The sequence below is a fragment of the Promicromonospora sp. NPDC057488 genome (genome assembly GCF_042802395.1).
Classification (GTDB): domain Bacteria; phylum Actinomycetota; class Actinomycetes; order Actinomycetales; family Cellulomonadaceae; genus Promicromonospora.
Window position 1 is genome coordinate 1 of sequence record NZ_JBHVEG010000009.1, and the last position, 55916, is coordinate 55916.

Genomic DNA, 55916 nt, shown 5'->3' on the forward strand with positions numbered 1-55916 from the left:
CTGCAGCGCACCTCTTGCGGGTGCGCTGCAGTTCTACTTCGCCAGAGTTCTACTTCGCCCTGGTTCTATCTCGGCGAGGTCAGCTGTCGCCGCCCGCGTTGCCGGACGTGCCGGCCGTGACGTCGAGCAGGCTGTACTTCTCGACGGCCTTGCTGACGACGTCGGCCGGGACCTCACCGCGGCGGGCGAGGACCTGCAGCGTCTTGACCACCATCGACGGGCCGTCGATGAGGAAGTAACGCCGCGCGGCGGCCCGGGTGTCGGAGAAGCCGAAGCCGTCCGCACCGAGCACCGCGTAGTCGCCGGGGACCCACGCGCGGATCTGGTCGGGGACCAGGTGGTCGTAGTCGCTGGTGGCGACGAACGGACCCTGCGCGCCCGAGAGCTTCTCGGTCACGTACGGGGTACGCAGCGGGGCCGACGGGTCGACCAGGGCGTCGTGCTCGGCCGCCAGGGCGTCGCGACGCAGCTCGTTCCAGCTCGTCACCGACCAGACGTCGGCCGAGACACCCCAGTCCTCCTTGAGGAGCTGCTGCGCCTCCAGGGCCCACGGCACGCCCACGCCGGAGGCGAGGAGCTGGGCCTTGGGGCCCTCGGCGTCGGACACCGCGATGCGGTGGATACCGCGCTTGATGCCCTCGACGTCGACGTCCTCCGGCTCGGCCGGCTGCACCATCGGCTCGTTGTACACCGTGAGGTAGTACATGACGTCCTGCGCGCGACCGTCGGGCGTACGGCCGTTCTCGGCCGGCCCGTACATGCGCTCGATGCCGTCGCGCACGATGTGCCGGATCTCGTACCCGTAGGCCGGGTCGTACTGCACGATCGCGGTGTTGGTGCCGGCGATGAGCGGGCTGTGGCCGTCGGCGTGCTGCAGGCCCTCACCCGTGAGGGTGGTGCGGCCCGCGGTGGCGCCGATGATGAAGCCGCGCGTGAGCTGGTCGCCGGCCGCCCAGAACTGGTCGCCCGTGCGCTGGAACCCGAACATCGAGTAGAAGATGTAGACCGGGATCATCGGCTCGCCGTGCGTGGCGTACGCCGTGCCGACCGACTGGAACGCGGCCGCGGAACCGGCCTCGTTGATGCCGGTGTGCATGATCTGGCCGGACTCGGACTCCTTGTAGCTCAGCATGAGCTCGCGGTCCACGGCGAGGTAGTTCTGGCCGAGCGTGTTGAAGATCTTGGCGCTCGGGAAGATCGAGTCCAGACCGAAGGTCCGGGCCTCGTCCGGGATGATCGGCACGATGCGGTTGCCGAAGTCCTTGGCCTTGAAGAGGTCCTTGAGCAGCCGGACGAACGACATGGTCGTGGCGACCTGCTGCGTGCCGGAGCCCTTCTTCAGCAGCTCGTAGGACTTGTCCTCGGGCAGCGTCAGGGTGGTCTTCGCCGTCGTCCGGCGCTCCGGTACGAACCCACCGAGCTGACGGCGGCGCTCCAGCATGTACTGGATCTCCGGCGCGTCGGCACCCGGGTGGTAGTACGGCGGCAGGTACGGGTCGGCCTCGAGCTCGGCGTCCGAGATCGGGATGCGCAGCGAGTCGCGCAGCGTCTTGAGGTCGTCGCCCTTGAGCTTCTTCATCTGGTGCGTCGCGTTGCGGCCGGCGAAGCCGGCGCCCAGGCCGTAGCCCTTGACGGTGTGCGCCAGGATGACGGTCGGCTGGCCCGTGTGCGCGCGCGCCGCGGAGTAGGCGGCGTAGAGCTTGCGGTAGTCGTGGCCACCGCGCTTCATGTTCCAGATGTCCTCGTCCGTCATGTTCTCGACGAGGGCCTTGGTGCGCGGGTCGCGCCCGAAGAAGTGCTCGCGGATGAACGCGCCGGACTCCGCACGGTAGGTCTGGTAGTCACCGTCCGGGGTCACGTTCATCAGGTTGACCAGCGCGCGGTCCTTGTCGGCGTTGAGCAGGGCGTCCCACTCGCGGCCCCAGACGACCTTGATGACGTTCCAGCCGGCGCCCTTGAACTGGGCCTCCAGCTCCTGGACGATCTTGCCGTTGCCGCGGACCGGGCCGTCGAGGCGCTGCAGGTTGCAGTTCACGACGAAGGTCAGGTTGTCCAGCTGCTGCTGCGCGGCGTGCTGGATCATGCCGCGGCTCTCCGGCTCGTCCATCTCGCCGTCGCCGAGGAACGCCCAGACGTCCTGCTGGCTGGTGTCCTTGATCCCGCGGTTGTGCAGGTACTTGTTGGTCCAGGCCTGGTACACGGCCGACGCCGGGCCGAGGCCCATGCTCACGGTCGGGAACTCCCAGAAGTCCTGCATGAGGCGCGGGTGCGGGTAGGACGGCAGGCCGCCACCGGCGTGCGACTTCTCCTGGCGGAAACCGTCGAGCTGGTCCGCCGTGAGGCGGCCCTCGAGGAACCCGCGGGCGTAGACGCCGGGGGAGGCGTGGCCCTGGAAGTAGATCTGGTCGCCGCCGCCCGGGTGGTCCTTGCCGCGGAAGAAGTGGTTCAGGCCCACCTCGTACAGCGTCGCGACGGACGCGTAGGAGGAGATGTGCCCGCCGACGCCGAGGCCCTCACGCTGGGCGCGCGTGACCATGACGGCCGCGTTCCAGCGGATCCACGAGCGGTACCGGCGCTCCATCGCCTCGTCGCCCGGGAAGTACGGCTCCTCGTGCACACCGATGGTGTTCACGTAGGGCGTCGCCATCGACGCGGGGATGCTCACGTTCCGCTCCCGCGCGCGGCGCAGCAGGTTGAGCATGACGTACCGGGCGCGGGGTCCGCCCTTGTCGTCGATCAGCCCGTCGAAGGACTCGACCCATTCCTCGGTCTCGGCCGGGTCGATGTCAGGTACGGCGCTGAGCAGACCGTTGATCAGCGGTCCGGTCTCGTCAAACGAAGCCACCAGCTACCTCTCTCGGTGTCGCGCGGCGCGGTCGCGGTTCGCGCTCCTCGCCGCCTCGTCAGAACCCGTCGCGTCGGCAGCGTCGCCACAGCTGGGGTTGCGGCTGTGCACGCCCACGCACAGGTGGTCCTATCTATTCTGTCCCCTCACAGCCTCCGCCCACACCATAGGGCGGTCAAGACTGCGTGATCTGCGTTACGTCTGTGTCGGTTCGCACCAGTATTGATACGCAGTATCGCAATGTTGAGACTGAGTGCATGACTCGCCCGTTGCCCGTGACTCATCGATTCATCAAAAAGACACCACACGTCCTGGCTACGAGGCATGGCGGGGGTCCGTGCACTACCTTTGGCGACGGAGGGCCCGACGCAGGGCCGACAGAAGGAAGACGCAGACGACCCGGCAGGTACTGCCGGACAGAGAAGGGAACGATCAACCAAGTGAGCACGGACACCCAGGGCGCGGGGCGCCTCGGCTTCGAGGCCGGCCAGGTCGTGCAGGAGTTCGGCTGGGGAGACGACGTCGACGAAGCGCTCCGGTCTGACATCGAGCAGATCATCGGCAGCGAGCTGGAGGACGAGGACTTCGGTGACGTCACCGACGGCGTCATCCTCTGGTGGCGGGACGACGACGGCGACCTCACCGACGCGCTCGTCGACGTGCAGACCGTCCTGGACGACGGCGGCCTGATCTGGATCTTCACGCCCAAGCCCGGCCGCGACGGCGAGGTCGGCCACGGCGACATCCAGGAGGCGGCCACCACCGCCGGCCTCCAGACCACCAGCACGTTCGCGATCGCGGCGGACTGGTCGGCCACCAAGCTCGGCTACCGGGGCCGTGGCAAGTAGCGGCTCATGACCGAGTCTTCCGCGGCGCAGGCTGCTGCCGAGGTGACGCTGAAGCCGGGTGACCCCGCACCCGACTTCACGCTCCCCGACACGCACGGCACGCCGACCACGCTGTCCGACCTGCGCGGCACGCCGGTGCTCGTGGTCTTCGTGCCGTTCGCCTTCTCGGGCACCTGCACGGGCGAGCTGTGCGAGCTGCGCGACAACATCGAGGACTTCGAGACCGCCGGCGTGCGCCTCTTCGTGATCTCGACCGACGCGGTGTTCACGCTCAAGGCGTGGCAGGCGGCCGAGGGCTACCAGTTCGACCTCCTGTCGGACTTCTGGCCGCACGGCGAGGTGGCGCGCGACTACGGCGTGTTCGACGAGGGCTCGGGCATCGCGCTGCGTGGCTCGTTCCTCATCGACGCCGACGGGATCGTGCGGTGGTGCGTGGTCAACCCGCGCGGGCAGGCGCGTGACCTGGAGGACTACCGGCGGGCGGTCGCCGAGATCTGACCCTGCTCTGATCCATCCAGGTCGAAAATCTGGCCGGGTATCGGGTGCCGGGCAGGTATTGTTGGCCGCTGCTGGTGCGTGCTGCTGAGGCAGTACCGCCGGGGCTCGTAGCTCAGTTGGTTAGAGCGCCACGTTTACACCGTGGATGTCGGGGGTTCGAATCCCTCCGGGCCCACTCGCGTCGCCCGGGTTCGGCCCGAGGTGTCGTGCGTGGTAACTTTGCGTCGCACCTGAGGGTGCCATCGCGGGGTGGAGCAGCTCGGTAGCTCGCTGGGCTCATAACCCAGAGGTCGCAGGTTCAAATCCTGTCCCCGCTACGTGTGTGATGTCGCTGGACATCGCTATGGCCCGGACCCGCTGAATGCGGGTTCGGGCCATTGTCATGTGCGGACAGTCCTCCGCCACTGGGTGTGCCCGGATCGGCGACCGTCTTAGACGGCGAACAGCAGCCCCGCGCTGATCAGGACGACGACGGCCGTGGCGAAGTGGATCCCGAACGCGACGGACTTGCGCCCGCCGTGCCGCAGGACGATCACGGTGTCGCCGAGGGGCGCGACCGCGACGGCGAGCATGAACCAGGCAGCGGCGTCCGCTCCCGCGAATGCGAGCAGCGCCAGCCCCACGATCCCGAAGGTGGCGTCTCGCAGACCCTTGATCTCGAGGTAGGCGCGGTCCTGCGTGGCGGGGATGCCGTAGCCGGCCGCGGCGGGGAAGGGGCTGAGCAGGAACCGCGTCCCGATGAAGAGGATGAACAGGTTGAGGACCACGGCCAGGGCGTACGCGACGACAGTCATGTCAGGTCTCCTTGCTAGCACTGATAGTTGATATAGCGACGCTAGCAGAGCAGGGGCAGAATTCCTAGCAGTGCTAGGATCTGGCCATGGCAACAGGGACGCGCCGCGAGCGCGAGCGGGCGCAGCGTGAGGAGCTGATCGTCAGGGCCGCACGCGAGCTGGCGGAGGCCGAGGGCTGGGACGCGGTCACGACCAGACGGCTCGCCGCCGAGATCGAGTACAGCCAGCCGGTCCTGTACAGCCACTTCAAGGGCAAGAACGCCATCATGACGGCGGTGGCGGCCCAGGGCTTCGAGGAGCTGGCGAACGAGCTGCGTGCCGCACGCACCGGTGCCCGCGGCGCCGCCAAGGCCCTGGCCGCGGTCGCCGCGTCGTACACGGACTTCGCCCGGGAGCGCCCGGCGCTGTACGACGCCATGTTCACCCATGCCGTCGAGGTGCAGTTCGCGACCCCGGACGGCCCGGCCTATCTCCGTGAGGGGTTTGGTGAGCTGCTCCAGGCGGTCGAACCGCTGGCCGGGGACGACGATCCCGGCATCCTCACCGAGACCTTCTGGGCGAGCCTGCACGGCCTGGCCATGCTGGAGCGGAGCGGCCGCCTTCCCCTGTCGTTGCACGACCAGAGGCTGAGGCTGCTGCTCGGGCGGTTCACGGGGGCGAACGGCTGACCCGGTGTTCCTGTCGGTCGGTCGGAACCTGGTGGTGGAGGAGTGGGATGAGGAACGCTGGGCTGCGGCTCGCGGTGCTGGTGTGTCTTGGGTTCGCGATGTTCGGCGCCTTCATGGTGACCTCGGCACTGGACGAGGCCGGGCCACAGGGCGCGACAGAAGTCACGGTGTCGGGCCCCACGGTCACCACGGGATCCGTAGGGCTACCCGCGCTCGTTGACGCGGTAGCGCGGGACTCGGGTGCGAACGTCGTGCGGGAGGTCGCGGATCTGCGCGATCCGTCGCGGCGGCACCTCTACCTCGCCGTTGGGGACGTCCACGCGCCCGGAGCGCGGTGGGTCGACGACGGCTATCCCTGGTTCAGCCGCGCGGTGAGCACCGAGGTGCATCCGGTCGCCGAGCTCGAAGGGCACGACCCGCGTGGCCGGTACTACGTCTACGGCGACGCGGACGACGTGGAGAGCCTTGTCCGGGCGTTCACCGAGCTGCGCTACGACGTCGACACGACCAGCCGGCGTGCACCGGTCGCGGCCGTTGTCGACTGGTTCGTCGCCGGGCCCGTCGGGTCCGCCACGCTCGTTGTCGCCCTCCTGGTCGTGCTGCTGGTCTCCGGCGGCGTGATGTCGGGGACCAAGGCGTACGCCGTCCAGCGGCTGCACGGCGGCGAGCTGCGCACGGCGATCGGGCGCGACGTGCGCTCGCTCGCGTTGTTCACGGCGGCGGCCCTGCTGGTGGTGAGCGGTGCGGCCGTCGTCGCGCTGCAGGCCTACAACGGCCTCCACCAGGTGGGCCGGTTCGCCCAGGCGGCCGGCACGGTGTTCGTGGCAATGCTCCTGCTGGCGGCGGTGGTGTACGCGGCCACGCTGCGCCTCGTGTGGGGCACGCGCCTGCTGGACGCGATCAAGGGCAGGCTCGGGTTTCGGGTCGCGGCGCCTGTCGCGTACCTCGTCCGAGTTCCCGGCCTGGTGCTCGCGGTGGTCATCGTGGGGTCGCTGTTCAGTGCGATCGGCGCGGCCGATACCGCCGCTGACGCCCGAAGGGCGCTCGACGGCGCAGGCGACGCCGCCACCATCCACTTCGACGGGTTGGCGGCACCGGAGGAGCAGGACCGGCTCGCCGCCGCCACGGGAGCGTGGTTGAAGCGGGAGGACAGCGCGGGCCGAGCCCTGCTCGCCGTTCCGACCGCCTTGGCTGATCCGGACGCGACGCGGCCCGATTCGCTGTTCGTCAACAACGCCTATCTGGCCAGGAATCCGATGGTCGACGACGAGGGCCGCGAGGTCACCCGGGCGCCGGACGGCACCGTGCTCGTGCTGCTGCCCGACGACCAGGACGTGTCGCACCAGGAGGTCCGGACCTGGCTCGGCGCCTGGGCCGCGATGAACCCGGGCCACACCGACCGGATCGAGTTCCGTTCAGTCGCAGCGGGGCAGTCGCACTTCCTGTACCAGGCCGAGCCGGACGACCTCCGTAGTCCACTCCATCTCGACGACGTGATGGTGGTCGTGGCGAACCCGGACACCGGAATGATCAGCGACGACGACTACATGGCCTACGCGAGTCAAGGTCGCGTACTCATGACGGACATGGACGATGCGATCGCCCGCACTCCCGCCGAGCTCATGGGCGTGTTCGTCGCCGCCTATGTGCCCGTCGCGCAGGCCGCCGCGGACTTCTACGCCTCGCAGGTCGAGCTGGCGCGGATCCAGCTCGTCAGCCTGGTCGTCGCGCTCGTGGTGCTGCTGACCACAGCCGTCGGTCTCGCGCAGATCCACGTGCGTGCCAATGCCTCGGAGATCCTTGTCCGTTACCTGCACGGCTGGACGTTCGTCGGCACCCATCGCCGGCTGTTGGTCGCCGAGGCGGTCACGGCCGTCGGCGCCCTCGTGTGGGCCGTAGGCAACCTGGTCGCGCTCGCAGGTGCACTGAACAGCAGCGACATACATGAGCCGCTGGTTCGTGGCGCGGACCTGGTCGCCGCTCAGTGGCAGCCGTGGGCCGTCGCACTTGTCGCCCTGACCAACCTGGTGTTCCTCGTGCTCGCAGTCCGTGGCCGCGTCCGGAACCTGGTCAGAAATCTTTCCGAGGAGAGCGTGTGAGTTCCATCGTCGTCACCGGGGCCGCCAAGGCGTTCGACCGCCGGGTCCTGTTCGAGAATCTGTCGTTCAAGGTGGCCGGAGGCCAGATGACGGCGCTCACGGGAGCCTCGGGGTCGGGCAAGTCCACGCTCCTGAACTGCCTCGGTCTGCTGGAGACCCTGACCCGCGGATCGATCGAGGTCGATGGGGTGGACATCGCGCGGCTCAGGCCAGAGCTGCGTCGGCGTTTTCGGCGAGACACCCTGGGCTACCTCTTCCAGAACTATGCCCTGATCGAGAACGCCAGCATCCGCACCAATCTCGAGGTGGCGGTCGGCGCGCTGCCGCGCGTCAAGCGGTCGGTGGACTTCGACGCCGCGCTGGTCCAGGTCGGGCTCGGGGGAAGGGGCAAGGAGCCGGTCTACCGCCTCTCGGGCGGTGAGCAACAACGAGTCGCACTGGCGCGCCTGCTGGTGAAACGACCGTCGGTGATCCTCGCTGACGAGCCCACAGGTGCTCTCGACGACGCCAACGCCGCGATGGTCCTGGACTCCCTCCACACCCTCGCGGAGGCTGGAGCGGCGGTCGTGATCGCCACTCATTCCGCCACCGTCGTGGAGGCCTGCGCCGACGTGATCAGGCTGTAAGGCGCGACAGCGCCCGCGCGATCGCACGGGCGCCGTCGTCGGAACGGGACGGTCTAGAAGAAGTTGCGCGGGTCGAACTTCTCCGCGATGTCCGAGAGTCCCTGGCCGGCCTCCGAGACCTGGTCGCCGACCCCGGAGACCTGGTCCCCGACGCCGGACACCGCGCCCTCGGCCGTGCCGGCGAAGTCCTCGACGCCCGTGGTCGCCTGGCCCAGGGCGTCGGCCCCGTAGCCCTCGAGGCCTGCGGTGGCCTGGTCGATCGCACCGGCGCCGAGACCCTCGACACCGGCGGCGGCCTCGCCCAGAGCGCCGGCACCGTACTCCTCGACGCCCGCAGCCGCCTCGCCCAGGGCGCCCGCCCCGTACTCGCCGGCCGCCGCCGTCAGCCCTTCGACGTCGACGCCCGCGGCGAGCGACTCGAAGTCGACGCCGAGATTCGCGGCGTTCTCCAGGAGCGGTCCGGCCACGCTGCTGACCGCGGCACCGGCGGCGACGGCGCCCAGGATGCCGACCGCGCCCACGGCAACACCCGCGATGGCGCCGCCCGTGCCGACCTTGGCGAGCACCGACCGCATGGAGCCCGGCCGGCGGGCCTCGCTCCGGGCGGCCGCCCGTGCCAGCTCGGCGTGGTCGGCGGAGCGCGGCTGCTCGTGCGGCGGCAGCTCCGTCTGCATGCGCTGCAGCACGGCGTGGCGCTGTGCCGGCGTCAGGCGCGCGAAGGACTCGGCGTGGATCCGCTCGATCTGGTTCGGGTCGGCGGTCTGCATGAGGTAGTCGTAGCGGGCGATGGCCTGCCGGTCGGCGTCGGCGGTCCCGGGGCCGGCCGGGTAACCCTGCTGGGCAGCCGGATAGCCGGGCTGCTGGCCCGGGTACCCCTGCTGCTGGCCTGGGTAGCCCTGGCCCGGCGCGCCCTGCTGCTGGTCGCGGCCGGTCACCGCCCCGGCGATGTCCTGGAGAGCGGACTGCCAGGACCTCTGGCCCGTCGAACCGCCCTGCGGCGCGCCCTGCTGTTGCTGCTGCCCGGACTGGGAGTCAAGCACCTTCTTGGCGAGGCCGATCATGTTCGAGAGCTTGGACATGCGGTCCGTTCCTTCCGTCGGGGCGGAAGGACCACGCTTCCAGCCCATCATGAGAAGTACGTGAGACCAGGATGAGAGATTCACCCGGTGGCCTGGCGATATGCCCCGGGATCAGCCATCGTGTGAAGCGCGCGGGACGTCCGAGCCCCCACCGAGCGACGGAGGCACAGTGCATTCCCATCTCCCTGGACCCGGCCGCCGCACCCCGATCAGCACGTATCGCCTTCAGCTCGGCCCCGACCTGACGTTCGCGGACGCCGAGAAGGCGCTCCCGTACCTCGACACCCTCGGCGTCACGGACCTCTACCTCTCGCCCGTGCTGCAGGCCGCGCCCGGTTCCACGCACGGGTACGACGTCGTGGACCACACCCGCATCAGCGACGTGATGGGCGGCAGGGACGGCCTCGAGCGGCTGGCGGCGGCGGCGCACGCGCGGGGGATGGGCGTCGTCGTCGACGTGGTGCCGAACCACATGGCCGTGCCGACGCCGGCCTGGCACAACCGGGCGCTGTGGTCCGCGCTCAAGCACGGCCACGAGTCCCCGTACGCGAACTGGTTCGACCTCGAGATCGCTGCGGGCGAGGGGCTCCTCATGCCGGTGCTGGGGGCGCGGATCGGCACCGTGCTCGCGGCGGGGGAGCTCGTGCTGGACCGCGTCGTCGTGCCCGGGGAGGGCGACGAGGAGCAGCCCGTGCTGCGCTACTACGACCACCTGTTCCCCGTGCGGCCCGAGACGGAGGACCTGCCGCTCGCCGAGCTGGTGGGCCGCCAGCACTACCGGCTCGCCTACTGGCGGGTGGCCGACGAGGAGCTCAACTACCGGCGCTTCTTCGACGTCGGCACGCTGGCGGGGATCCGCGTGGAGGACGACGACGTCTTCGACGCCACGCACGCCCTGCTGCTGGAGCTCTTCCACGCGGGCGTGATCGACGGCCTCCGGATCGACCACCCGGACGGGCTGGCCGATCCCCGCGGGTACCTGCGCCGGCTCGACGCGGCGACGGGCGGGGCGTGGGTCGTGGGCGAGAAGATCCTGGAGGAGGACGAGGCCCTGCCTGACGACTGGCCGGTCGCCGGCACCACGGGCTACGACACGGCCTGGCGGCTGCACGCCCTGCAGGTCGACGCTGACGGCGCGGCCCCGCTGGCCGCCCTGATGCACGAGATCACCGGTGAGCAGACCACGCTGGACGACGTGATCGAGCAGGCCAAGCGGCAGATCGTCGAGACCTCGCTGTACGCGGAGACCCACCTGCTGACCACGATGCTCGCGGACATCTGCCGCGAGGACGTGCGGCTGCGCGACCACACGTTCCGGTCGCTGCAGGACTGCGTGGTCGAGCTGGTCGTCGCGTTCGGCCGGTACCGCGCGTACGTCGTTCCCGGGGAGGAGGTCCCGCCGGAGGCGGAGCGTGTGGTGCGGGAGGCGGCCGACGTCGCCCGGACGCGCCTCGACCCGGACCGGCACGACACGCTGGACCTCGTGGTCGACCTGGTGCTCGGACGCGAGGCCGGTTCCGCGGGGCGGCGGGACGAGGAGCGGCGGGCCGAGCTCGTGGTCCGCTTCCCGCAGGTGTGCGGCGCCGTCATGGCCAAGGGCGTGGAGGACACCGCGTACTACCGGTGGACCCACCTGGTGAGCCTGTGCGAGGTGGGCGGGGCGCCGGCGCGGTTCGGCGTCGGGCCGGACGAGCTGCACGCCCACGCGCGGCACACCGCCGAGTCGTGGCCCGCGACGATGACCGCCGGGTCGACGCACGACACGAAGCGCGGCGAGGACGTGCGGTCGCGGATCGGGGCTGTCTCCTCGCACGCGGAGGCCTGGGTCGGGCTGGTGCGGCGGCTGCGGGAGGCGACGTCGGACGTGCGGCCTGCCGATCTCGACGGGCGCACCGAGAACCTGCTCTGGCAGACGCTCGCCGGGACCTGGACGCCGGACGGGCCGATCGAGGCCGATCGGCTTGCCGCGTACCTGGTCAAGGCGTCGCGCGAGCAGAAGGCGTGGACCACGTGGACGGCGCCCGACGTCGTCCGGGAGGACACGTTGGTGGAGTACGCGACCGGGCTGCTGACGCACCCCGACGTCGTCGCCGGGTTCGACGCGTGGGTTGCCGAGGTGACGCCGACCGTGCGGCGGTCGGTGCTCTCGACCAAGCTGCTGCAGCTCACCGTGCCCGGCGTCGCCGACGTCTACCAGGGGACCGAGGTGACCGGGACATCGCTCGTCGATCCGGACAACCGGCGGTCGGTCGACCTGGAGGAGCTGGCGGCGGTTCTCGGGTCCCTCGACGCCGGGCGGACGCCGTCGGGGCTCGCGGAGGAGAAGCTCGTGGTGACAGCCGCCGCGTTGCGGCTGCGGCAGGCGCATCCCGGGGCGTTCGTCGGGGACGACGCCGGGTACGAGCCGCTGCCGGTGACCACCGGGCGGGCTGTCGGGTTCGTGCGGCTTGATACTGCCGGGCCTCGGGTGGTCGTGGTCGCGACGCGGCTCGGGGATGTGGCTGGGCTCCTGGAGGCGTCGGTGGTGCTGCCGGAGCCTGCGCCGGGGGAGGCGTGGCGGTCCGTGCTGACAGGGGCGGTCGTTGGTGCCGGGGCGGTGCGGCTTGGCGATCTGCTGGGGGCGTGGCCGGTCGCGCTGCTGGTGGCGGAGGCCGGTGATTCCGCCGATGTTGCCGGGTCCGCGGGGTCGGCTCAGGCGGCGGGCGCATGATCGGGGACCTGCGGGTCTGGGCGCCGCGCGCGTCCCGGGTCGACCTGGTCCTGTCGGCGAGCGGCTCCACGGAGCCGATGGACGCCGACGCCGGGGGCTGGTGGCGCTCCCGCCGGCCGCTGCTGGCCGGGACCGACTACGCCTTCTCGCTCGACGGCGGCCCGCCGCGCCCCGATCCGCGCAGCCCCTGGCAGCCCGCGGGCGTGCACGGGCCGTCGCGCACCTTCGACGCCCAGGCTCATCCCTGGGCCGACGGCGGCTGGCCCGGCCGCGACGTCCGCGGCGCCGTCATCTACGAGCTGCACATCGGCACGTTCACGCCCGAGGGCACGCTCGACGCCGCCGTCGGGCGCCTCGACCACCTCGCCGACCTGGGCGTCGACGTCGTCGAGCTGATGCCGGTCGCCGCGTTCGGCGGGCACCACGGCTGGGGGTACGACGGCGTCGCGCTGTGGGCCGTGCACGAGCCGTACGGCGGCCCGGCCGCCCTCCAACGCTTCGTGGACGCCGCGCACGCGCGCGGGCTCGCCGTGTGCCTCGACGTCGTCGACAACCATCTCGGGCCGTCCGGCAACTACCTCGCCGAGTTCGGTCCCTACTTCACCGACCAGCACCAGACGCCGTGGGGCGCGGCCGTGAACCTCGATCGCGACGGCTCCGGCGAGGTGCGGGCGTTCGTCGTCGAGAAGGCGCTGCGATGGTTCCGGGACTTCCACGTCGACGCGCTGCGCCTGGACGCGGTGCACGCGCTCGTGGACGACTCGCCGAGGCACCTGCTGGCGGAGCTGTCCGACGCGGTTTCTCTGCTGGCTCAGGAGGTTGGGAGGCCGTTGTCCCTGGTGGCCGAGTCCGATGCCAACGATCCGCGGACCGTGACGCCCACCGGTGACACGTTCCAGGGGCGGCCCGGGTACGGGATGACGGCCCAGTGGGCCGACGACGTCCACCACGCCCTGCACACCCTGCTGACCGGCGAACGCCAGGGGTACTACGTCGACTTCGGCACCCCGGACACGCTCGCGAAGGCTCTCACCGACGTCTTCGTGCACGACGGCGGCTGGTCCACCTTCCGCGGCAAGAACTGGGGCGCACCCGTGCCGGCCGACCTGGACCGGCGCCGCTTCGTCGTCTGCTCCCAGAACCACGACCAAGTGGGCAACCGGGCCCTCGGCGACCGGCCGTCGCGCGTGCTGACGCCGGGGGCGCTCGCGGTCAGCGCGGCCGTGGTGCTGCTCGGGCCGTTCACGCCGATGCTGTTCATGGGCGAGGAGTGGGGTGCGACCGCGCCGTTCCAGTACTTCTCGGACCACGAGGAGCCGGAGCTCGCGGCGGCGATCTCGCGCGGGCGGGCGGCGGAGTTCGGCGGGCACGGGTGGGTCGAGCTGTACGGGGCGGGTGTTGTGGTGCCGGATCCGCAGGCTTTTTCGACTTTTGAAGCGTCACGCTTGGACTGGGGGGAGGCTTCGTCGCGCGGTGGGCGGCGGATGCTGGAGCTCTATCGGAGGCTGGTGGGGCTGCGGCGGGCGGAGCCGGCTGTGGCTTCGGGGGATCCGGCGGGGACTTCGGTGCGGGTTGGGGACGGGGTTTTGGTGATGACGCGTGCGGCCGTTGCGGGTGCCGGGCGCGTGGATGTGGTGCTGGCGCTGGGGGAGCGGCCGGTGTCGGTGGTGGTGGAGCGGGACGGCGAGGCGGAGGTGGTGCTCGACTCCGGGGTGGTGCTCGGGGGTGAGGCTGCGGTTGTGGAAGCTCGCGACGGGGCGGTGGTCGTGTCGGTCCGAGGGCCGGGCGTCCTCGTGCTGCGGTAATAGTGGCGCCCGTATCCGCGCGAGGTCCGTAGCCTCGCGGCATGCATGTTGATCGGAGCTTCCAGAACCCTCCCGCGCCGCCGCACCACGAGGTGGCCGAGACACTGGAACGGGCGCTCGGCGACCGCGCCTATGAAGGTGAGGCGGCGAATGCTCTGGTCGGAAGCGCTTTGAACGATGACGATCGGGAGTTCGTCGAGCACTGGTGCGTGCAGGTCGGGACGCGGGCTGTGCCCGGCAGCCCGTTGCTCGGGCTGGCCGGCTTGTGCCTGGGACACACCGCTCGACGGTTCGGACATCTCAGCGCTGAGGCGGTTGCGTTGGTGCACTCCCTGGCGGCGCGTGCCGAGGTGGATCCGGCGGACGTGGATGGCCGGGCGCTCGACGGTCTCGACGACGTCCAGGACCACCTGCATCTCGGGTGAGCTGACGGGCGAAGAGGCGTCGAGATGCTTCGGTAGTCTCGCGCCGTGACTGGCTACGAGTCTGTCGAAGTGCGCGGCGGGGAGTACGACGGCGGACAGCACTACAACCGTCTCCGAGACGAGATCCGTGAACTCCCGGCCCGCGAACTCGAGCAATATCTGCTTGCGTTGTCTCGCCTCATCGATCAGCGAAGCGTGCGTTCCATGGACGAGGAGTTGTTCTTCGACCTTCTCCGCGGCGCGTTCACGGCCGAGGCATCTACGTTCGATGAGCGTTGGCTTACATCGGAGAAGTCTCCAGGCTGGCCAACGGATGATGGTTTCGCCGACGGCGGGCTCGAGTACACGCGTGCAGTCATACGCTTCCAGGCCGCGGAGCTGCACCGCATGCGCGGCAAACAGCTCGCGGACGAGATGCGGTTCTTGGGCGTCTGGTCCGAGACACGCCACCGCTGGTATAACTTCGACCCCCACTCGTTGCTGGAATGCGGTGCCGCCGCCCTGTGGGATGGGGAGCGGCCGGTCGTTTGGAGCTGGGGCCTGATCGGTGAACTTCTCGAAACCGGCCGCGTCTACGAATGACGTTCGCCTTGGCCGCGATCACCTGGGGAGCCCTCTCGGCGTAGGTTCTCGTCGCCCAGGCGCGTCGGGTAGGTCTGGTCGAGCAGGGTCAGCGCGAACCTCGCGCCGTCGCGCAGCTCGTCGCGGCTCGCGCCCAGCTCCGCGCGAGCCGACAGGCCGTGCCACAGGGTCTGCACGTGCTCGGCGACCACGGCGGCGTCCGCCGTCGTCAGGTCTCCTTCCTGGACCGCCTGCTCGATCCGGGCGCGAAGCCGCGCTTCGTCGCCCCGCTGCAGGTCTGCGACGTAGGCGCGGACATCGAGCGTCACGCAGGTGTCGGCCATGACCGCGCTGCTCGTGAGGCATCCGGGGTGGCCCTGGTCGGCCCTGGTCGGTGCGGCTGAACTCGTCCACGGAGTCCATCAGCACCCGCTCGAGGACGCGCTTGATCGACGGCTCGGCCACCGCCTGGTCGTGGATCACGCTGTACCGCAGGGCGTAGGTGCGGACGGCCTCGTCGAAGAGCTCGGCCTTGGTGCCGAACGCGCTGTACGGGCCGACCTGATCGTCGGCGAGCGGAATCGGGCGCGGGCGCCGTACGGGACGTCGTTCGACGACGTGGCCCGTCGCGTCGCCGGGGCGACCGTGCACGAGCTCTCCGGTCAGGGCCACCTGGCGCACCTGGAGGATCCGGAGCGGCTGGCCGTACTGCTCGACGAGCTGGGCGGCTCGGCGGCCTGATCGGCGGAACCAGGGCCTAGCTCGCGGGGTAGAGGTCGATCCACACCTCGTCCGGCTGGTTCCACTCGTCGTCGTGGTGGCTGACGACTACTCGGGTGCGGACGCCGGGGGCGGGCAGGAGGATCTCGCCCTCGGCGTCATCGAGGCGCAACGACCGGCTCGGGGTCTCCAGCATCGTGTCGACGACCACGGCCCGCCGCGGTCGGGCGAATGTCGAAGGACGGTCTACGTGGATGGTGACGAGCGCGGGTCCTTGCTCGTCGGGTCCGTCTTCCTGCCACTCGATGTCCGAGGCGTTCCGGACCCGGATGCAGAGTCCGAGTGGCGACGTGATGACAGGGGCCTCGCCGTCGACCTCGGGGATCTCGCCGTCGAGGAAGGCGACGCCCCATCCCCAGGCCCGGGTGTGGGTGAGTGGCCACGGGACGAGAGCCAGGGCGCGGTCCAGCGCCGTGCGCGAGGCGTCGACGGAAGAAGCCTCTGCCTCGGTGGCGAGCCGAAGGTCGAGCGAGCGCCGGAACCGGGCGGCCGCGTGCGGGTAGTCCCCGACGGCGAACAGTGCCTCGCCGAGATTCCGGACCGCCATCTCCTCGCCTGACTTGTACTCGTGGCGACCGACGAGCATCTCGAGGATCTTGATCGCGGTCGAGGTGTCGCCGCGGGCGCGGATCACGTCCGCCGCGAGCACCTGGAGGCGGAGCGACGTCGGATCGCCGTCGATCACTGGCTTGAGCAGCGACGCCGCGCGGTCCGGCTCGCCCGACCACAGGGCGACGACCACCTCCAGCGCTGGGTCGGTGGCGTTCGCGGCGCGGAACGCGGCCTCGTCGTCGAGCACAGGCTGCAGGGTGGCGGGGTCGGTGTGCCAGCCGGGTCCGCCGGTGATCGCGCTGGTCATGGCGGCCATTGTCCGCGACGTCGCCCTTCTGCCGCTCGGGCCGGAGCGAAATGTGGCAACCTGACCTGCCGGACGGCACTGACCACGGGGGAGACCTGATGCGATCACCAATTCTCGATTACCTCGACACCATCATCGAGCAGACGGCGCACATCGACTCAGGCGCTCTGGCGGACTACATCCCGGAGCTGGCGGCGGCCGACCCGGACCGCGTGGCAGTCGCGCTGTGCACGGTCAACGGGACCGTCTACGCCAGCGGCGACACCGACCACGAGTTCAGCATCCAGTCGATGTCCAAGCCGTTCGCGTACGCCCAGGCGATCGAGGACCGCGGGCTGAAGACCGTGCTCAAGCACATCGGCGTCGAGCCGAGCGGCGAGGCCTTCAACGAGCTCTCGCTGGACCCGCAGACCGGCAAGCCGCGCAACCCGATGATCAATGCGGGCGCCATCACCACCCACGCCCTCCTCAACGATCGTGAGGAGTCGGCGGTGGACCGCATGCTCGGGCTGTTCTCACGGCTCGCCGAGCGGCCGATCGCGGTGGACGAGGCGGTCGCCGCCTCGGAGCTGGCCACCGGAGACCGCAACCTCGGCCTCGCCTACCTGCTGCACTCCTCGGGCGCGCTGCGGCAGGAGCCCCGAACGGCGGTCACCGGCTACATCCGGCAGTGCGCGGCGTCGGTCACCGTGCGCGACCTCGCCCTGATGGCCGCGACGCTGGCCAACGGCGGCGTCCAGCCCAACACCGGCGAGCGGCTGTTCAGCCGGACCGGCACCCGGCACCTGCTCAGCGTGATGGCCTCGTGCGGCATGTACGACGCCGCCGGCGACTGGCTCACCACGGTCGGCATCCCCGCCAAGAGCGGCGTGGCCGGCGGCATCATCGGCGTGCTGCCCGGGCAGATCGGCGTCGCTGTCTTCTCCCCGCGCCTGGACCCGCACGGCAACAGCGCCCGCGGCGTCGAGATGATGCAGCTGCTGTCCGACGACCTGGGGCTGCACCTCATGGAGGCCAGCCGGCCCGCCCGGTCGTCGCTGCGCGAGACGCGCGAGGTGACGATCGAGGGGCAGCCGGCCACGGTCTACGTGCTGCAGGGCGACCTGGTGCTGAGCAGCATCGAGTCGCTGGTGCGGGTGCTCATCGAGGACCCGCCCGCCACCGAGCTCGTGGTGTTCGACATGAGCCGCGTGGACGAGGTGCTGCCCGTGGCGCGTCGTACGGCGTCCGAGACGGCGACGAAGCTCATCGACGACGGACACCGGATCGCGCTGGTCGATCCCGAGGAGACGGTCGTCGGGTTCTCGGACAGCCAGGGGCGCGCGGTGGAGTGGTGGAGCGTGGAGCGGCTGGAGAAGGGAACGGCGGCCTCCGCGTGAGGTGCCATCGCCGGTAGGTTGCGGGTGTGACGCAGCCACCGATCGCACGGCTGGCAAGGTACGTGACGCGTGTCGAAGAGGCGTGCCTCAACATCGACGGCGCCACATGGTTCTCGCCGCGCGACCCGGGACTCATCCAAGGGCTCGTCCTGGATGTCGGCGCGCCCCCGCCGACCTCGTCGGCATCGGTGCACCTTGCGCTCATGGGGCCCGTCCGCCGAAAGCTGCTGGCGGAGGGGCAAGTGCCCGTGGCCGGGTTTCCGACGCTGGACCGCGTGCCGTTGATCCGGGCGGGCATCTCCATGGGGCCGGTCTCCGTCGAGGTGTCGGAGCACCCGTCCGAGCCCGTGCTCGATCTGTCCGGCTGGGAGGACGCCGCGGAGCTCAGCGTGCTCGTGCGGGAACGACCCGTGTATGTGGGTGGGTTCGGCCAGGATCCCGGCGTGATCCCGCACATCGGGTCGGCGAATCCTGGTTGGTACCGGCTCCGGGTCCACGCACGGGGCCGGTCCGTGGCACGGGACCTGGTCGTGAGCGAACCGACCGAGGAGTACCTGATTCAGGCGTGGCGGGCGGGGCCTGCGGAGCCGGTGGCGTTGACGGGTCCGGGCCGCAAGCCGTCAGGCGAGGAACCGTGACGCCTGCGTGGTCAGGTACTCGTCCTGAGCGATCACGTCCCACCCTGCGCCGTTGCCAAGGCGTTCGCGACGATCGATCAGCTCGTGAGCGAGGGGACCGAGTGCCTGCCGGACGGCAGGGTCGCCCTGCGACTCACGCAGGACGACAGCGATGATGCTCCAGGCCCAAACTCCGTGGCTCTCGAGCTTCGCGAGGACATCCCCGCCTTCCGCCCCTCCCGTCAGGAGGCACAACGCCGCCGCGGCGGTCATCCGCGTGGCGTCGCTGGCGTCGAGGAGCTCCCTCAGCCGGGCGATGTCGGAATTTGTTGCGGGCGGCCGGGCTGCGACATATGGCAGGACGCGGTCTGAGAGCGACACGACGTCGTGCCTCGTCGCGATGGCCGTATCCAGGACCCGGCTGAGCGTCTGGTCGCCGAAGACGTCGTCCCCGGTCAGTCGCCGGTAGGCCCAGGCCGCAAGGCCGCCGTCGTTCTCGGCACGCCGTGCAAGAAGTCGTGCCGCACGACGATGCTGACCGAACGTGACGTCGCCAAGGGTCCCGATCGTGAGGGCGGCATGCCACCAGATCGTGTCGTTCTCGAGCAGCGTCACCACAGCTGCGGGTGCACTTCCCCGGACGTCCCAGTCTCGGAGCACTTCGGTGAGGCGCAGCGTCAGGAATGGCCTGTCGTTGCGGGCGATGGCTCGGAAGACGTCTGTGAGCAGTGCGTCGGCGTGCTTGTCCAGCGGGCGCAGGACGTCGTCGATGCTGATGTCCCACAGCATGAAATGCGACCCGCCCGAACCCGACTTCGTCGTCGTGAACCAGTTCGAGCGCCCAGCCAGCTCGTCGCGAACCCGGGGGAGACACCTCGGATCGCCTGCCTGGGCCAGGGCCCACGTGGCGGCCGCTGCGACTGCTCGGCGGAAATGCCGATTCTCGTCGACGCCCGCGTCCTGAAGTAGCGGTGCGATCTGGTCGACGTAGGTCTGCGCGGCATCCCCCGCGCAGGCGAGCAGATAGCAGGCCGTGTACCGCGCTCCTGGGTCGGGAGAGGAAAGAAAAGGAACGATCAGTGGCACGACTCGATCCGCACTGTCCCGCCGTCGTGACAGCAGCCGTCCACAACCTTCCAACGCTCGCCGCGTCAGTTCGTTCGGAACGTCCAGCTGCGCGTCGGGCGCGAGGAAGGCCTTGAGCAGCTCGATGTATTCGTCCTGGTCCGGCAGGACGGCGGTCAGGATCGTGGACAGCACTCCGTCCGCACCTATGCCGTAGGCCGCCGCGTCTCTCCAAGGCCCGGCGTCGGTCTGAACGAGTGACCGAGCGGCGACAACGAGGCGTGCGGCGCGATCCGCGATGCCCGGGAGCTCTAACAGTGCTGCGATGGACAACTGCGTGTCGTCTCCAGCAGCAGTTCGTTCGAGCACGGACCTTGCCAGAGCCCGGTCAGGGTCGCGCTTCGACACGACCGACAAGGCATCGATCAGATCGATCCGCGTTGCCTGATCCGTCTCGGCCGCCAGAAGTTCGATCAGCAGGGCCTCTGCCGCCTTTGGTTCGAGCAGCCCGCCTGCTACATGGATGGCGTGCCGGTGTATCAGTGGATCGGGGTCGGCGACCACAGCGCGGATCTGCGCCTCTACAGACCGGACCGCCGCCGGCCACGCGGGATCGATCCACTTCTCATCCACCGACTGCCACGTGCGGGCGTGGTCCCAGACCAGGCGCACGAGTGCAGCCCGATGGTGGGTGTCGGGAGCCACGGCAAGGTCCAGGAGGAAGGGCAGAGCGGCCGACGATGCCGAGCAGATCCATCCGCCCTGGTGATGCAGCGCGTTCTCCAGGTCGGTGATCGCCTCGGCGGCGTCCTCGGCGTTGCCAGATGCGCAACGCTCCAGAAGATCTGGGATGTCGGCGGCAGAGCCGTAGTTGTGTTCCAGCGATGCCCAGTCGATCGTGTCCCACGCGTGCATGACCAGACCGTACGGCAGTTCCAGCAGGTGAGAGGGGGTTTAGGCCCGCTCAGTCGTGCGGGCTCAGCAGCACTGCATGACGAACCGGGTGTTCGACAGATCGCCTCGCGCGAGGTCCTCGGTGCGAGCCAGCCAGTAGAGCGTGCCGACGTCGCCCCACTGGGCGCCGTCGTAGGAGTCGACCTGGAAGAGCAGGACCCACTGGTCCGTCTCGCTCGGGAGGTCCTGGCTCACGGCACCAGTCCGGTCGTCCGCGACCAGTTGAAGCGACCGACGCCGCACATCCGCGTGCGCTGCTTGGATCTCGACCGGACCCTGTACCGCGATCGCCCATCCGCCAACCTGGTGCTGGGGGAGTGAGCCACGCAGGTGTTCGAGTGCGTCCAAGAAGGCGGGCGCCTGCACGGAATGGTCCAGCCAGGCGGGGTAGTCGGCGTCCACGTCGACGCCGAAAGCCAACGGCAGCGCGGGGTCGAAGCTGTCGGGGGACGTGACGACCTGTCGGGCAGTCAGCGCCTGCTCGGCGTAGGTGAATGCGCCCGCTGGGGTCGCGATGGGTGAGCCCTCTTCGGTGAGATGCAGGACGCGGTAGCTGTCCAGGTCAGAGCCATCGGCGAAGCCATAGCCATCGCTGTTGTCGAGCACAAAGAACGCGAGGCGGCCAACGACCGGCAGCGGGATATCGGGCTTGTGTCCGGTTACGGCCAGGGCCGCGAGATCCAGCTCTCCGACGTACGACAGCGGGATAGACGTACCCAGCTGCGGCCACGGCGTCCCGACGGGCAGGCGCGGCAGGCCGCCCAGCCGGGCGACGACGGCGTCGTCCGGTGTGGGCTCGACCAGGGCGACAGCCGGACGGACGAGTTGTAACCATGCCTCAGCGGTCGGGGCGTCGAGGTGCTGGTGGGCGAGCGTCGTCGCGTCGTCGAAGATTCCGGACACGACCGGAAGGGTACCGAGCGGACCGACCCACGAAAGCCTGCCTGCTCCGGATCTGCTCGCGCCCGCGAACCCGCTACCGTGCCCACGTGCGTTGGTACCCATGGACTGACGGCGACCGCATCGCCGTCGTAGATCTCGCCCAGAGCCCTGCCGACGGCAGCCCCCTCGTCGAACACGTGACCTTCCCGCTGCCCGCCGACCACCGCGGCCGGGACACCGTGGACGACGTCGTGACCACCGCCGACGGCGAGGTCCTCTACGCGGCGCGGGACGTCGTCGTCCGGCTGGACGCCAGGGGCGAGGTCGTCTGGACCCACGACCTCGGCGCCAGCGGACCGCAACGCGGCTTCGCCTGCTCGGGTCTGGCGCTCAGCCGCGATGGCGCCGTCGTCTGGGTCTACGCCGCCGATGCCATGGCCGACCGCGGCGACGACGACCGGCTCCTCGTCCTGGACTCGCGCACCGGGCTGCTGCTCGGATCGACGGCCCTCGAGTCGGTCGGGCACGGCGCCGAGCTGCTGGCCCACAAGGACGGGAGCCTGCTCGTCGGCGTCGCGCAGGGGCAGGACGGCGGGATCCTCTACCTCGCGCGGTTCGACGGCGGCGCGCTCACCGTCCGCGAGCTGACCGGGATGCTCGACGGCGACCGGGTGCCCTGCGGATTCTCGCCCGACAGCACGCGGCTGCTGACCTGCGAGTACGCCGGGCCGGACGACGTCGCGGTGCACTCCTGGCCCGACGGCGCCGTGGTCGCCTCGTTCGCGGTCGAGGACCTCGCGCCCGACCAGCTCCCGGGCGAGGAGCCGCTGCTGGAGTACGGGGCAGGGTTCCTCGACGACGACCAGGTGTTCGTGACGGTCAAGTGCGAGGACGAGTCGGAGGACGACTTCACCGAGTGGGCGGTGCCCATGGTGATCGACCTCGTGTCCGGGACGGCGCGGGCCGTCGGGGAGCCTGCTCCGTCGCCCGACCACTGGCCGGTCGCCCTGGGAGACGGCACCTGGATCGCCGTCGACCCCGGGACTGCGCGGGGCGAAGCGCCGCCGGTCCGGCGCCGGTTCCGGCTCACCCCGGCCTAGCGGCGCGACGGCGGGACGGCGGGACGGCGCCAAGATCGCGCGCCGCCCCGCCGTCGTCGGACACTCCCAATCGAGCCGGACCCTAGGTCACTTGCCCGCCGGAGCCGGCACCTGCGTGGTCCCCGCCGGGACCGCCTCGCAGACCGTGCCCTCGTCCGGCAGCATGCCGTCGATCAGCGTGGCGTCCACCGCGTCGTCGATGCACGGCCCGCTCGTCCGGTAGGACGTGTGGCCGACGCCCGTCCGGGTGAGCAGCACGGCGTCCTCCAGGCGCTCCGTCATGGCCTCCGCCCAGTGGTACGGCGACACGTTGTCCACCTCGCCGCCGACCACCAGGATCGGCGGGGCGCCGGCGCCCGTGAGCTCGTCGGTGAACCGGTCCTCGTTCGTGGCCGGCCAGAACGCGCAGTTCAGCGCGCTGTACGAGGCCCGGCTGCCCAGGCGCTCGCCGCGGGCGTCGATCTCGCGGGCGGCCGCCCGGTGCTCGCCGAGGTTGCGCACGGCGGGCCAGTCGGCGCAGCGGACGGCGGTGTGCGGCTCCTGCAAAGTGGCGAACGGGCCGCCGAACGGCGAGACCGTGTTGTTCGCGACCAGGACGTGCAGGAACGTGCCGTTGCCCTGCTGCGCGGCGAGCAGGCCCGCGGTGAGCTGCGGCCAGAGCGTGCGGACCCCCGCCGCGACCCGGACCCCCTCCAGCGCCATGGCGCCGTCGAGCGTCCCGCCGGGGGTCAGACCCTCGACCGGCGCGACCTTCAGCGGCTCCTTCTCCAGGTCGGCGATCAGGGCGTCGAACGCGGCCTCGGGGTCGCCGTCGCCGAACGGGCACGCCTCCACGCCCTCGGCGCGGCACGTCTCGAACCAGAGGTCGAGCGTCTCCTCGTTGGACCGGGAGACGTCGTCGAGCAGACGGAGCGGGTCGTTCTGCCACAGGTCCGTGTCGACGGGGCCGTCGATCACCATCTGGCGCACCCGCTCGGGGAACAGCGTGGCGTACATCGGGCCGACCACGGTGCCGTACGAGGCGCCGTAGAAGGTGATCTGCTCCTCGCCGGTCGCGGCGCGCACCTGGTCCAGGTCACGGGCGACGTTGTCGGTGGACATGCTCGCCAGGAACGCGCGGTCCTGGTGCGTGGCGCAGCCCTTCGTGAAGGTCCGGGCGTCCTTGACCAGGGGTCCCAGCGGCTTGCCGCCCGGGATGGTCGGGTTCCGGTCCTCCGCCGCCTGCTCGGCGCGCTGCTCGTCGGTGAGGCAGCGGACGGCGTCCGACTCCCCGACACCGCGCGGGTCCATGCCGACGACGTCGAAGTGCGCTACGACGTCGGGCGAGAACGGGCCCTTCTCGCCGGTGGGATCGATCGAGCGGACCATGTCGGACGCCGGCACACCCGGTCCGCCCGGGTTGATGAACAGGCTGCCGATCCGGCGGTCCGGGTCGGTCGCGCGGTGCCGGACCACGGCCAGCGGGATCTGCTCGCCGTCCGGGTCCGAGTACTCCAGCGGGACCTCGACGGTGGCGCAGTCCAGGCCCGGGCCGCACTCGGTCCAGTCGATCGGGTCGGGGGTGGGCGCAGGTGGGGTCGGGCCGGACGCCGTCGGCATCGTGCTGGCGGCCGACGCCGTGATGACCGCGCCGGCGCCGTTCGCGCACCCGGTCGCGGCCAGCGAGACGACGGCGAGCACCGCGGCGATCCGTAGCGCCACCTGCGATGAGCGGGTTGATCGTGTGGGTGAAGGCATGCGATCGACCCTAGAAATATCACCCGGCCCCCGCATCGGCCGATGGGTCCGGACCAGCCGACCGAAGTCGGAGCGGGCCCGTTACTCGGGGTCGGCTACTCGGGGTCTGCGGGCGAGCCGAGCCCGGCCTCCTGCACCAGCAGCGCCACCTGCACCCGGTTGTTCAGGCCCAGCTTCGTGAGGATCGACGACACATGGGTCTTCACCGTCGTCAGGCCCAGGAAGAAGCGCGCCGCGATCTCCGCGTTCGACCGCCCGGCACCGATCTCGACCGCGACCTCCCGCTCCCGCTCCCCGAGGACGCCGAGGCGCTCGCGGGCCGTGGCGCGGCGGGAGTCGCCGTCCGACTCGGCGACCTTGGCGATGAGCCGCCGGGTCACCTCGGGAGAGAGCACGGGGCGGCCCTGGGCCGCGTGCCTTATTGCGACGACCAGTTCGTCGGGCGGGGTGTCCTTGAGCAGGAACCCGGCGGCCCCGGCGCGGAGCGCGCGCAGCACGTGGGCGTCGGCGTCGAACGTGGTGAGCACCATGACCTGCGGCGCGGGGGAGTCCTTGCGCAGGATCTCGGTCGCGGTGAGCCCGTCCGTGCCCGGCATCCGGATGTCCATGAGGACGACGTCGGGGTGGTGGCGTCGTGCGAGCTCGACCGCCTCGGCGCCGTCGCCGGCCTCCGCGACCACGGTGAGGTCTTGGGCGCCGTCGAGCATCATCTTGAGGCCGAAGCGGACCATGGCGTCGTCGTCGGCGATGAGGACGTTGATGGCCGGCGCGGCGCCGGGCGTGGGATCACTCACGACGGCCAGGGTAGGCGCAGGCGGACGCGCCAGCCGCCCTGGTCGGTGGGGCCGTGGTCGAGGGTGCCGTTGACGAGGCGGGTGCGCTCCTGGAGTCCTTGGAGCCCTGCGCCTGATCCCTGTGGGTGCTTCGGCTTGGTCGGTGCGGGTGCGTTGACCACCTCGGCGACGACGACGTCGTCGGGCCGCCCGGTGATCTGGACGGCGACGGGTGCGCCCGGGGCGTGCTTGCGGGCGTTGGTCAGGGACTCCTGGAGCATGCGGTAGAGGGTGCGGCCCTGGACGTCCGGGATGGTGCGTTCGCCGGTGGTGAGTCCGGCGTCGTCCTGGAGGGTTACCTCGGTGCCGGCGGTGCGGGCCTCTTCGATGAGTTCCAGCACGTCCGTTGCGCCTGGCATCGGCAGTTCGCCTACCGGGGCGCGGAGCACACCGATGACGTCGCGGAGGTCCTGCAGGGCGCGGTGCGCGTTCTCGCGGACCACCTCGGCGGCGCGACCGACGTCGTCGGGCGGGGCGGTGCGGGCGTAGGCGAGGGCGCCGGCGTGGACGCTGAGCAGGGAGAGGCGGTGTCCGAGGACGTCGTGCATCTCGCGGGCGATGGTCTGGCGGGCCTCGCGTTCGGAGCGTTCGGCGCGGAGGTGGGCCTCTCTCTCCGCTGCGGCCGCGCGTTCGCGGAGGGAGGTGACGAGGGCCCGTCGGTTGCGGATGGTCAGGCCCCAGGCGACGGTCGCGGCGTGGCCGAGGGCGATGATGACGAAGACGGTGAGGGGTGGGGTGGTCTGGTCGGGCCAGATGAGTTGGTAGGTGGTGAGGGCGGTGATGCTGATGGCGCAGACGGTTGTCGTGGCGCGGATCGAGCTGTGGAGGGTGACGGTGAAGAGGGCGACGATCGCGGCGCCGGTGACTGTTTCGGAGTAGACGCTTGTCGCGGCCAGGGCTAGGCCGATCTGGACCGGGTACTTGCGGCGCCACCAGAGGGCGATGCAGCCGAGGAGGCCGGTTGCGCGGTCGGCGGTGAGGAGGGGGGTGGGGAGCTGGGGGGTTTCGTTGGTCTGGATCTGGAGGGAGATCAGGGCGAGGGCCAGGGCTATGGCGATGAGGGTGGTGTCGGTTAGGCGGGTACGGAGGGTGGGGGTTGGGGGTGGGTCTGTCGTTGGGGGCATTGGGGCGAGCCTAGGGCGGGGTTGTTGGGACGGTCCCGGGGGCGATGCGCGGTTGCGAACTGAAACCAGGCGGATGCTCTGACGATCGACTCCGGAGGGAAGTCTGAGTGAGGACTCAGTTGTTCGAGGACAGAGTGTCAGTGGTGGGTGCGATTATTCAGCGCAGAACCCTTCCCCGTCGTTTGTCGGGCGACATGTCGCCCGACCGACAGGGGCCCAGGCATTAGGAATTGAGGGGACTTGGATGGCGCAGGAGCGGGATCACGCGGTGGAGTGGAATTGGGTGGTCCTCGAGCACAGGCGACGAGGGGCCCGTCGTTTGGCTCGCTACACGGGGTTCCCCGGGTTAGCAGCTGTCATAGCAGGCGTGTTAAGCCTGGTGCTGGCTCCAAGCACGCACGTCATCATGCTAGGTGTGCTCGTGGTCGGACTGGTCTTGGTAATTCTGGGGTTGCTGAGTGCACTGGCCGGTGACCAGGCGTTCCTGTTGGAACCGCGTCGGTATATGGCGTGGTTGCGGGTGCTTGGCCCCTATGAACCTGAGACGTTCTGGGAGCAAACCGGCCACCACATTGCTTCGCGGGTAGCGGGCACCGGCGTCCTGGTGCTTAGTGCGGTTATCGGAGCGCTGTTCGGGTCACAGGTGGACACGTCCCGCACGATCGTGGACGCATGGACACTGATCGGGTGGTTGCTGCTGATCGGGATCCCGTTATGGTGGACAGCTTTTCTGGTGCGCCTCGCTTCGCAACATCGTCGTGCAATCAAACGTGGAGCGCTTCCCGTTCGACACCCGGATAAGAGGTTTCAGTTGCTCCCGCTGTTCATCGCCTATTGGGTAGTCGGCTTTGCAACCGCGTCCGTAGTGTGGTGGATCGTCTCTCGCTACCTACAAGCTATGTATGGGATCGACATCGCATGAGTAGCCACCCAAGCACGAACGGGGGTAGGACTGACGTGACGCTGGAGCAAATGCTCAAAGAGCTAGAGCCACGACTGCATGGTCTCCAGACGAGCCAGGTGACTGCAAGGCTCACAGGTGCCGTGCGTGACTGGGCCGATGCCAACGGCTGGTTGAGCCGCGCCGAGGTGCCCCTACTCGTTCCGGATGATGTGACCAACGTGTCGCGCCGGAGAGGGCTGTACGACCTCGTCATAGAGCGTCCGGGCACCATTGATCTCGTGGTCGAGATCGATCGCGCCAACAAGCGATGGAGCGCAGAGAAGCTCGGACTTGCAGCGGCGCAAGGAATGGAAGCTGTCTGGATTCGATGGTCCGGCGAGCCGCCGTCGGCGGATCTGATCCCCGACGGGGTCATTGTGATCAAGCTCGCCGTCCGGGCAGTTCGACAGACAAGCGCGTACCCCAGAGGCTGGCTGAGTCGACGACGCTAGAGCATTCAGTAGGTTTCCTAGGCTCGGCTCATGGAGACCACCACCGCGATCCTGCATACCGTGATCCACCACTCCTGGACGGCCCCGCCGTATCACAATGCAAGACAATGTGTTTCACAAGCATGGTCTCGACTATCGCAATAACCGGCCAGTACGGTCCACGCCATGGTGACGATGGTGCGGGACCTGGTGAGGTTGACGTGGCGCTATTGGGGGTTGGCAGCACTGGTTGTGGCTGCGGTGGGGTGGTTGACGCGAGACCTCGGCTTCGGTGCCATCGCGGGGTTCTCGCTGCTCGGCCTTCTGTGGCTCCTACTCCAGGCGCCAAATCCCTGTGGCGCGCCGGTTCGCGCCGCGGGAAAGACTTGCCGCAACAATGCCAGAGGGGTTCTGCGCGGCTGCCACCTGCAGCAGCACAAGTGGCAGCGCATGCGTACGTTCTTCGTACATCCGCGTCTGCGCGAGTGCTTCAGGCAGCTGTTCAGCAATCCAAAGACAGGTCTCGCCAGCCTCGTCGCGATTGTGACGCTGGTGTCCACGATCATCAGCATGATCTTGTCCTTTGTGCCAGCTAGCGCATGAACTCTGCACCAGAACCGGCGCGGGTTCAGGACCGAGGACGCGTTGTTCAGCGACCATCTCGGGATCGTGGAGATCCGGATAGCCCGGTGAGGCCGGCGTCGATGTCAGGGCGCCGGCCGCAGCCGCAGTGCGCTCGGGGAGATCTCCTGCACCGTGGCGAGCTTCTCCAGCACGAAATCCGCGACTTTCTCCATCGGCTGGTCCTGCAGGCTGAGGAAGCCGAAGGTCGCGGGCAGTCCGACGATGGGTGGCCGATTCCCGACGAGGAGGGGCAGCAGATATTCCTCGGTGCGCTTGCTCGCCGCGTTCCGTCCGATCTCGTACTCGAACGTCGTCCAGTCGCGCTCGGGGTAGTCGTCGGACAGGCAGATGATCATGAACTGACGAGCCAAGGGCCGAGATGGCTAGTTCTGCCGCGACTGCGCTTATCCGACTCTGCACTTGACGGCCTGGTAGTCGGCGATGTTGACGAGGACCCCGTGGACGTTGACCTCGTTCTGGTGGAGGTGTGTCCTGCGATCGGCCTGCCGCCGTCGTGCTGGACGTCGGTCAGGTAAGCCGCGATCCGGTCCAGAGGTTGCCGCACGAGAAGCCAGGTTCACCCGGGTGAACCACCGGAAGAACCGCCAGAAGCGTGCTGATGAAGACTAGGTTTCACACGTGATCGGTCTATTTTTCGAGCTCGCCTCAATGCTTATCAGCGCCCTGATATCTCTGATGCTGATGTTCACGAGGCTTGCAATCTGGTTGATCATCGAGATGTTCCGCCTCTGCGTCGGGTTGATCTATGCGATCGGGCGTTCGATCCGCTAGATGTGGTTCTCGAGTTCTAGCTCAAGCTGCGAGATCCGGTTCTCAAGCTCTTCGTACAGCCTGTTCAGCGCCACCTCGATCTCATCGGTCATGCCCTGGTCCTCGCGAGAGTCGATAGGCGATTCCTCGGAGTAACGACGGATAGAGCTCACGATCGCGATGGCCACGGCCTCAGTCTTGCGGTCGTGCACGGAATCCCTTCCTAGTCAGGCGTCTGGTGCCACCAAGGCACCGTTGTCCGGTGGCCGGGGTGCGGTTGCCGAGTCGTCGTCGGCCAGGCCGCGAGGCCGCCAAGGGGTGCGTGGTTTGCGAGGCCGTCGAGCGCGCCTCGGCTTCTGCTTGATGACGACGCCCTGCGCGTGGTGCTGCTGAGCGCGTTCGGGGTCGAGGCGCATCTCGTGCTTACGGACGACGACGTCTTCTACCCCGCTGCCCCCGACTAACGAGGTTGCGGCGCCGTTGCGCACGGGTGGCATACCGCGTTCTGGCAGGCAGAGCCGGGAATGTCGGTGGGTGCCGCTACGGTGCGTGTCGTTGCGAGAGAACGACAAGGAGCCGCACGATGAGCTGGGACATCAGCCTGTTCAACGCACCACCCCGGATCACGATCGAGGAGATCCCGCACGACTACGAGCCCGCACCACTCGGCTCGGTCGCGGAGGTACTCGACCGGCTGCAGGCCGCGTTCGTGGACCTGGACCTGAGCGACCCGACGTGGGGCTTTCTCGTGCAGCCGGGCTGGGTGATCGAGTTCAACATCGGTCGTGAGGATCCGGTCGAGTCGATCATGTTGCACGTGCGCGGCGGCGGGGACGACGTCGTCCAGGTGGTCCGCGAGACCGCGCGCGTTCTCGGGTGCCGTGCGTTTGATTGCTCGTCCGGTGACTTCATCGAGGACGGCGGCAGCGATGGGTGGGCCGACTTCCAGGCGTTCCGCGACCGTGCTATCGGTCAAGGTGCCGCTACGCAGAACGCGGCGCAATAGGAGCACGTCGATTCCTGCAGTGAGTTCGACGGGTCGGCGAGACGCTCGCTTACGGCTGACCCACACACGGGCAAGTTCGGTTCCCCGAGCTCGCGGATCGTGGAGATCCGGATAGCCCGGTGAGGCCGGCGCCGATGTCAGGGCGCCGGCCGCAGCCGCAGTGCGCTCGGGGAGATCTCCTGCACCGCGGCGAGCTTCTCCAGCACGAAATCCGCGACCTTCTCCATCGGCTGGTCCTGCAGGCTGAGGAAGCCGAAGGTCGCGGGCAGTCCGACGATGGGTGGCCGATTCCCGACGAGGAGGGGCAACAGATATTCCTCGGTGCGCTTGCTCGCCGCGTTCCGTCCGACCTCGTACTCGAACGTCGTCCAGTCGCGCTCGGGGTAGTCGTCGGACAGGCAGATGATCATGAACTGTGCCTGCTCCCCGTAGATGCGGGCGAGCCCGCGGCGCAGGTCCTTCCCCCAGAGTTCCGCCTGCTGGTTGTAGTCATAGAAGACCTTGATGTGCCGTTCCTCGAGCACCTCGACGAACTTGTCGACGACCGGCCGGTCGTTCCCCGCGAACGACACCGCCACGTCGTACTCGTACCTGCGTCGACGTGGGACCTCCCCGGAGCTGACCCGAGTGAGGTCGAGGTGGTCGAGGTAAAAGCGGAACGCCGGGTCGTCGATCCGCAGGGTCCGGTGCTCGTAGGTCAAGGTCTCGTCCAGGCCACTCTCCTCGATCAAGGTCGGCAGGACGTCGATGGCGCGGTTGAACGCACTCCTGACCCGGCCTTTGTCGGCCGGGTCGGCGATTCCGACGACTGCGGCGTCCAGCTCTTTGTAGGCGGTGCGGAATCCCGGGCTGGCCGCGGCGCGCTGGACGAGCTTGAAGTAGACGTCATGCACAGAACGCCGCCCCTGTGTCAGGTGGACGAGACTGCGGATGTAGCGACCGTCGAACTGCTTGGCGATCTGAGGGGTGACGACTGCGAGGTCGATGGCGACCTGCCGCGGCTCCGGGACCGTCCGCATCACGTCGGCCTCGACGCAGGCAGCCCGGCAGATCGCCTGGAAGATCGACGGCGATCCCCTGGCGGCCCTGATCGCCGCACCACGGGTCGCCTCGTCGAACTTGATGTTGAGGGCACGTTCCCCCTGGGTCATTAGCGTGTCCATGAACGTGTCGCTCTGCGTGCCCAGGTACCAGGTGTCGTTCCGGATCGCGAGCTCTGGGTCGTGGCCGAGGATGGCGTCGCTCGTCTTGGCGATCCCGATCATGAAGACGCGGATGCCGCTCTCGTGCCAGAGCTTGAGTCGTGAGGCGAGCTGGGTGCGCGCCTTGAGCGAGAGACGGTGGACATCCTCGATCTTGATCAGGTCGAGTTCCCTCAGCCTCGGCTCCACCGCCTTCGCCGTCCGCCCGACGCCGAGCTCGGCCCCGAGGACGGTGAAGATGCTCTGCGCTCCGGTGTGGGCCCGCGCGTTGAAGGAGAGGATCCGGTCCGCGTCGAACCCGGCTGCTGCGAGTGCCCGCTCGGCCACGGTCGACTTGCCGCTCCCGGACGGTCCGACGAGCGTGACGTGCTTTCCCGGCGTCAGGAGCGAACCCTTGAGTCGTTGCGCTTCGGCCGGCGCTACGTAGGTGATGCCCGACGCCTGCGACTCGTTGAAGACCTGGGCGAGCTGGTACACGTCCCGCGTCATCGCACTCCTCTGACCTGGGTGGAGATGCCTGGTGCCCGTCATCCTTCCCGACCGACGTCGTCCGGCGCCACCACCAGTTGGCAGGTGTTTCCGTCCTGCGAACCGTCTGGAAGGATCGTCACGAAGGTGACATCCGGGACACGGATAGTGGTGACGCCCGTGCCCTGCCCTGCGCGGAGAGGTGCCGACCTTGACGACGTCCGACAGATGCTCGTTCTGCAGGATCGTTCGCGGGGACGATCCCGCCGCCCGCGTGATCTACGAGGACGAACGCGTGGTGGCCTTCTTCCCGACCAAGCCGGCGGTCGTCGGGCACGTCCTCGTCGTTCCGCGCCGTCACGTACCGGACATCTGGGCGCTGGACGAGAGCGAGGCCGCCTACCTCGGGCGAGTCTGCGTGCGGCTCGCCGGCGTCGTCAGAACTGCGCTCCGTCCCGAAGGCCTAAACGTCATCCAGTCGAACGGTGCGGCCGCCACGCAGACGGTGTTCCACCTGCACGTACACCTCGTGCCGAGACGGGCCGGGGACGCGATGGGACGCATCTGGCCCGCCAGGACGAGGTACTCGGAGGCCGAGAAGGACGAGGCATGGTCGCTGCTGCGCGCGGCATGCCAGACCGGGGTGGCCGTGGGTGACGGACCGAGCGGTGAGGACCGGCGCAAGCATCTCGAGCTCGTCCAGGCCGTCGTGACCCGCATGGCCGGCGCCTCGGCGAACGTGAAGACCTGGCTGCTCCCGGTGGTCACCGCCCTGTACGGGTTCGGCGTGACCGAACGGTCCGCCGGCCTGGCGCTGCTCGGGCTGGCGACGGTTCTCCTGCTCATGTACATCGACGCCAACTACCTGCGTGTCGAGCGTGAGTACCGGCAGCTCTACGACGTTGTCGCGCGGAACGCTGCGCCTGTCAGGGCTTTCTCGCTGGATCCGTCCGGGGTCGGTGTGCCGGCGCCGCGGCCCGGTTCGCGGCCGGGCCGGCTGTCGGCTGCGCGCAGGGCGTGGCTGCCCGGCTGGAGGGTCTGGAAGTCGTGGTCGATCCTGCCGTTCTACGGGGTGCTTGCGTTGATCGGCGTGGTGATTGCGATCAGTGGGGTGTGGCGGGGTTGAGGCTGGGGGGAGTCGTGCGGCGAGTGGACATCCGCAAACTCCTGATCGAAATCGTGTGATGACTGCCTGCTGTCTACCAACTGCGGTTCCTCGACGTCGACGGACCCTGTTGCCGTTCGGCGGGCCCGGGTTGCTGCCTCAGATGACCCCGACGCGCCTCGCCCGGAACTCGTGCCGTGGGCCGGGCTACCAGAGTTGTCGGTCGTGGACCTGCCGCCCTACGGAGAAGGCGATCCGAACGGTCTTGGGTGCAAGACGCGCGCCCTGGTCCGAGTCGCGGTGGGCGCGTCCGATGGGGGCCCTGCGCGGCTGATCGCCGGCCTCGTCCTCCAGCGCTCGGGCCTACGCCCGACGACGTCCGCGAGGCCCTGGCCGAACGCGCTCATCTCATCTAAGAACGGGCCACGACCCTCGCGGGACCATTGTCCGAGACCGTGCTGCATGGGTCCAGCGCTTGGGGTTTGCCGCGGGGCTGTCGGGACACGGGCCGGTGCTACCGGCGCTTGTCGCGGTGGCCGCCTAACGCGACAAGTGCAGCATCATGGGAAACGAGCCTCTCGGGCGTTCGCTCACCGAGCCTCGCCAAGCGCGCGACCGCGACGCCCTAGGCGCCAACGTGCAGGCTGCCCTTCCCCCCGCGCTTCTTGCACCGAGTTGGTACACCCCAAAGTCGCGAACCACGCATGCTGCCACTGCCGCGTCACCTGTCCGTGCAGCGGCACTCTCTGGTCCTTTAAGAGGGGCGGCGCTTTCTGCGGCGTCGGACGGTACGGCCTTGTGTGGGGCTCGCGGACTCGCCCGAGCCGGCCTTCCCGGTGTTGCCAGCACCTTGGCTGACGCCTCTGGCGGGGCCGCTGACGGTGTAGAGGTTGCGGACGCGATCGCGATCGTCGCCGTTGCCCCCGCGCGGGGTGTCGATCTTCTTCTTGGAGATTCGTACGAGTCCAAGGTCGCGCAACTCGCTGGTGCCTTTGGCTCGCATCGAGGCACTTATGCCGTACCAGGCAGGGAAATTCTCGACGGACCACCAGAGCCCGTCCTTGCGGCTTGCGGGCTCGGCCAGAAAGACGAGCAGCATTGTGAGCGCTGGTGCGCTCATGCTTTGAATGTGGCCGTTCCACAGGCTGTCGGGGACCTGGAAGTACCAGTTTTCGGGTGTGGAGCGCTGGCCAGTACGGGCGCTTGCGCTTGGAGGCAGGTACTCCATGCCAGAGCCGTCCTCACGTAGCAGCGTGACTTCTGACGCTTCACCTCGGTGCGTCTCGACAGTGATCAAGCCCAGCTCTTTGAGTCGGTTCAGTGCATCGGTGATCCGTCGGGCCCCGAGTTGGGCCGGATCGTCGAGGTCGAGCAAAGATGCCCACCTCCGGGCTGACAGCCGGGTGCTGTAGGGCGCGGCCGAACTACGTCGGACGAGGGCGAGAAGCAACTTCAACGCGACTCCGCCGCCACGTCCCCGTGTCGAGACGATCTGGGCGAGAGGGGGGTCAACTTCTGGGTCGTCGTTGCGAACGAACGCCTTTCTCAGCGGCGTGGTGGTTCGCCGCAGGGTCGAAGCGAGGAGCCAGTTGACCTCCTCCTGAGCGGTTGGGCGCAAAGTTGGGACTGCTGGAAGCCCGAGTGCTACACGCGCCTTGTTGGCGTCTTGGACCCCAGTCCCCACGACGATTCCTCGCTTCGTTGTCACGATGATGTATTGATGCCCTCACTACTTCGCTCGTCTGGGACGCGGCGAGTGTGCTGTCAGAGTCGTACCGTCATTGTAACTAGCCCTGCGTCTGTTTTGTTCTACCGCGGCCATCTTCGGTAGCATCCGAGTGTTTGCGCAGGTGACAGTGCTGCTGCGTATCCCCGGGTGTACGCTTGGGGCAGGTCCTTCGGGAGAGCGACTTCTCGACTGGGGTACGTGTCCCGGTGCGGTTGCGCCGAACGATGGACTAGCCGGTAGTCGGCGTACGTGTACCCGATGCGCGTGGTCGGAGTGACGAGGCAGATCCCGCTCGGTTGTGGCCCGAGAGATGGGTTGTCGTTGTAGTTGCTCGTGCTGGCCGGTGGGTCCTGGCTTGGGTAGCCAGGGCCCACTGCTCTCACCAGATTAGGCCGCTGTTCGTCATGCCGCGTTAGCTACCAGCAGGTGTCTGGGCATTACGGTCTCTCGACTCAGGTCGACCCGTCGGCGCAGTAGCGCGTCGAACGACCTGGACGCGTTTATCCTGTCGTCTCTTTGACGGCTGACCTTGTTGCATAGTTGCGCGACCTTGTGTCGCGCCAGCAGTGCTCCTGGCGGCCGCCAGTGAGCGCGAGCGTTGTGTCGCGCCAGTCCGCCGTCACGGGTGCCTGCTTTGAAACGGGCGGCGGTAGGTCAGGGAGCAGCCCTACTGCAGTGTTCCTGAGTTCCCCAGTCCTTGCAGCCCATTGCCCCATGGGTGAGCGATGAGGACGACTGCTTGATCCTGCTGAGAGATCCGCAGGTGAGTTCGGTAACCCGCGCCGTAGGTGCTCAACGAGGACGGGAGCAACGACGTCACCGCGGGAGAGTTCACTGTTCCGGTGGCTGAGCTCATCGATGCCGCCGGCCTGCTAGGCACCGTGCTGCCTGGGGGCTCTGCCCACGGCGCGACATCGGCTGCACAGGAGTCCGACAAGCGGGGCAATTCGGCCCCAAGCTGATAGAGTGCTGCCGCCGATCGTACAAACCTCCGGTCGCGGCCTGGCGCCGTGCGAGTTGATCAGGCCCTGGTGCTCTCGATTCTTCACCTGCAGGTGGCGGATCCTGGGCGAGGGGTGGGGAAAGTCGAAGAGCGCGCTCGAAGCCGTAGACGCGTCTCACCCAGATGGTGCGACTCAGGAGCTTTCCGTCACCAGACGGGTCCACTACGGCCCTTCCCAATGGGCGGGCCTCTGTCATGCAGAGCCCTCTACCCCTGAAGGGCTCACTGCCATGACGCCAAACCCCGCCTTCACGATCCCCGGCGCCGACGACGAGGACATCAGCGAAACGGAACGTCCAGCCCTCGCTGCGGGCGAGCTCATCGCCGAACTCGGAGACGTGCAGATCACGGCACGGCTGCGGCCACACCCAACAGTCCACAAAGTCCGCGCCCGGCCCGGGCAGCTCATCAGCCGATCGCTCGACAAGGCCACCTCCGACGTCGTGTTCACCGCACCCCCCGAGGCCGGGCGAGTCATCTCACGAACCACAGACGACCCGGCTGCCGCGGATGCGCAGATCGCCGGAGCGTTCCGGGTCGCGACCCCGGAGGGCGACCTCCTTGCGGCCCACTACGAGGCCTCCACACCGATGCTGCTGCCCGGTCCGCAGCCGCGAGGCATGTCGGCCACCCGGGCCATCGACCCGCTGTGGCCTACGCCGACGATCCGCGAGGGGATTCCCTGCTACCGCTTCGCCGACGTGGCTGGCTACCGGGCCACTACGGCGGGTGACATCGCGCGCACTGTGCATGACCTGCGTGCGCGCAAGCGCCCCGCGGAGATCCTCGCGACCGGTGTGCGACAGGAACTGGCGACGCACCTCGCGATCCTGACGTTCGAGGACGGCACGCCCGATCAGTTCGTCGTCCTGATCCGGGACGGCATCACCCGGTGGACCGCCTGCATGATGCTGGGCCTCGGTATCGCCGACGGCGAGCGGCTGACAGCGAAGCAGGTGGCCAATCGGATCATCGACCACCTGCTGCCGACAGTGCGGGTCTCGCCGACGACCCACGCGGACGCGTTCCAGACCGCGCAGCACACGGTCCGCACCGCGTGGCTACGTGAGTACGAGGCGGACCGGCTCCCCGCGCGAGGCAAGGAACCGTCCAGCCTCGGGCAGCGCGCGATCCACCTGAACCAGATCCTCGTCGTGCCGACTCGCCTGTATCTCCCGACGGAAGTCAACGGCGAGATGATCGGTGCGATTGACCGCATGGTCGCCGACATCCACACCGGCCAGGAAAAGTGGGACGACGACGACCAGTTCTTCAAGCAGACGCTCGACATCCTCCATGCGATGCATCGCCAAGGCGTACTGTCCAACGACGAACTCGCACTCGTCGTCGATGTCGATGACGACCAGCACCCGCTCGACCGCGCTGCCCAGATCTGCAAGCTCCTGCTCCACGACAAGTACGCCCAGTTCAAGGCTCAGATCCGACGACAGGGCACCTATGGCGCGGTCCACCTGCATCACGCCGTCGAGATCCTGGCCGCTGCGCTTTCGCGGCCGTGGGCCGGGGTCAAGCCTCTCGGCTCGGCGTGGACCTACAAGGGTGTGCTGGACCCGGGGCTGCCGCACGCTGGCCTCATTCTGCGCTCTCCGAATTCGTACATGGAGCTCGTCCCACTCGCCTTCGGGGGCGACGCTGATGCCAAGGCCGAACTGCGCCTGGTGGGCGCGATCGCCTTGATCGCCAACGGCCGTGTCAGCACCACTCTCCTCGGTGGTTCTGGCGGTGCGAAGAAGCGTGTCCGACGCATCACGTTCGTCGAGCTGTTCAAGGGCCTGCTTGCCACGCGGAAGGGTTTGACTCAGCTGGCGCTGGCGGCGGACTGGTTCCACGCTGACTACGAGCCGGCCGGCGACCCTCTGCCTGCCGTCGACATGGATTCCAAGGGCTTCGCGTCTCTGGACGCCAACGGGCACGTCCGCCGCGCCGCTGTCGGTGGAGTCCAGGCGGCGGACCTGGTGGATCTCGCGCTCGAAGGTCTCAAGACTCCCCTCGACGACAAGCCGGACGACGACGTCGACCCTGTCGCGCAGGCGCGTGACGAGATGGAGCTGCTGCTCAAGGACCTCGCTGGCGACGCGGAAGCGCTCAACACGCTCGTTACGTCCATCAGCGAACTGCGTGGCCGCGCACAGATGGTCGGCCAGGACATCACCGGTATGGGGCCGTGGCAGGAGACCTTTGACCACCTTGTCCAGGCGCAGGCCGGCATGTACGCGTTCCGCCCGACCGGAGCTCAAGCGTGAGCGGTGCAGCACCGTCACCGTCGCTCGCCGCCGCGGCAAGGGATTGGCAGGCGTGGGTCACCTCGCGTGGTTTGCCGGACCCGGATGCCATGACCGCTTACCCCCTCGCTGCCCTAGCAGCGGGTGATGGTCCCAGTTTCAGCGGCCCCCGGATCTACTGCGCAATCACCGCGTCCGGCGTGCCCTGCTACGTAGGACAGACCCGTCGGGTGCTCGCCAAGCGCATAGTGGAGCACGTGCGCTCAGGGAACGCTCGTGACTGGGCTTACGTCGTCAGCGTTGCGGCCACCACCTCCACATTGCCCGAGTTAGACGCTCTGGAGCGCTCGGCATATGTATGGATGGTGCCCGCGAGCAACCGTCGCTCCCGCAGGATGCCCGCCGTGCGCTGACATACCGAGAGATGCAGGGTCTTACCGCCGTGCAGGACCCTGCACCAGGCTCACCACAGCAGGAGCGCGCAAGGACACTTCCCTCGTGTTCGGATGCGTGCGCCGGGCAGGGCGGTCATCGGAACCGCCGGGCGAGGACCGGTCTGGCCCCTAACGCGCCAAGTGTGACGGTCCCGTCGGGGCATCGGGTGCGCGTCGCGACAACTTGACATAGCCGCCAGAGCGATGTCGGTGGGAAGGCTGACTGGCCCGCGGCAGTGACCAGCCCCGTTCGAAGTGCGCGTCCAGCGGGGACCGGGGCACGAGCGGCCTCATATTCGCGAAGACTGAGGTTCGGAGTGTCGTTCGAGCGGCACCAGAGCGTGCGCGTTCCAAAGACCCACTGAGTTCCCGTTGGTTCGCGAACGCGACCATCGCTTGGGTGCTCCCTCGTCGGGCACCTTTGCCTTAACTCGCGACCCTCGTTGCTCGAGCCCAGTCGGTCGAATCCGATGTGTTCTCGATCCAAGCCAGATCTGGCCCCCGCGGCTGCGAACATCGTGACGTTAGATGATTGCCGTGCGGCACTGGGAGAGAGCCTTCACCGAGGCGCTGAGCGCCACGGCCGACGACCCTCGGATATCGAGCGAGGCGTTTCCGGGGAGGAGGAGAGAAGTGGCGCTGTCAACGGAGTGGTAGACCCTCAGAAAAGTTCCATGAGTGTGACGCGACTTGCCATGGTCCGGCCAGGTGCGGCTTTCCCTGAAACTTGTCGTTTCGCTTACGTTTCCACTCAGCGGCGCCCCAGTCGGGCTGGTCCTTCTGAATGAGCCAGCCCGCAGTAATCCCTGCGTCGAGCTCGAAGGTGTTCTCGATCCAGATGGCTTGCAGGCTCACTGGGGTCCAAGTGGCCTTGCGAGGACGTGAGGTGCCCGTGCTCGCGACGTATCCGCTTAGCGGTCGCCCGTCGGACTCTGCGTACGCCTTGTGCCAGGCGCGGAACTCCCCGAGCGCGTCGAGCCCTGCGAGACCGTCGACGATCAGGAACCCGAGTCCTTGTTCTGCCACGCACTCGCGAATTGCGCGTGCGTCGTTGAGCCACATCGTGCTGTTGGCGCGCTTGGCTGGCTGCCCGTCGGGCGGAATGCTCGTTGTCTTCGAGGTGTGTGCCTTCGCGTCCCAGACTCGAGTGGGAGAGGCGTAGTCGAATACCGTGCTGCCGAACCGAGTGCGGGGTCCTTCGACCGGCGGGGTGGGGTAGGTCCCGTTGATTAGTTCGCGAACCTTCTCCTCGAAGTAGAAGCCGGCCCACTCCATCTGTCGCCACTGGGTGGAGCCGCTCTCGCGCATCCATTCGATGCACTTTCGGCCGTCCCAGTGGTCAGGCAGGCCCGTGCGAAGGACGTCGACCAGCGCGGTGGCCTCATCTCTGGCAGTTGTCCATGCGGATGATGTGACGTGGGCTCGGCGCTCGGCACCGGCGAGGATCAGGTTGAGGCCCTCGAGGGTGATGCTGGCGCCAGTCGATCCTGCGCTGTCGATCCATGGCACGCCAAACTCGGCACACAGGGCGGCGGCGAGTTGGTGCTTGGTCCGTTTCCGCTCGAGCAGATGTGGCGCGAGACGCTTGGCGAGGTCCTGAAGCGTCCAGGTGTGCTCCTTGCCGCCCGGACCGAGCTCGTCATGGGGGACGCCAGCGAGGTCGCACATGCGATTGACTGCTTCCTGCTTTCGCCGGGCAGCCTTGAAGCCAGGAAACGCGTGGAGCACGCGGGCCGCGGTTGCGTCCGAGGACACGGTGGTGGCACGTGAGATGGTCACAAGGTTCTCGGAGGCCGCGTGAAGCAGCATGTTCATGCCGGACAGGGTGACTTGGAGATTTCGGTAGTCGACGTCGGTCTGCCAGTCGGTGCCGAGAGCGCCAGCGATCTGCCCGCCGAGCTCTGCGTTGACCGCTGCGAAGTCCACGTCCAGCCCCAGGCTCTGTGCCAGCGCCACGAGAGATCGTTTCGGTCCGCGAGTCCCAGCGTCCTGGGACGCGGTCAGAGCGAACATGCGCGCACTGGCCTCAGGGATCGAGGTCGCGGGGTTGAACGTGGCTTCGGTCACCTGCACACCCTGGCACAGGCGCGTCGGGGTCGGACCGTGGGAGACTTGGCGCTGCCCTCATAACACCCCGCCGTGGTACTTGCGTTCTCGCGTTGGATGAGGTTAGCTAAACACGTGTTCGAACAAGAGCCCATCGACGGAGTGCCTGTGAGCGACAACCAGCCTGATACGCCGGCCTTCAAGTACATCGACCTGTTCGCCGGCATCGGCGGGTTCCACGCTGTGCTCGACGCTATGGGCGGCGAGTGCGTGTATGCCGTCGAGATCGACCCCGCAGCCCAGCGCGTCTACGAGGCCAACTGGGGTAGGAAGCCGCTAGGTAGCAACGCCAAGGGTGACATAACGATCGACACGCAGAGCGCGAGTGAGGTAGTCGTTCCTGAGCACGACGTCCTGGTCGCAGGCTTCCCTTGCCAGCCGTTCTCCAAGTCCGGCGCGCAGCGCGGCATGGACGAGACGCGGGGCACTCTGTTCTTCGACATCCTCCGGATAATCGAAGACCGCAAGCCCGCGGTTGTGCTGCTTGAGAACGTCAGGAACCTTGCTGGCCCCCGCCACACCCACGAGTGGAAGATCATCATCGACAAGCTCCGGGAGCGGGGATATCGAGTGAGCAGGACCGCCGCGATCCTCTCTCCGGTGAACGTCGCACCCGAGCGCGGCGGGCACCCGCAGACGCGTGATCGAGTGTTCATCGCTGCCACGCGTGTCCAGCCGGAGCGGCCGACGTCGGTCGCAATCGATGCGATCGCGAACCGCGAGGTCGTCCTGCCCGACCCGGAGGACGAGGTTGAGCCGATCTCATTGGCGGAGTTCAAGATGACCCGTGAGTGGGATCTCATGAAGGACCTTCCCCTCAACGGGGACCTCGAAGGTGGACCGAGCGTGTCACCGGAGGAATGGAAGTGGATCGAGCATTGGGACTCCTTCGTCAAGAAGGCCCGCGAGATGCTCGTCCACGAGGCTGATGCCGAGGGGCGCCCGGCGAAGGAACTGCCAGGCTTCCCGATCTGGGCCAACGTGTGGACCGCCGATGTGACCCAGCGTGCTGAGGAGCTCCGAAGCGCTGCCGGGATGGCCTGGAAGGTCAGCCACCTTACGAACAACTACAGGCTCTACGACCGGCTGCGGGCCTATGACAAGGAGTGGACCGCGACGTGGCTCGGCACCACGAGAAGTTTCCCGGAGTCACGGCAGAAGCTCGAGTGGCAAGCTCAGTGGGAGACCTCTATCAAGAACTGCGTGATCTCGATGCGTCCGTCCGGACTGCGGGTCAAGCGACTGACGCACCTTCCGGCCCTCGTGGCGATCTCGCAGACACCAATCATCGGACCTCTCGAGCGGCGGCTCACCATCGAGGAAGGGGCGCTGTTGCAGGGGTTGCCGAGCGAGTTCTCGTGGGCCGGCCAGAAGGAGTCGGCGACATGGAAGCAGCTGGGCAACGGGGTGAACAGCGGGATCGTCGCCCAGGCGTTGGCTGCACAGATCGAGCGGGACGCTTGGCTGCTTGAACTCGACGAGCGTGGACAGCTCGTGGTCGACGCAGTGCGCAAGACAATGGCCGATACAGGCGGTGATCTTCGGGAGAAGGTCCGTGAGGTCGTGCTCCGAGGCCAGGAGAAGGCGCGGTCGAAAGTTGAGTCGTACACCTGATGTCTGACGGCCAGCCGCGGGCTCATCGTGTGGCCTCCGACCGGCAGGTAACTACTACGCGGATGGTTCCCCAGCGTGTTTCGACTCACCCGGGCTCATCGTCCATGGGTGTCTCTACACGGATGTCACGGGCACGGCGGCGCGACACCGCACCAGAGGTCGCCCTGCGGCGAGAACTCCACGCTCGAGGACTGCGTTATCGTGTGGCCTACCCGGTCCCTGGGCAGAGGCGGAGAACAATCGACATCGCCTTCACCAGGGTGAAGGTCGCCGTCTTCGTCGACGGATGCTTCTGGCACGGATGCCCCGAGCACGGCACAAAGCCGCGCTCGAACTCCGCATGGTGGCAGGAGAAGTTCGCCGCCAACGCTGCTCGCGACGCCGACACAGATCGCGCGCTCGCAGAACTCGGATGGCAGGTCCTTCGAGTTTGGGAGCACGACTCGGACCGGAGAGCGGCTGACCTAGTCGAGAAATGTGTCCGCAGGCGGTCCGTGCCCGTGGCGTCTCTCGAGTAAATTCCCACCGATTAGCCGTGCTCGCGAAGGTCGCGCACACAGTCGTCCTTCTGGGACCGCCGGGAGCCACACGTTGTCGGCGTCGACCTCGACTGGCACGAGCCGGTCGGCCAGCACAGCTGCAGGTACCACTCTGGCCATCTCGGTCACTGTACCCATGGCGGTCAGGTAAGCGAGGATGGCAAAGAGCCAGGTATAGGGCGCTTCTGAAATCTGCCTGGCACCAGCCCAGGCGCTACAGTGCGGGCATGGCGAGAGCAGCTGTGGGTACCGGGACGCGTGAACCCGAGCGTCCTTTGATGTCTGCCATCTCTGATGCCTTAGCGATCGACCATTTCACCTGTGCGAAAGGGTCGAGTGTCGAGCGACCGTTCCTCGAGGCGGTCGCTTACGGTTTGGGCTTTGATGGGAGTCGACGAGAGTTTCGCAGCAAGGGCTTGCTGCTGGCCGCGATCATCGAGACAACGACAGGTAGATGGCCTGAGGAAACGGACCTCGATGGCGGGACGGTTACCAACGAGGCACTGCGGGCCATTCTCGACGGGATCGTGGCCAACGACCTGGCGCGAGTCTCGTTAACGGACGGCCCGGCGGCCGTGCGCGTCACTGCAGCCCTCTTTGAAGAAGATGGCGACCCTGCCGTGTTCGACCCACTGGAACTGTCCGACGAGCGCAAGCGATCGCTGCGCATGGTTGTGGTTCGTGGGGAGCAGGCTTCCTTTAGGAACCACGTCCTTGCCGCCTACGAAGGAAGGTGCGCTGTCACCGGTTGCGACGTGCCCGAGGCGCTCGAGGCAGCACACATCCGTCCCTACAGCGGACTGAGGTCCAGTGCCGTGGCAAATGGTCTCCTGCTGCGAGCTGACGTGCACAGGCTTTGGGACAAGGGTCTTATGGCCGTGCATGACTCGATCCGGGTAGTTCTTCTTTCACCGAGTCTCCAGGGCACCGAGTATGAGCGAGAGATCAGTGGCAGGAAGATCCGGCTCCCCTCTGACCCGGCACTTTGGCCTGCGAAGGCCGCGCTTGCCCAGCAGCGAGCGTGGGCCGGACTCTGAGGCCTGTGAGTGCAAGTGGTCTGGTCCTGGGGCGACCCGGATCATGAGACGCTCGATCTGCCAGCAGCGCTGCCCAACAGATTCTGGCCGCTACGATCCGGCGGAGAGCGAAACGAAGCGGAGTCAGGTGGTCCGATTCACCCGTCACGCCCAGGGTGGACCTAACAGTGCAGAGGCTCTGGCCTATTCGCGGTCCGTGTGCTAGGTATCGGCTAAGTATGGTGTTACGACATCTCATGGTGACGAGGGGACGGACTCGGTGACCGCACAGCCGCGCACTGACATTCCCACGGTGATCGTGGAGTGCGGCTGCGAGCACTGCGTTCAATACGCGGACCGTAACGACCTCGGGCTCCCGTTACGAGCCGAGGTGAACGTCAAGATGGCCGCAGCGATTTGCGGCACTGCCAAAGGTCGGCACTCGATGGTGCAGAAGGCCTATCAGCCGCCGTTCCGCCGGATGGACCCCATGCAGGCAAAGTTCGGCCCCTGGGTCGCCTGACTCCACATGCTGGGAACTCTGGAGGTCGAGCTGGATCCGCGCGGTAACGTCGCGTCTCGGCGCAATGCCAGCATCTGATCTCGGAGTGGCACGCAGCAGGCACGCCCTGCCCCGCTAAACTGGAAACCGCAGATTTCCAACGATCCAACGCCTCCGAACCATATGATCAACATTTGGTTTTTCACGCGACGGTCATCCCCGTTGAGCCTGGTCTGGCATGGGCTGACGGGGTGCCCCGGGCGATTCGTGGCGTACTCGAGTGAAGTGCTCGGAATTACCGAACTGCTGGCACCCGCGTCGTGAACAGTGTGGCAGTGCCCGTCCTGCTGCCGGCGGGGCGTACGCACCTCACCCGCACCTTCACCCCGCGCACCAGCCAAACGACCAGAACGCCAGGGTTACGCTGCGCCGCGTGACACCAGACGACTACCGACCGAACACGGCAAGCACCACATTCGTGGCCGTGTACGAATTCGCGCCCACGCCATCGGATTACACCGATCTCCTCCGCAACATGCCCCAGCTGCGAATGCTCAAGACGCTCGCCTGGGTGATGCTCACCCTGCTCGCAGTTGCGGTCCTGATGGGCTTCTTCCTCGTGCGGGACGACGGCCAACCCGCCATCGACGCGACGACCCTCCTGCCCCTCACCTTGGTCGCCGCACTGGCCGCCCTTGTCGCCTTCGGCTACGTGCCCTTCGGTGGCCGGGCCGCCTGGCGCAAGCCGCTGAACCGCGAACCCGTACGTGCGATTCTGGACACCGAGGGCTTCCGTCACGAGGGGCCTAGTGGCAGCCAAGCATTCACGTGGAATGTGGCCACGCGTGCCCTGGAGGCGAACGAGGCGTACTACGTCTATGTGCCGAACGGACTGGCCTCACTCATCTACTGGCTGCCCAAGCGGGCAGTGCCTCTCGCTGACCAGGCAGCTGTCCGGGCTCACATCCAGGCTCACGTCCCGCGGTACCTGATTCGCTGAGCTAGAGCAGAACACTACGAGCCGTGGCCACGGGGCAACCGTCGCGGCACCCACCCCCGCCCAACCACCCCCACCAGCTGCGGCGGCACCGACTTCCGCGCCCACGCCCGGAACACCACATACATCACCACCACCAGCACCCACCGCAGCACCACCGCGACCGTGCTTGCGGCAGGGTTGTCGCAGAACGCCGTCGCCGAGCTGTCGTTGAGCGAGTGCACCACCATCACCAGCGCGATCCCGCCCAGCGCGCCCCACATGCCGCGGCGTCCGTACAGGTGCCACAGCCGCCACGCGATCGTCGCGGCGAGACCGGTCCACAGCCAGTGCAGGGGCGACACCGTGAACACCCGGAAGATCTGCTCCTGCACCACCGCGGCCGGCGTCGAATCCAGCGTTCCTGTGCCGCAGAAGTTCGGGCCGGACGCCGCCGCCGTCTCGTAGGCGTACTGCGTGGTCTCCGTGATCGCGAAGCCGAAGCCCGAGGCCAGGCCCAGCGCGATTCCCGCCCGCGGGTCGCGGTAGCGGCCCAGGACGAACAGCAGCAGCGGGACCAGCAGCTTGGTCCCCTCCTCGACGACGCCGACCCACGCCGTCGCCGTCGCGATCCCCGCGCCGTCGATGATCCAGGAGTTGATGTTCGCGGCGATCAGGACGACGGCGCCGCTGGTCCCGACCACGACCGACACGATGGTGAGCGGGCCGACGACGTCGTGCAGGGCGAGCTGGCGGCTCACGAAACCGTAGAAGGCCCAGCAGACGCCGGCCATGCCGAGCAGGCTCGCCAGACCCATCACGTGGACGTTTCCTGACGACTGGTACAGGAGCGATCCGGCCAGCAGGACGACGACGGCCGCCAGCAGCTGCCAGACCCACGAGCCCCAGAAGCGTCCGCGGAACCGACGGCCGCGCTCGGCGGGCGGACCGCCGTCGGCCGTCTGGCCGGTCCATGCCCGGCCGTCCCAGTAGCGCTGGCGCGCGACGTGGGAGGCGGGGTCCGGGAACCAGCCCGGGGCGGGGACGCCGTCCCGGGGCCGGCCCGCGATGAAGGCAACCGCCGTGCCGGCCAGGAAGAGGATCGCCCCGATCACGACGAGTGTCATGACTGGAGAGAATCAGCAGGAGTGCTGACGCGCCATCGGGAGCAGCACCTGCGGCGACCAAATGACGGTCCTACGAGACCCGGAACGGCGACGCCGTCTCCTCGTCGCCGCTGAGCGGCGCGGTGCGTATCGGACGCTCGTTCGTCGACGCGGCACGCTCCGAAAGCCGCGCTCGCAGCCCCACACGAAACCGTCGCGAGCCTCCGGGCCTCGTGAGCATCCCGGATGCCTCGTCGACCGTGAGCTCAGCCCGGCTCGCCAGCGCGAGGCCGGCGGCATACGGTCGCTCACCCATGGCAAGCAGCCGTTGAACATGCTCAAGGACGCTCAGCAGCACCGGGCGGTTCGCCTGCTCATGTCGAGCGATCAGCGCCAACAGCCGGTTGTTGTTCCAGTCGGTGTCGGACCGGTGCATGAGTGCCTCGAGGACGTCCGCAGGCACATCCGGCCTTGTCGCAAGCGCCTGCCACACGAACGGGTACGGGCAGCCGGCGAGCTCGCGCATCTCGTCGGGCGTCGTCGTCGGCGCGAGCGCACGGTCGCGGTACTGCCCGGGCTCACGCACCGGTAGCCACCTGTCGACAATCCGGGCAGGCCAGCGGCGAGCTCGGCCGAAAGTGCGTCCGGTACACGTCGTAGCGCTGCTCGTCGATGCCGCAGAGCGTGGTACTGCCGTCGGCGGCGTGCTCGACTTCGACTGTGGTGGTGATCGACGGCCACTGCAGACTGACGCCTGCGGGGACGGGGCCGTTCGCGGCGATCCAGGCCTCCAGCTGGGTGCGCCACCGGCGCGCGCCCTCGAGCTCCTGACTCGTGAGGGTTCTAATCTCGCCGGGTACGAGTGCCATCGCGTGCTCCACGGGCCTCATTGTGTCGGGCATTCGCCCGTGTCGGTGGCCGTCGCATCCGTGGTCGGCAGACCGCCGAATTCCCGTGCACTCCCCACCGCCCCCGACCTAGAGTCCCACCATGGCGAGATGCACCCGCGGGTACCGACCCCGCCCACTCAGGCGGGAGTTGTCCTGAGACGAGGTACCCATGGCGTTCCGACGCTTCTACCGCCGCACCTTCCTGAACCGCCGCGGCCACCACGCCGGCGCGTACGCGCTGGCCGACATCACCACCGAACCCGGATTCACCGACGACGCACAGGCCAAGCGTGTCAGCGCACGTCTGACCATCGCTGACTGCGGCCGCGTCGTCACGCTCGACCTCGACGCCGACACCCCGGCCGAGGCGCGCAACGCCCTGCACAAGGCCCGCCTGCTGCGCGACATCATCGACCAGTCCGTCGAGGCCCTCGAGCGTGCGGTGGAGGACGCCAGCTTCTCCAACACCCGCAAGGGGTGAACAACGCGCCCCGCCAGGAGCCCGCGCCGTCCCGCTCTTACGATCGAACCATCAGGAATCCGCGGCAACAGACCGCGGACGACGCTCGACGAGGAGCGATCATGTCTGATGACACCCACACCGAGACGGACCCCCTCACCCAGCTCAGGGAGATCACGGCGACCGGTCCCGACGACGCCGTCCTCGAGCGACTCCACGCAGCCGGGCTGGTCGAACTGGGGGAGGACCTGCCCGTCCGCGACGTCCTCTACGAGGCCGAACAGGACGGGACGAACCTCGCCGCCACCTTCGGCGAGGAGGGGGACGACGTCGCCGCGCTCGACGCCACGCCGATCGGGCGCCTCACCCCCCGGCAGTCCCGGCGGACCCTGCCGGGCGGGCGGGCGCTCGGCATGTACGTGCAGGACTGCCTCATCGCCACGGAGGCGGAACCGGCCTACCACCGGCTCCCGAGCTTCGCCTCGCACACGCCGTACCACATCGTCTACATGTTCAAGTTTCCGCCGAACGCGACCCACACCATCGAGGTGACCCTCCAGGTGTTCTCGGCGGGCACGGTGCGCATCACGGGCCTGAATAGCCCGGCCGCGCTCACCGTGGGGCAGAGCTCCATCGCCCTCAAGGTGCCTGTTGGCGTCAAGACGACGGATCAGGGGTTCGCGAGCGTGCTGATCCAGCGCAACGGTGAGGTCGGGTTCGACTGGTTCTCTGCGGCGGTCTTCTGACGGGCAGGGTGTATTGCGCGACGTCGTCGGACTGTTGCGCTGGAATTGGCGTGCGCCGAAGGAACGACGATCGACCTGTCCGGCGGCCCTCTGGCGGGGAGATCTTGTCCGCCGCTCGCTGACCCAGAACACCAACCGAAGGGACCTGTTGTGCCGATCAAGCACGAGGGCAAGATCCTCGACATCGACCCTGCCGCCGTCGAGCAGACGATCCTCGACAAGGGCGGGCAGAAGCTGGCCGACCCATCGGCCAGGGTCGTCCGGCTGATGAACGACTACGCCGCGAAGTGGCCCCTCTGGACCATCCCCTTCAGCCAACGCTCGGACTGGAGCCTCAGCGACGAGCTCACGTCCCGCCTGGAGGCGTGGGCGGCCGTCTTCAACGCCCACTACGACTTCATGACCGGCTGGCCGACGGCGGAGATGCGCGAGGCGCAACGGGCCGAGGGCGTCGAGCTGGCAGCGCTGCTCCAGGCCGAGCTCGGCGACGAGTGGCGGGTAGACCTCCACTTCTGGGAGGACGAGAGCGCGGCGTAGGCCGAATTCAGGTGGTGTCGCACACCGCACTCCGGCACCCTCGTCTGGCATGACCCGCGTACGCCCCACCTGGCCCGACCTGCCCGACCCGATCCGGACCGCGATCGAGGACCGCCTGGGCGCGAAGGTCACCTCCTGGGTCTCGCACGACGGCGGCTACTCGCCCGGCCTGGCCAGTGTGCTCACCACCGAGCGCGGCCCCGTCTTCGTCAAGACCGCTTCTCCCGACCAGACGGAGGCCCTGCGGCTGCACCGGAACGAGGCGGTCAAGGCCGCGGCGCTTCCCGCGACGCTCCCGTCGCCCCGCTTCCTGTGGTCGTTGGAGGTGCCCGACGACGGCGGCGTCGGCGGTGTGGAGGTCGACAGCTGGGCCGTCCTCGCCTTTGAACCCGTGCACGGGCGCGCGGTGCGCACCGACCCGTGGGACCTGGACGACGTCGACCTGCTGGCGCGCCTCGCCCTTCAGGTCGGCGAGCATCAGGCGCCCGACGGCGACGCGTTCCCCGACTACGCCAGAAAGCCGCGGTCCGAGGCGCAGGCCCTGGCGGACGAGCGTCCGCAGGGCCTGTCGACCTACGACCCCTGGTTCGCCGAGCACGTCGACCTGATCGCGCAGGTCGCGGCCCCGGAGCGGCAGGTCGAGGCGTTCACGGGCGACCGGCTGGTGCACGCCGATTTCCGCGCGGACAACGTGCTCGTTCTCGGGCCCGACGACCGGCCGCGCGGCGTCGTCGTGGACTGGCCGCACGCGGCGCGGGGCGCCGGGTTCATCGACCTCATCGGGATGTTGCCCGCCATGCATGCCCTCGGCGGGCCCGCGCCGCAGGAGGTGCTGGACCGGACGCCGCTCCCGGCAGGCACCGCGCCCGAGGCCGTCGCGACCCAGGTCGCGGTGCTGGCGGCCTACTTCGTGCGCAACTCGCTGCAGGAGCCGCCGCCCGGGATCCCGCACCTGCGCCAGTTCCAGCGGGTGCAGGGGGAGGCCAGCATCGCCTGGCTGCGGGAGCTGCTGCGGTAGGTCGTGGGCCGGTCCGGTTCGGGCCGCCGGGGGGAGTGTCAGTGGCTCCGCGTACGTTCCTCGCCATGGGTACATGGAGCACTGACATCCTGGGCAACGACGGCGCCCTGGACACGCTGGGGGCGCTCGCGGACCGCGAGCTCTCGTTCACCGACCTCGCCGACGAGCTGCAGGGCGACTACATCGAGAGCGACGCCGGCGCCGCCGTCCTCGCCCTCGTCGAGGTGGCGCTGGCCGCGCGCGGGCTGCGTGACCTGCCGCACACCGAGGCCGTGGAGGCGGCCCGCGACCTGCTCGACGACGAGCGCGCCGCGTGGCTCCTGGAGCAGACGGACCGGGTGCTCGGCGTCGGCTCGGAGGTCTACGAGCTGTGGCAGGAGGCCAGCGCCGAGTCGCTCGCCGAGTGGCTGGGCAAGGTCGAGCAGTCGGTCGAGGACCTGCGGCAGGCGCTGGGCTCGGCGGCGCCGGTCGGTGCCGTGGGTGGCGGTTCCGGTGACTGAACGACCCGGCCTTGCGGACGCGACGGCCGACGACGAGGGCGACCTCGGGCCCAAGCACACGGCCTTCGCCGCGCACTTTCGCGACCCGATCTACGACGACGAGGGCGACGACTTCGCACCCTTCGGCAACGACGAGGGGTGGGATCTGGTCGTCCTGACCGCGCGACGGGCCGACGAGCTGGACGGCAGTACGACCCTGGCGCAGATCGACCCCGAGTGGTTCGGCGACGAGGCGGAGGTCGCGGCCGGGCTCGACGAGGACGACGCCGACATGATCAACGTCGTCATCGGCGCGGGGTTCACGCTGCTGCGCCTGACCGGGCAGATCGACGACTTCGGCCGTGCGCTGGTGCTGCGCGCGCTGGACGCGCGAGACCGGGTCTACGGACCGCAGCCCCAGACGGAGCGGATGCGGGCGGACCTGCTGTCGTTCGGGTGAGCGGTCTCGGGCCCGTCACGGCCGCGCCGCCTCCCGCGGCAGCGTCCGCGCGATCAGCACCAGCCCCACGCACGCGACCAGCGCCACCACCGACGTGACGGCCCACGGCAGCGCCGGGTCCACGCTGAACGTCGCGGCGAAGACGCCCGGCGCCGCGATGTTCGCCAGCGCGAAGGAGTACTGGAACCACGAGAGGTAGGTACTGCGCTGCCCGGGCGGGGCGGCGTCGGCGGCGTAGGCGAGCGAGCGGGGGCCGTGCAGCAGCTCGGCGACCGAGTAGACGAGCACCGACAGGACGAGGCCCGGCACGATCAGCCACGCCGGGGCCAGGCCGAGCACCGCGGTGTACAGGCCCCAGACCGACCAGATGATCCCGGCCGTGACCATGACGGCGACACGCGACCGACGACGGGTGAGGCGCACCGCCGGCGCCTGCCCGAGGGCGCTGAGGATCGTGTTGATCGCCAGCAGCGGTCCGACGAGCGCGGCGGGCGCGGCCAGGCCGTCGACCACGTAGATCCCGAGGCCCGAACCGAGGACGGTGCTGCAGAACGCGAACAGCGCGGCGACGCCGATCAGCCCGAGGTACGGCAGCGTCGGCACACGGTGCGCCCGGATGGGGGCGGCGGCGTCGGCGCCCTGGGCCCGCCGGGCCGAACGGTCGGCCACGAGCAGCACCGCCGAGACCGCGAAGCAGGCCGCGTTGGTGCCGATGGCCAGCAGGTACGGCAGGTCGCCCGGGAGCAGGAGCAGGGCGCCCGCCGTCAGCGCGCCGAGGGCGTAGCCCGTGTTCTGCACCATGTTGGTGAACGCGAACCAGCGGTCCTTGTCCTCGGCGGGCCCGGAGTCGGACGCGTCGGCGATGACCGCGAACACGGACGACCAGAAGGTGCGCTGCCCGATCGCCGCGACGAGCGTGCAGGCGGCGACGGCGGGCAGGTCGCGGGCCACCAGCAGCCCGGCGAGCCCCACGGCCTGGAGCACCTGCGCGGCGATCAGGATGTTCCGCCCGCCCAGCCGGGGCACGAGCTGGCCGACGAGCGCGGGCACGACCAGCGCGACGGCGAAGGTCGCCGAGAGCGTGAGCCCGGCCTGGGCCAGGGGGATGTCGGCGACGCGGGTCAGGAACAGGAGCAGCAGCGGGCCGCTGATCCCGGTGCCGACGGAGTCGACCCCTAGCGCTACCGCGAGCGGGACGTGCCGGCGCAGCTCGGGCAGGTCGAACATGGTGCGGTTCTCCAGTCAGGTTCAGGGTTCAGTACGTGGTGCTGCGTGACGTGGTGCGGTGTGGGTCAGGCGGCCGGGTGGGGCAGCACCGCGCGTCGGTCCCGCCGCCGGATCGCCACCGCCGCCGTCGTCCCGACCAGGGCCGTGACCGACAGCACCCCCGCGATCGGCGCGGCGTCGTGCAAGCCGATCAGGCCCGCGACCGGGGCGATGAGCCCCGCCGCGGCGAAGGTGCCGAAGCCGTACAGGGAGGTCGCGGTGCCGGCCTGGGCCGACTGGTCGCGCAGGGCTCGCCCGGCGGCGCCCGCGAAGCAGCCGCCGCAGCCCGCGACGAAGAGCCACAGGCAGGCGAGCAGGCCGGGCAGGCCCGCGCCCGCGGCCTCCAGGGGGAGGATCGCGAGCGCCGCGACCGCCGTGAGGGCGGCGAACCCGATGAGGACGGGCGCGTCGGGCCGACGGCGCTGCAGGGCGGCGCTGGCCTGGACGCCGACCACGAGGCCGAGCGAGTTGGCCAGGAAGACCGCCGCGAACTCGCCGGCGGTCAGGCCGTGCACCCCCTGGAGCAGGAGCGGCGAGGCGGCGACGTAGGCGTAGACGCCCGCGTAGGTCATGGCGCCGAGCAGGGTCGCGGCGCCGAAGCCGCGGTCGCGGAGCACGGCGCGGAGGCGGGCGGGCAAGCCCCGGTCGGCGTGGGGCGCCGTTTCGCGGCGGTCGGCGACGTCGCTCCGGTCGGCGATGTCGCTCCGGTCGACCAGACCGCTGCGGTCCGTCATGCCGCCGCGGTCGGCTACGCCGCCCCGGTCGCCCGCCCCTCCCCGCCTCACCGAACCCGCATGCGTCTCCGGCACCACCACCGCCGTCATCACCAGCACCGCCGCCGAGAACGCCCCGAGCACCCCGAAGATCCCGCGCCAGCCCACCACCGGCAGCAGCGCCGCCCCGGCGACCGGCGCGAGCAGCGGGACCGTCGTCGTGATCAGCGTGATGCGGGAGATGAGCCGGACCAGTCCCGGCCCGTCGCTGACGTCGCGCGCGATGGCGAGCACGAGCACCGAGCTGCCGGCGGCCGCCACGCCCTGGGCCACCCGCAGCACCGCTAGCGCCTCCAGCGTCGGGGCCGCGGCGCACAGCAGCGTGACCAGCACGTGCAGGGCGGACGCGAGCAGCAGCGGCAGGCGGCGTCCGACCCGGTCGCTCCAGGCCCCGGTGACCAGGTTGCCGAGCGCGAGGCCCACGGTCATGCCGGCGAGCGTGAGCTGCACGGCGCCGTCGTCGGCGCCGAACTCGTCGCGCAGGGTGGGGAACGCCGGGAGGTAGAGGTCGATCGAGAGGGGGCCGAGCGTGGTGAGCAGGCCGAGCGCCACGACCAGCAGTCCCGTGCGCCGCACCGTCGTCGCGTTCGTCATGCTGCCCCCTGCACATCGTTGTACACCACCGTCAGCCGTTCGCCGGTGTCATGGTTGCCCACGGCACCCACACCGGTCAAGCCATTACGCTGGTGTCATGCAGCTGGAGGAGAACGGCTTCGACACGGTGGCGCCCCCGTCGGCCGGGCTCGTGCGCGACTTCGTGAACAGCTACGAGCCACAGGAGGACGCGGAAAGCCTCGGCACCGCGACGGCCCTGCGCGACTGGTTCGCCACCCGCGGCCTGGTCCCGGCGTCGGCCCGCATGACGGCGGACGACGTCGCCGCCGCCCACCGGATCCGCGAGGGGCTGCGCGTCGTGCTGCTCGGACATGCCGGGCACGACGCCGACGAGCACGACATCGACGGCACTGCCCGGAGCGGGCTCGACGCCGAGCTCGCGCGCCTCCCGCTGCGTGCCTCCTTCGACGCCGACGGCGGACTGCGGCTCACCGCCACGGGCACCGCCTTCGAGCAGGGGATCGCCGGGGTGCTCGACGCCGTCCGCCGCAGCGAGGCGGCCGGCGAGTGGGAGCGACTGAAGGTCTGCGCGCGCGACACGTGCCGGTGGGCGTTCTACGACGCCTCCCGCAACCACGCCCGGCGCTGGTGCTCCATGGCCGGCTGCGGCAACTACATCAAGATGCGCCGGCGGGCGGGGGAGCGCGCCCGCGCCTGACGGCGCTACCCCTGACGGCGCTACCCCCGACGGCAGTGCCCCTGACCAGGCGCGGAGTCTGCCAGGATGCCCCCGTGACCAGTTACTTCGCCCGGTACCAGGCCGGAGAGCACGACGACGTGTGGCGCGACCTGCGCGCCCTGGGACCGACGGCGTACGACGCGCCGCACCGCGAGGACGCGCAGGCCGTGGCCCGCGAGATGGGGGTCCGGGCGCGCCGGAACGTGGACCTGATCGTCGACCGGCTCCAGTCCGACGGCTTCGTCGCCGAGCGCAACGACGACGAGGCCACGCCCCGCCCGGCGCACTTCCCGCCGTCCGACGACGCGGCAAGCCTGGTCGACTGGCTGGAGGAGACGTTCGCGCCGTTCCCCATGACGGTCGCGGCCTGGATCCGCGAGGTCGGGGACGTGTGGCTCGTCGGCCCGCACCCGCGCTGGCCGCAGAGCGTGCTCGCCGACCCGCTCGTGGTCGAGTTCGAGCACAGTGTCCACGGCGGCGGCTCGCGCGACTACTACGCCGAGGAATGGCAGAACTGGCAGGACGACGCGGAGGACTACCCCGGCGAGGACGCTGAGCCGTTCCAGCTCGACTTCGCCCCCGACGCGCTGCACAAGGCGAACATCAGTGGCGACGGCCCGTACGGGATCCAGCTGCCGGGCGTCGGCGTCGACGGGCTGGTCGGCCCGACGCTCTGGTTCGTCGACGACCTCAACGACACGTTCGCGGCCGGCGGTTTCCCCGGCGCGCTGCACGAGGAGGGGTACGTGGACCCACCGGCCGGGCTGCGCGAGGGCCTGGCACGAGACCTGCTGCGGCTCTGACGTGCGCGGTCACGCGGAGAGGAGTCGCGCATGAGCGCCGGCGACGACGCCCCGCTGGGCTTCGTCCTGCACCCGGACGCTACGCGGGCGGTCCGAGTCCCGGGAGGGCAGGGTGAGCGCGACGCCCGGGTGATCGGCTACCTCCACGACCCCGCGGAGGCCGAGATCATCGAGCTCGCCGCCGACCGCTCCGTCGCCGTGCGCATGGCCGACGGCGAGCTGTACCCGCTGAACGGCTCCCGCGCGCAGCTCGACGAGTTCGTCGCCGCCTTCGCCGAGTACCTGGACACCGGTCCGCGCCCGACGCCGCCGACCGTGCTCAGCGCCGCGGAGGCCGCCGAGAAGCTCGCCCAGTTCCGGGCGGGCATGATCAAGCCTCGTCCCGCGCCGGTGCCCGAGCGGTCCCATCGCGACCGGGTGCGCCGGCTGCGCCGTCGGCTCGCGACGGCCGAGAAGGGCGCGCTGAAGCGGGGATCGTGGTGGCACACCCAGCTCGAACAGGCCCGGGACGATCTGATCTGAGCCGTCGCCCGAGACCCCCACCGCGGTCCGTCAGACCGCGGCGCGCATCAGCGCCGCGATCGCCAGCGAGCCGACCACGAGCCCGAGCGCCGCGACCAGCGTCACCAGCGCGGCAGAGATCGTCCACCGCACCGGCGGCAACGCTCGGGTGAGGAAGACGGCGACAGGCGCCAGCACCACCACGGAGGTCAGTACGCCAGGCATGAGGCTCCAGCAGACGATGCTCAGCAGCACGTGCCCGGCCGCGTTGACCAGCAGGGCGTAGCTGACGCACACGAGCACCGGCGCGCTCCATGTCGCCCGGGTGGTTACCGCGACAACGGCCAGGACCAGTGCCGCACCGGTGACTATCGCGAGCGCGACGGCGAACTGCCCCTGGTCCCCGTAGAGCGCAGCCCCAGGTAGCCAGGGACGGTCGGCCTGCCATCCCGGCAGGTCCCGGGCGAGCTCCTCCGCATTGTGCACGGCCAGCGCCATGGCGACCAGGCACCAGAACAGGCCGAGCCTGGCCCGGTCAGAAACGCCGGTACCAGCGGTCCGCGCGCTGCTCTCCTCAGTCACG

Annotated in this window: 54 protein-coding genes and 2 tRNA genes; 35 read left to right on the top strand and 21 right to left on the bottom strand. The window is 69.1% G+C overall.

Annotation, left to right across the window (positions count from 1 at the left end):
* Positions 1-79 precede the first annotated feature (79 nt).
* Positions 80-2845: a pyruvate dehydrogenase (acetyl-transferring), homodimeric type gene (gene aceE / locus ACFU5G_RS03250; protein WP_377240734.1), complete on the bottom strand. Its 2766-nt coding sequence runs from the start codon at positions 2843-2845 to the stop codon at positions 80-82.
* Positions 2846-3285: 440 nt separating this feature from the next.
* On the opposite strand from aceE, the gene ACFU5G_RS03255 reads away from it, so the two are divergent.
* The 4 genes from ACFU5G_RS03255 (at position 3286) to ACFU5G_RS03270 (ending at position 4508) form a co-directional block, all read left to right on the top strand.
* Positions 3286-3693, top strand: coding sequence for a DUF3052 domain-containing protein (locus ACFU5G_RS03255; protein WP_377240736.1), 408 nt, complete (start codon positions 3286-3288; stop codon positions 3691-3693).
* 6 nt (positions 3694-3699) lie between these two features.
* Positions 3700-4191 (top strand): peroxiredoxin, encoded by a 492-nt coding sequence (locus ACFU5G_RS03260; RefSeq protein WP_377240738.1) that lies wholly within the window; start codon positions 3700-3702, stop codon positions 4189-4191.
* A gap of 101 nt (positions 4192-4292) precedes the next feature.
* Positions 4293-4366: transfer RNA gene (locus ACFU5G_RS03265), tRNA-Val, on the top strand.
* A 68-nt stretch (positions 4367-4434) separates the two neighbouring features.
* Positions 4435-4508: transfer RNA gene (locus ACFU5G_RS03270), tRNA-Met, on the top strand.
* Between the two features lie 114 nt (positions 4509-4622).
* On the opposite strand, the gene ACFU5G_RS03275 is transcribed toward ACFU5G_RS03270, so the two are convergent.
* Positions 4623-4985, bottom strand: coding sequence for a DUF4267 domain-containing protein (locus ACFU5G_RS03275; RefSeq protein ID WP_377240740.1), 363 nt, complete (start codon positions 4983-4985; stop codon positions 4623-4625).
* A gap of 86 nt (positions 4986-5071) precedes the next feature.
* On the opposite strand from ACFU5G_RS03275, the gene ACFU5G_RS03280 reads away from it, so the two are divergent.
* From ACFU5G_RS03280 to ACFU5G_RS03290, 3 genes are read left to right on the top strand one after another with little or no spacing between them, the layout of a single operon-like run.
* Complete coding sequence (locus ACFU5G_RS03280; RefSeq protein WP_377240742.1) at positions 5072-5653, top strand: TetR/AcrR family transcriptional regulator; 582 nt, start codon at positions 5072-5074, stop codon at positions 5651-5653.
* Positions 5654-5700: 47 nt separating this feature from the next.
* Positions 5701-7752 carry a hypothetical protein gene (locus tag ACFU5G_RS03285; RefSeq protein WP_377240744.1) on the top strand — a complete coding sequence of 684 codons (2052 nt, stop codon included), beginning with the start codon at positions 5701-5703 and terminating at the stop codon, positions 7750-7752.
* The gene (locus ACFU5G_RS03290) at positions 7749-8378 is read left to right on the top strand and encodes an ATP-binding cassette domain-containing protein (protein WP_377240746.1); all 630 of its coding nucleotides are present in this window, start codon (positions 7749-7751) and stop codon (positions 8376-8378) included. Before ACFU5G_RS03285 ends, ACFU5G_RS03290 begins: the two co-directional genes overlap by 4 nt.
* A 53-nt stretch (positions 8379-8431) precedes the next feature.
* Here ACFU5G_RS03290 and ACFU5G_RS03295 read toward each other — a convergent pair whose 3' ends face one another.
* Entirely contained in the window at positions 8432-9457 is a 1026-nt protein-coding gene (locus ACFU5G_RS03295) for a cation-transporting ATPase (RefSeq protein ID WP_377240748.1), read from the bottom strand.
* A 169-nt stretch (positions 9458-9626) separates the two neighbouring features.
* Between ACFU5G_RS03295 and treY the strand changes: the two genes are divergently transcribed.
* Genes treY through ACFU5G_RS03315 form a run of 4 tightly spaced genes read left to right on the top strand, consistent with a single transcriptional unit; the run spans position 9627 to position 14979 of the window.
* A complete protein-coding gene (gene treY, locus ACFU5G_RS03300) occupies positions 9627-12167 on the top strand; it encodes a malto-oligosyltrehalose synthase (protein WP_377240750.1) in 2541 nt (846 codons plus the stop codon).
* On the top strand, positions 12164-13972 hold the full coding sequence (gene treZ, locus ACFU5G_RS03305; RefSeq protein WP_377240752.1) for a malto-oligosyltrehalose trehalohydrolase: 1809 nt from the start codon (positions 12164-12166) through the stop codon (positions 13970-13972). Before treY ends, treZ begins: the two co-directional genes overlap by 4 nt.
* Positions 13973-14013: 41 nt before the next feature.
* Positions 14014-14397 carry a hypothetical protein gene (locus tag ACFU5G_RS03310; RefSeq protein ID WP_377240754.1) on the top strand — a complete coding sequence of 128 codons (384 nt, stop codon included), beginning with the start codon at positions 14014-14016 and terminating at the stop codon, positions 14395-14397.
* A gap of 45 nt (positions 14398-14442) precedes the next feature.
* Positions 14443-14979 carry a hypothetical protein gene (locus ACFU5G_RS03315; protein WP_377240756.1) on the top strand — a complete coding sequence of 179 codons (537 nt, stop codon included), beginning with the start codon at positions 14443-14445 and terminating at the stop codon, positions 14977-14979.
* Here the strand turns inward: ACFU5G_RS03315 and ACFU5G_RS03320 are convergent.
* The gene (locus ACFU5G_RS03320) at positions 14970-15302 is read right to left on the bottom strand and encodes a hypothetical protein (protein ID WP_377240758.1); all 333 of its coding nucleotides are present in this window, start codon (positions 15300-15302) and stop codon (positions 14970-14972) included. The genes ACFU5G_RS03315 and ACFU5G_RS03320 overlap by 10 nt on opposite strands.
* Here ACFU5G_RS03320 and ACFU5G_RS03325 point away from each other — a divergent pair.
* Positions 15301-15699, top strand: coding sequence for a hypothetical protein (locus ACFU5G_RS03325; protein WP_377240760.1), 399 nt, complete (start codon positions 15301-15303; stop codon positions 15697-15699). The two genes, ACFU5G_RS03320 and ACFU5G_RS03325, sit on opposite strands and share 2 nt — an antisense overlap.
* Positions 15700-15715: 16 nt before the next feature.
* On the opposite strand, the gene ACFU5G_RS03330 is transcribed toward ACFU5G_RS03325, so the two are convergent.
* Positions 15716-16597, bottom strand: a complete 882-nt coding sequence (locus tag ACFU5G_RS03330; protein ID WP_377240762.1) for a tetratricopeptide repeat protein — start codon at positions 16595-16597, stop codon at positions 15716-15718.
* A gap of 98 nt (positions 16598-16695) precedes the next feature.
* Here ACFU5G_RS03330 and ACFU5G_RS03335 point away from each other — a divergent pair, with 98 nt between their 5' ends.
* Both ACFU5G_RS03335 and ACFU5G_RS03340 read left to right on the top strand, forming a co-directional pair.
* Positions 16696-17976, top strand: a complete 1281-nt coding sequence (locus ACFU5G_RS03335; protein WP_377240764.1) for a glutaminase — start codon at positions 16696-16698, stop codon at positions 17974-17976.
* A gap of 26 nt (positions 17977-18002) precedes the next feature.
* The gene (locus tag ACFU5G_RS03340; RefSeq protein WP_377240766.1) at positions 18003-18614 is read left to right on the top strand and encodes a hypothetical protein; all 612 of its coding nucleotides are present in this window, start codon (positions 18003-18005) and stop codon (positions 18612-18614) included.
* Here the strand turns inward: ACFU5G_RS03340 and ACFU5G_RS03345 are convergent.
* Together ACFU5G_RS03345 and ACFU5G_RS03350 are read right to left on the bottom strand one after the other, a co-directional pair.
* Positions 18597-20573 carry a hypothetical protein gene (locus ACFU5G_RS03345; RefSeq protein ID WP_377240768.1) on the bottom strand — a complete coding sequence of 659 codons (1977 nt, stop codon included), beginning with the start codon at positions 20571-20573 and terminating at the stop codon, positions 18597-18599. The two genes, ACFU5G_RS03340 and ACFU5G_RS03345, sit on opposite strands and share 18 nt — an antisense overlap.
* A 63-nt stretch (positions 20574-20636) precedes the next feature.
* Complete coding sequence (locus tag ACFU5G_RS03350; protein ID WP_377240770.1) at positions 20637-21515, bottom strand: YwqG family protein; 879 nt, start codon at positions 21513-21515, stop codon at positions 20637-20639.
* A gap of 86 nt (positions 21516-21601) precedes the next feature.
* Here ACFU5G_RS03350 and ACFU5G_RS03355 point away from each other — a divergent pair, with 86 nt between their 5' ends.
* Positions 21602-22594 carry a hypothetical protein gene (locus tag ACFU5G_RS03355; RefSeq protein WP_377240772.1) on the top strand — a complete coding sequence of 331 codons (993 nt, stop codon included), beginning with the start codon at positions 21602-21604 and terminating at the stop codon, positions 22592-22594.
* Between the two features lie 87 nt (positions 22595-22681).
* Here the strand turns inward: ACFU5G_RS03355 and ACFU5G_RS03360 are convergent, their stop codons facing one another.
* The 3 genes from ACFU5G_RS03360 to ACFU5G_RS03370 form a co-directional block, all read right to left on the bottom strand.
* A complete protein-coding gene (locus ACFU5G_RS03360; protein ID WP_377240774.1) occupies positions 22682-24331 on the bottom strand; it encodes an alpha/beta hydrolase in 1650 nt (549 codons plus the stop codon).
* A gap of 95 nt (positions 24332-24426) precedes the next feature.
* A complete protein-coding gene (locus ACFU5G_RS03365; protein ID WP_377240776.1) occupies positions 24427-25125 on the bottom strand; it encodes a response regulator in 699 nt (232 codons plus the stop codon).
* Positions 25122-26288, bottom strand: coding sequence for a sensor histidine kinase (locus ACFU5G_RS03370; protein WP_377240778.1), 1167 nt, complete (start codon positions 26286-26288; stop codon positions 25122-25124). The genes ACFU5G_RS03365 and ACFU5G_RS03370 overlap by 4 nt, the downstream gene beginning before the upstream one ends.
* A gap of 367 nt (positions 26289-26655) precedes the next feature.
* On the opposite strand from ACFU5G_RS03370, the gene ACFU5G_RS03375 reads away from it, so the two are divergent.
* The 3 genes from ACFU5G_RS03375 to ACFU5G_RS03385 all read left to right on the top strand — a co-directional run bounded on the left by ACFU5G_RS03375 (position 26656) and on the right by ACFU5G_RS03385 (position 28265).
* The gene (locus tag ACFU5G_RS03375; RefSeq protein ID WP_377240780.1) at positions 26656-27210 is read left to right on the top strand and encodes a hypothetical protein; all 555 of its coding nucleotides are present in this window, start codon (positions 26656-26658) and stop codon (positions 27208-27210) included.
* Between the two features lie 35 nt (positions 27211-27245).
* A complete protein-coding gene (locus ACFU5G_RS03380; protein ID WP_377240782.1) occupies positions 27246-27683 on the top strand; it encodes a hypothetical protein in 438 nt (145 codons plus the stop codon).
* 165 nt (positions 27684-27848) lie between these two features.
* On the top strand, positions 27849-28265 hold the full coding sequence (locus ACFU5G_RS03385) for a hypothetical protein (protein ID WP_377240784.1): 417 nt from the start codon (positions 27849-27851) through the stop codon (positions 28263-28265).
* A gap of 104 nt (positions 28266-28369) precedes the next feature.
* Here the strand turns inward: ACFU5G_RS03385 and ACFU5G_RS03390 are convergent, their stop codons facing one another.
* Positions 28370-28642 carry a hypothetical protein gene (locus ACFU5G_RS03390; protein WP_377240786.1) on the bottom strand — a complete coding sequence of 91 codons (273 nt, stop codon included), beginning with the start codon at positions 28640-28642 and terminating at the stop codon, positions 28370-28372.
* 432 nt (positions 28643-29074) lie between these two features.
* Positions 29075-29269: a hypothetical protein gene (locus tag ACFU5G_RS03395; protein WP_377240788.1), complete on the bottom strand. Its 195-nt coding sequence runs from the start codon at positions 29267-29269 to the stop codon at positions 29075-29077.
* Positions 29270-29640: 371 nt separating this feature from the next.
* On the opposite strand from ACFU5G_RS03395, the gene ACFU5G_RS03400 reads away from it, so the two are divergent.
* Positions 29641-30063 carry a hypothetical protein gene (locus ACFU5G_RS03400; RefSeq protein ID WP_377240790.1) on the top strand — a complete coding sequence of 141 codons (423 nt, stop codon included), beginning with the start codon at positions 29641-29643 and terminating at the stop codon, positions 30061-30063.
* A gap of 137 nt (positions 30064-30200) precedes the next feature.
* On the opposite strand, the gene ACFU5G_RS03405 is transcribed toward ACFU5G_RS03400, so the two are convergent.
* A complete protein-coding gene (locus ACFU5G_RS03405; protein ID WP_377240792.1) occupies positions 30201-31754 on the bottom strand; it encodes a TIR domain-containing protein in 1554 nt (517 codons plus the stop codon).
* A gap of 181 nt (positions 31755-31935) precedes the next feature.
* On the opposite strand from ACFU5G_RS03405, the gene ACFU5G_RS03410 reads away from it, so the two are divergent.
* Positions 31936-32859 carry an HIT family protein gene (locus ACFU5G_RS03410; RefSeq protein ID WP_377240794.1) on the top strand — a complete coding sequence of 308 codons (924 nt, stop codon included), beginning with the start codon at positions 31936-31938 and terminating at the stop codon, positions 32857-32859.
* A 733-nt stretch (positions 32860-33592) separates the two neighbouring features.
* On the opposite strand, the gene ACFU5G_RS03415 is transcribed toward ACFU5G_RS03410, so the two are convergent.
* Positions 33593-34213, bottom strand: a complete 621-nt coding sequence (locus ACFU5G_RS03415) for a hypothetical protein (RefSeq protein ID WP_377240795.1) — start codon at positions 34211-34213, stop codon at positions 33593-33595.
* Between the two features lie 1587 nt (positions 34214-35800).
* Here ACFU5G_RS03415 and ACFU5G_RS03420 point away from each other — a divergent pair.
* Complete coding sequence (locus tag ACFU5G_RS03420; RefSeq protein ID WP_377240797.1) at positions 35801-37834, top strand: hypothetical protein; 2034 nt, start codon at positions 35801-35803, stop codon at positions 37832-37834.
* Between the two features lie 1055 nt (positions 37835-38889).
* Here the strand turns inward: ACFU5G_RS03420 and ACFU5G_RS03425 are convergent.
* Positions 38890-40203 carry a hypothetical protein gene (locus ACFU5G_RS03425; protein ID WP_377240799.1) on the bottom strand — a complete coding sequence of 438 codons (1314 nt, stop codon included), beginning with the start codon at positions 40201-40203 and terminating at the stop codon, positions 38890-38892.
* 258 nt (positions 40204-40461) lie between these two features.
* On the opposite strand from ACFU5G_RS03425, the gene dcm reads away from it, so the two are divergent.
* The 5 genes from dcm (at position 40462) to ACFU5G_RS03450 (ending at position 45024) form a co-directional block, all read left to right on the top strand.
* Positions 40462-41967 (top strand): DNA (cytosine-5-)-methyltransferase, encoded by a 1506-nt coding sequence (dcm, locus tag ACFU5G_RS03430; protein WP_377240801.1) that lies wholly within the window; start codon positions 40462-40464, stop codon positions 41965-41967.
* Between the two features lie 122 nt (positions 41968-42089).
* Positions 42090-42485 carry a very short patch repair endonuclease gene (locus ACFU5G_RS03435; protein WP_377240803.1) on the top strand — a complete coding sequence of 132 codons (396 nt, stop codon included), beginning with the start codon at positions 42090-42092 and terminating at the stop codon, positions 42483-42485.
* A 248-nt stretch (positions 42486-42733) separates the two neighbouring features.
* Complete coding sequence (locus ACFU5G_RS03440) at positions 42734-43543, top strand: HNH endonuclease (protein WP_377240805.1); 810 nt, start codon at positions 42734-42736, stop codon at positions 43541-43543.
* A 259-nt stretch (positions 43544-43802) separates the two neighbouring features.
* Positions 43803-44045 carry a hypothetical protein gene (locus ACFU5G_RS03445; protein ID WP_377240806.1) on the top strand — a complete coding sequence of 81 codons (243 nt, stop codon included), beginning with the start codon at positions 43803-43805 and terminating at the stop codon, positions 44043-44045.
* 412 nt (positions 44046-44457) lie between these two features.
* The gene (locus tag ACFU5G_RS03450) at positions 44458-45024 is read left to right on the top strand and encodes a YcxB family protein (RefSeq protein WP_377240808.1); all 567 of its coding nucleotides are present in this window, start codon (positions 44458-44460) and stop codon (positions 45022-45024) included.
* A gap of 14 nt (positions 45025-45038) precedes the next feature.
* Here ACFU5G_RS03450 and ACFU5G_RS03455 read toward each other — a convergent pair whose 3' ends face one another.
* From ACFU5G_RS03455 to ACFU5G_RS03465, 3 genes are all read right to left on the bottom strand, one after another.
* The gene (locus tag ACFU5G_RS03455; RefSeq protein ID WP_377240810.1) at positions 45039-46127 is read right to left on the bottom strand and encodes a PrsW family glutamic-type intramembrane protease; all 1089 of its coding nucleotides are present in this window, start codon (positions 46125-46127) and stop codon (positions 45039-45041) included.
* Between the two features lie 70 nt (positions 46128-46197).
* Positions 46198-46692 (bottom strand): hypothetical protein, encoded by a 495-nt coding sequence (locus tag ACFU5G_RS03460; protein WP_377240812.1) that lies wholly within the window; start codon positions 46690-46692, stop codon positions 46198-46200.
* Positions 46685-46987, bottom strand: coding sequence for a hypothetical protein (locus ACFU5G_RS03465; protein ID WP_377240814.1), 303 nt, complete (start codon positions 46985-46987; stop codon positions 46685-46687). Before ACFU5G_RS03465 ends, ACFU5G_RS03460 begins: the two co-directional genes overlap by 8 nt.
* A gap of 178 nt (positions 46988-47165) precedes the next feature.
* On the opposite strand from ACFU5G_RS03465, the gene ACFU5G_RS03470 reads away from it, so the two are divergent.
* The 6 genes from ACFU5G_RS03470 to ACFU5G_RS03495 all read left to right on the top strand — a co-directional run bounded on the left by ACFU5G_RS03470 (position 47166) and on the right by ACFU5G_RS03495 (position 50696).
* On the top strand, positions 47166-47477 hold the full coding sequence (locus ACFU5G_RS03470; protein ID WP_377240816.1) for a hypothetical protein: 312 nt from the start codon (positions 47166-47168) through the stop codon (positions 47475-47477).
* A gap of 101 nt (positions 47478-47578) precedes the next feature.
* Positions 47579-48202 (top strand): hypothetical protein, encoded by a 624-nt coding sequence (locus ACFU5G_RS03475; RefSeq protein ID WP_377240818.1) that lies wholly within the window; start codon positions 47579-47581, stop codon positions 48200-48202.
* A 150-nt stretch (positions 48203-48352) separates the two neighbouring features.
* Positions 48353-48739 carry a hypothetical protein gene (locus tag ACFU5G_RS03480; RefSeq protein ID WP_377240819.1) on the top strand — a complete coding sequence of 129 codons (387 nt, stop codon included), beginning with the start codon at positions 48353-48355 and terminating at the stop codon, positions 48737-48739.
* A 49-nt stretch (positions 48740-48788) separates the two neighbouring features.
* Complete coding sequence (locus tag ACFU5G_RS03485) at positions 48789-49757, top strand: phosphotransferase (protein ID WP_377240821.1); 969 nt, start codon at positions 48789-48791, stop codon at positions 49755-49757.
* Between the two features lie 65 nt (positions 49758-49822).
* A complete protein-coding gene (locus tag ACFU5G_RS03490; protein ID WP_377240823.1) occupies positions 49823-50257 on the top strand; it encodes a DUF4259 domain-containing protein in 435 nt (144 codons plus the stop codon).
* A complete protein-coding gene (locus ACFU5G_RS03495) occupies positions 50250-50696 on the top strand; it encodes a hypothetical protein (protein ID WP_377240825.1) in 447 nt (148 codons plus the stop codon). Before ACFU5G_RS03490 ends, ACFU5G_RS03495 begins: the two co-directional genes overlap by 8 nt.
* Before the next feature lie 15 nt (positions 50697-50711).
* Here the strand turns inward: ACFU5G_RS03495 and ACFU5G_RS03500 are convergent, their stop codons facing one another.
* Both ACFU5G_RS03500 and ACFU5G_RS03505 read right to left on the bottom strand, forming a co-directional pair.
* Positions 50712-51923, bottom strand: a complete 1212-nt coding sequence (locus tag ACFU5G_RS03500) for an MFS transporter (protein WP_377240827.1) — start codon at positions 51921-51923, stop codon at positions 50712-50714.
* A 65-nt stretch (positions 51924-51988) separates the two neighbouring features.
* Positions 51989-53329 carry an MFS transporter gene (locus ACFU5G_RS03505; RefSeq protein WP_377240829.1) on the bottom strand — a complete coding sequence of 447 codons (1341 nt, stop codon included), beginning with the start codon at positions 53327-53329 and terminating at the stop codon, positions 51989-51991.
* 97 nt (positions 53330-53426) lie between these two features.
* On the opposite strand from ACFU5G_RS03505, the gene ACFU5G_RS03510 reads away from it, so the two are divergent.
* From ACFU5G_RS03510 to ACFU5G_RS03520, 3 genes are all read left to right on the top strand, one after another.
* Positions 53427-54008, top strand: coding sequence for a CGNR zinc finger domain-containing protein (locus tag ACFU5G_RS03510; RefSeq protein ID WP_377240830.1), 582 nt, complete (start codon positions 53427-53429; stop codon positions 54006-54008).
* A 74-nt stretch (positions 54009-54082) separates the two neighbouring features.
* Positions 54083-54832 (top strand): hypothetical protein, encoded by a 750-nt coding sequence (locus ACFU5G_RS03515; RefSeq protein WP_377240832.1) that lies wholly within the window; start codon positions 54083-54085, stop codon positions 54830-54832.
* Between the two features lie 30 nt (positions 54833-54862).
* A complete protein-coding gene (locus ACFU5G_RS03520) occupies positions 54863-55354 on the top strand; it encodes a hypothetical protein (RefSeq protein ID WP_377240834.1) in 492 nt (163 codons plus the stop codon).
* A gap of 30 nt (positions 55355-55384) precedes the next feature.
* Here the strand turns inward: ACFU5G_RS03520 and ACFU5G_RS03525 are convergent, their stop codons facing one another.
* On the bottom strand, positions 55385-55915 hold the full coding sequence (locus ACFU5G_RS03525; RefSeq protein ID WP_377240835.1) for an HXXEE domain-containing protein: 531 nt from the start codon (positions 55913-55915) through the stop codon (positions 55385-55387).
* Between the last annotated feature and the right edge of the window lies 1 nt (position 55916).

Bases quoted from the DNA above. Each gene is read 5' to 3' on its own strand.
- ACFU5G_RS03490 (WP_377240823.1), top strand. From the start codon at position 49,823: ATGGGTACATGGAGCACTGACATCCTGGGCAACGACGGCGCCCTGGAC.
- ACFU5G_RS03475 (WP_377240818.1), top strand. From the start codon at position 47,579: ATGTCTGATGACACCCACACCGAGACGGACCCCCTCACCCAGCTCAGG.
- ACFU5G_RS03320 (WP_377240758.1), bottom strand. From the start codon at position 15,302: ATGGCCGACACCTGCGTGACGCTCGATGTCCGCGCCTACGTCGCAGAC.
- ACFU5G_RS03310 (WP_377240754.1), top strand. From the start codon at position 14,014: ATGCATGTTGATCGGAGCTTCCAGAACCCTCCCGCGCCGCCGCACCAC.
- ACFU5G_RS03370 (WP_377240778.1), bottom strand. From the start codon at position 26,288: ATGCCCCCAACGACAGACCCACCCCCAACCCCCACCCTCCGTACCCGC.
- ACFU5G_RS03295 (WP_377240748.1), bottom strand. From the start codon at position 9,457: ATGTCCAAGCTCTCGAACATGATCGGCCTCGCCAAGAAGGTGCTTGAC.
- ACFU5G_RS03325 (WP_377240760.1), top strand. From the start codon at position 15,301: ATGACCGCGCTGCTCGTGAGGCATCCGGGGTGGCCCTGGTCGGCCCTG.
- ACFU5G_RS03260 (WP_377240738.1), top strand. From the start codon at position 3,700: ATGACCGAGTCTTCCGCGGCGCAGGCTGCTGCCGAGGTGACGCTGAAG.
- ACFU5G_RS03505 (WP_377240829.1), bottom strand. From the start codon at position 53,329: ATGACGAACGCGACGACGGTGCGGCGCACGGGACTGCTGGTCGTGGCG.
- ACFU5G_RS03510 (WP_377240830.1), top strand. From the start codon at position 53,427: ATGCAGCTGGAGGAGAACGGCTTCGACACGGTGGCGCCCCCGTCGGCC.
- ACFU5G_RS03520 (WP_377240834.1), top strand. From the start codon at position 54,863: ATGAGCGCCGGCGACGACGCCCCGCTGGGCTTCGTCCTGCACCCGGAC.
- treZ (WP_377240752.1), top strand. From the start codon at position 12,164: ATGATCGGGGACCTGCGGGTCTGGGCGCCGCGCGCGTCCCGGGTCGAC.
- ACFU5G_RS03385 (WP_377240784.1), top strand. From the start codon at position 27,849: ATGGTGACGATGGTGCGGGACCTGGTGAGGTTGACGTGGCGCTATTGG.
- ACFU5G_RS03330 (WP_377240762.1), bottom strand. From the start codon at position 16,597: ATGACCAGCGCGATCACCGGCGGACCCGGCTGGCACACCGACCCCGCC.
- ACFU5G_RS03400 (WP_377240790.1), top strand. From the start codon at position 29,641: ATGAGCTGGGACATCAGCCTGTTCAACGCACCACCCCGGATCACGATC.
- ACFU5G_RS03345 (WP_377240768.1), bottom strand. From the start codon at position 20,573: ATGCACGCGTGGGACACGATCGACTGGGCATCGCTGGAACACAACTAC.
- ACFU5G_RS03280 (WP_377240742.1), top strand. From the start codon at position 5,072: ATGGCAACAGGGACGCGCCGCGAGCGCGAGCGGGCGCAGCGTGAGGAG.
- ACFU5G_RS03455 (WP_377240810.1), bottom strand. From the start codon at position 46,127: ATGACACTCGTCGTGATCGGGGCGATCCTCTTCCTGGCCGGCACGGCG.
- ACFU5G_RS03500 (WP_377240827.1), bottom strand. From the start codon at position 51,923: ATGTTCGACCTGCCCGAGCTGCGCCGGCACGTCCCGCTCGCGGTAGCG.
- ACFU5G_RS03275 (WP_377240740.1), bottom strand. From the start codon at position 4,985: ATGACTGTCGTCGCGTACGCCCTGGCCGTGGTCCTCAACCTGTTCATC.
- ACFU5G_RS03440 (WP_377240805.1), top strand. From the start codon at position 42,734: ATGGCGAGAGCAGCTGTGGGTACCGGGACGCGTGAACCCGAGCGTCCT.
- ACFU5G_RS03335 (WP_377240764.1), top strand. From the start codon at position 16,696: ATGCGATCACCAATTCTCGATTACCTCGACACCATCATCGAGCAGACG.
- ACFU5G_RS03485 (WP_377240821.1), top strand. From the start codon at position 48,789: ATGACCCGCGTACGCCCCACCTGGCCCGACCTGCCCGACCCGATCCGG.
- ACFU5G_RS03390 (WP_377240786.1), bottom strand. From the start codon at position 28,642: ATGATCATCTGCCTGTCCGACGACTACCCCGAGCGCGACTGGACGACG.
- ACFU5G_RS03405 (WP_377240792.1), bottom strand. From the start codon at position 31,754: ATGACGCGGGACGTGTACCAGCTCGCCCAGGTCTTCAACGAGTCGCAG.
- ACFU5G_RS03435 (WP_377240803.1), top strand. From the start codon at position 42,090: ATGTCACGGGCACGGCGGCGCGACACCGCACCAGAGGTCGCCCTGCGG.
- ACFU5G_RS03420 (WP_377240797.1), top strand. From the start codon at position 35,801: ATGACGCCAAACCCCGCCTTCACGATCCCCGGCGCCGACGACGAGGAC.
- ACFU5G_RS03470 (WP_377240816.1), top strand. From the start codon at position 47,166: ATGGCGTTCCGACGCTTCTACCGCCGCACCTTCCTGAACCGCCGCGGC.
- ACFU5G_RS03285 (WP_377240744.1), top strand. From the start codon at position 5,701: ATGAGGAACGCTGGGCTGCGGCTCGCGGTGCTGGTGTGTCTTGGGTTC.
- ACFU5G_RS03360 (WP_377240774.1), bottom strand. From the start codon at position 24,331: ATGCCTTCACCCACACGATCAACCCGCTCATCGCAGGTGGCGCTACGG.